58 protein-coding genes (2 of these 58 cut by a window edge) are annotated in these 53,744 nt (G+C 70.0%); 26 read left to right on the forward strand and 32 right to left on the reverse strand.

What is annotated here, in order from left to right:
* From AB0I94_RS14170 to AB0I94_RS14190, 5 genes are all read right to left on the reverse strand, one after another.
* Positions 1-1,284 carry the 5' portion of a xanthine dehydrogenase family protein molybdopterin-binding subunit gene (locus AB0I94_RS14170; protein ID WP_363309802.1) on the reverse strand. It extends 813 nt beyond the left edge of the window, so 1,284 of the gene's 2,097 nt are visible here — the first part of the coding sequence; it begins with the start codon at positions 1,282-1,284; its stop codon lies beyond the left edge, outside the window.
* 39 nt (positions 1,285-1,323) lie between these two features.
* The gene (locus tag AB0I94_RS14175) at positions 1,324-2,319 is read right to left on the reverse strand and encodes a xanthine dehydrogenase family protein subunit M (RefSeq protein ID WP_363309803.1); all 996 of its coding nucleotides are present in this window, start codon (positions 2,317-2,319) and stop codon (positions 1,324-1,326) included.
* Entirely contained in the window at positions 2,316-2,849 is a 534-nt protein-coding gene (locus tag AB0I94_RS14180) for a 2Fe-2S iron-sulfur cluster-binding protein (protein ID WP_363309804.1), read from the reverse strand. The genes AB0I94_RS14175 and AB0I94_RS14180 overlap by 4 nt, the downstream gene beginning before the upstream one ends.
* 125 nt (positions 2,850-2,974) lie before the next feature.
* Complete coding sequence (locus tag AB0I94_RS14185; protein WP_363309805.1) at positions 2,975-3,790, reverse strand: SAM-dependent methyltransferase; 816 nt, start codon at positions 3,788-3,790, stop codon at positions 2,975-2,977.
* A gap of 157 nt (positions 3,791-3,947) precedes the next feature.
* Positions 3,948-4,082: a hypothetical protein gene (locus tag AB0I94_RS14190; RefSeq protein ID WP_363309806.1), complete on the reverse strand. Its 135-nt coding sequence runs from the start codon at positions 4,080-4,082 to the stop codon at positions 3,948-3,950.
* A gap of 175 nt (positions 4,083-4,257) precedes the next feature.
* On the opposite strand from AB0I94_RS14190, the gene AB0I94_RS14195 reads away from it, so the two are divergent.
* The 3 genes from AB0I94_RS14195 (at position 4,258) to AB0I94_RS14205 (ending at position 6,774) form a co-directional block, all read left to right on the forward strand.
* Positions 4,258-5,163 (forward strand): glycoside hydrolase family 16 protein, encoded by a 906-nt coding sequence (locus AB0I94_RS14195; RefSeq protein ID WP_363309807.1) that lies wholly within the window; start codon positions 4,258-4,260, stop codon positions 5,161-5,163.
* 102 nt (positions 5,164-5,265) lie between these two features.
* The gene (locus AB0I94_RS14200) at positions 5,266-6,231 is read left to right on the forward strand and encodes an LLM class F420-dependent oxidoreductase (protein WP_363309808.1); all 966 of its coding nucleotides are present in this window, start codon (positions 5,266-5,268) and stop codon (positions 6,229-6,231) included.
* A gap of 120 nt (positions 6,232-6,351) precedes the next feature.
* Positions 6,352-6,774: a hypothetical protein gene (locus tag AB0I94_RS14205; protein WP_363309809.1), complete on the forward strand. Its 423-nt coding sequence runs from the start codon at positions 6,352-6,354 to the stop codon at positions 6,772-6,774.
* A 90-nt stretch (positions 6,775-6,864) separates the two neighbouring features.
* On the opposite strand, the gene AB0I94_RS14210 is transcribed toward AB0I94_RS14205, so the two are convergent.
* The 4 genes from AB0I94_RS14210 to AB0I94_RS14225 form a co-directional block, all read right to left on the reverse strand.
* A complete protein-coding gene (locus tag AB0I94_RS14210; protein ID WP_363309810.1) occupies positions 6,865-8,271 on the reverse strand; it encodes an NADP-dependent succinic semialdehyde dehydrogenase in 1,407 nt (468 codons plus the stop codon).
* A 232-nt stretch (positions 8,272-8,503) separates the two neighbouring features.
* Positions 8,504-9,337, reverse strand: a complete 834-nt coding sequence (locus tag AB0I94_RS14215; RefSeq protein WP_363309811.1) for an aldo/keto reductase — start codon at positions 9,335-9,337, stop codon at positions 8,504-8,506.
* Between the two features lie 146 nt (positions 9,338-9,483).
* On the reverse strand, positions 9,484-10,056 hold the full coding sequence (locus AB0I94_RS14220; RefSeq protein WP_363309812.1) for an HPP family protein: 573 nt from the start codon (positions 10,054-10,056) through the stop codon (positions 9,484-9,486).
* Positions 10,057-10,315: 259 nt separating this feature from the next.
* Positions 10,316-11,920: an MFS transporter gene (locus AB0I94_RS14225; RefSeq protein WP_363309813.1), complete on the reverse strand. Its 1,605-nt coding sequence runs from the start codon at positions 11,918-11,920 to the stop codon at positions 10,316-10,318.
* A gap of 115 nt (positions 11,921-12,035) precedes the next feature.
* Between AB0I94_RS14225 and AB0I94_RS14230 the strand changes: the two genes are divergently transcribed.
* Positions 12,036-12,938 (forward strand): TetR/AcrR family transcriptional regulator C-terminal domain-containing protein, encoded by a 903-nt coding sequence (locus AB0I94_RS14230; RefSeq protein WP_363309814.1) that lies wholly within the window; start codon positions 12,036-12,038, stop codon positions 12,936-12,938.
* 19 nt (positions 12,939-12,957) lie between these two features.
* Here the strand turns inward: AB0I94_RS14230 and AB0I94_RS14235 are convergent, their stop codons facing one another.
* From AB0I94_RS14235 to AB0I94_RS14245, 3 genes are all read right to left on the reverse strand, one after another.
* Positions 12,958-14,289, reverse strand: a complete 1,332-nt coding sequence (locus tag AB0I94_RS14235; protein WP_363309815.1) for an enolase C-terminal domain-like protein — start codon at positions 14,287-14,289, stop codon at positions 12,958-12,960.
* An 89-nt stretch (positions 14,290-14,378) separates the two neighbouring features.
* Positions 14,379-15,716, reverse strand: a complete 1,338-nt coding sequence (locus AB0I94_RS14240; RefSeq protein ID WP_363309816.1) for a gluconate:H+ symporter — start codon at positions 15,714-15,716, stop codon at positions 14,379-14,381.
* 68 nt (positions 15,717-15,784) lie between these two features.
* A complete protein-coding gene (locus AB0I94_RS14245) occupies positions 15,785-16,744 on the reverse strand; it encodes a 5-dehydro-4-deoxyglucarate dehydratase (RefSeq protein ID WP_363309899.1) in 960 nt (319 codons plus the stop codon).
* Positions 16,745-16,863: 119 nt separating this feature from the next.
* Here AB0I94_RS14245 and AB0I94_RS14250 point away from each other — a divergent pair, with 119 nt between their 5' ends.
* From AB0I94_RS14250 to AB0I94_RS14265, 4 genes are all read left to right on the forward strand, one after another.
* On the forward strand, positions 16,864-17,697 hold the full coding sequence (locus AB0I94_RS14250) for an IclR family transcriptional regulator (protein WP_363309817.1): 834 nt from the start codon (positions 16,864-16,866) through the stop codon (positions 17,695-17,697).
* A 97-nt stretch (positions 17,698-17,794) separates the two neighbouring features.
* Positions 17,795-18,088, forward strand: coding sequence for a metalloregulator ArsR/SmtB family transcription factor (locus tag AB0I94_RS14255; RefSeq protein ID WP_363309818.1), 294 nt, complete (start codon positions 17,795-17,797; stop codon positions 18,086-18,088).
* Complete coding sequence (locus tag AB0I94_RS14260) at positions 18,085-18,471, forward strand: VOC family protein (RefSeq protein WP_363309819.1); 387 nt, start codon at positions 18,085-18,087, stop codon at positions 18,469-18,471. The genes AB0I94_RS14255 and AB0I94_RS14260 overlap by 4 nt, the downstream gene beginning before the upstream one ends.
* A gap of 98 nt (positions 18,472-18,569) precedes the next feature.
* Positions 18,570-19,139 (forward strand): DUF664 domain-containing protein, encoded by a 570-nt coding sequence (locus AB0I94_RS14265; protein ID WP_363309820.1) that lies wholly within the window; start codon positions 18,570-18,572, stop codon positions 19,137-19,139.
* A gap of 74 nt (positions 19,140-19,213) precedes the next feature.
* Here the strand turns inward: AB0I94_RS14265 and AB0I94_RS14270 are convergent, their stop codons facing one another.
* Positions 19,214-19,831 (reverse strand): GNAT family N-acetyltransferase, encoded by a 618-nt coding sequence (locus AB0I94_RS14270; RefSeq protein WP_363309821.1) that lies wholly within the window; start codon positions 19,829-19,831, stop codon positions 19,214-19,216.
* 212 nt (positions 19,832-20,043) lie between these two features.
* Here AB0I94_RS14270 and AB0I94_RS14275 point away from each other — a divergent pair, with 212 nt between their 5' ends.
* Positions 20,044-20,526, forward strand: coding sequence for a hypothetical protein (locus AB0I94_RS14275; protein WP_363309822.1), 483 nt, complete (start codon positions 20,044-20,046; stop codon positions 20,524-20,526).
* A gap of 76 nt (positions 20,527-20,602) precedes the next feature.
* On the opposite strand, the gene AB0I94_RS14280 is transcribed toward AB0I94_RS14275, so the two are convergent.
* From AB0I94_RS14280 to AB0I94_RS14290, 3 genes are all read right to left on the reverse strand, one after another.
* A complete protein-coding gene (locus tag AB0I94_RS14280) occupies positions 20,603-21,313 on the reverse strand; it encodes a hypothetical protein (protein WP_363309823.1) in 711 nt (236 codons plus the stop codon).
* A 446-nt stretch (positions 21,314-21,759) separates the two neighbouring features.
* Entirely contained in the window at positions 21,760-22,416 is a 657-nt protein-coding gene (locus tag AB0I94_RS14285) for a maleylpyruvate isomerase N-terminal domain-containing protein (protein WP_363309824.1), read from the reverse strand.
* Positions 22,417-22,513: 97 nt separating this feature from the next.
* A complete protein-coding gene (locus tag AB0I94_RS14290; RefSeq protein WP_363309825.1) occupies positions 22,514-23,167 on the reverse strand; it encodes a YceI family protein in 654 nt (217 codons plus the stop codon).
* 294 nt (positions 23,168-23,461) lie between these two features.
* Between AB0I94_RS14290 and AB0I94_RS14295 the strand changes: the two genes are divergently transcribed.
* Complete coding sequence (locus AB0I94_RS14295) at positions 23,462-23,617, forward strand: DUF6131 family protein (RefSeq protein WP_363309826.1); 156 nt, start codon at positions 23,462-23,464, stop codon at positions 23,615-23,617.
* A 121-nt stretch (positions 23,618-23,738) separates the two neighbouring features.
* On the forward strand, positions 23,739-24,971 hold the full coding sequence (locus tag AB0I94_RS14300) for an aromatic acid exporter family protein (protein ID WP_363309827.1): 1,233 nt from the start codon (positions 23,739-23,741) through the stop codon (positions 24,969-24,971).
* Positions 24,972-24,984: 13 nt separating this feature from the next.
* On the opposite strand, the gene AB0I94_RS14305 is transcribed toward AB0I94_RS14300, so the two are convergent.
* Complete coding sequence (locus AB0I94_RS14305; RefSeq protein WP_272902850.1) at positions 24,985-25,113, reverse strand: LPFR motif small protein; 129 nt, start codon at positions 25,111-25,113, stop codon at positions 24,985-24,987.
* Between the two features lie 252 nt (positions 25,114-25,365).
* On the opposite strand from AB0I94_RS14305, the gene AB0I94_RS14310 reads away from it, so the two are divergent.
* From AB0I94_RS14310 to AB0I94_RS14320, 3 genes are all read left to right on the forward strand, one after another.
* Positions 25,366-25,965 (forward strand): flavodoxin family protein, encoded by a 600-nt coding sequence (locus AB0I94_RS14310; protein WP_363309828.1) that lies wholly within the window; start codon positions 25,366-25,368, stop codon positions 25,963-25,965.
* An 84-nt stretch (positions 25,966-26,049) separates the two neighbouring features.
* A complete protein-coding gene (locus tag AB0I94_RS14315; protein WP_363309829.1) occupies positions 26,050-27,309 on the forward strand; it encodes a cation:proton antiporter in 1,260 nt (419 codons plus the stop codon).
* Positions 27,310-27,389: 80 nt separating this feature from the next.
* Positions 27,390-27,653, forward strand: a complete 264-nt coding sequence (locus AB0I94_RS14320) for a GlsB/YeaQ/YmgE family stress response membrane protein (protein ID WP_363309830.1) — start codon at positions 27,390-27,392, stop codon at positions 27,651-27,653.
* Between the two features lie 40 nt (positions 27,654-27,693).
* Here the strand turns inward: AB0I94_RS14320 and AB0I94_RS14325 are convergent, their stop codons facing one another.
* Complete coding sequence (locus AB0I94_RS14325) at positions 27,694-28,536, reverse strand: restriction endonuclease (RefSeq protein WP_363309831.1); 843 nt, start codon at positions 28,534-28,536, stop codon at positions 27,694-27,696.
* 163 nt (positions 28,537-28,699) lie between these two features.
* On the opposite strand from AB0I94_RS14325, the gene AB0I94_RS14330 reads away from it, so the two are divergent.
* Positions 28,700-29,761: a Ku protein gene (locus tag AB0I94_RS14330; RefSeq protein ID WP_363309832.1), complete on the forward strand. Its 1,062-nt coding sequence runs from the start codon at positions 28,700-28,702 to the stop codon at positions 29,759-29,761.
* A 95-nt stretch (positions 29,762-29,856) separates the two neighbouring features.
* Here AB0I94_RS14330 and AB0I94_RS14335 read toward each other — a convergent pair whose 3' ends face one another.
* Positions 29,857-30,453, reverse strand: a complete 597-nt coding sequence (locus AB0I94_RS14335; RefSeq protein ID WP_363309833.1) for an XRE family transcriptional regulator — start codon at positions 30,451-30,453, stop codon at positions 29,857-29,859.
* Between the two features lie 167 nt (positions 30,454-30,620).
* On the opposite strand from AB0I94_RS14335, the gene AB0I94_RS14340 reads away from it, so the two are divergent.
* Together AB0I94_RS14340 and AB0I94_RS14345 are read left to right on the forward strand one after the other, a co-directional pair.
* Positions 30,621-31,283 (forward strand): class I SAM-dependent methyltransferase, encoded by a 663-nt coding sequence (locus AB0I94_RS14340; RefSeq protein ID WP_363309900.1) that lies wholly within the window; start codon positions 30,621-30,623, stop codon positions 31,281-31,283.
* 4 nt (positions 31,284-31,287) lie between these two features.
* Positions 31,288-31,797 (forward strand): DinB family protein, encoded by a 510-nt coding sequence (locus AB0I94_RS14345; protein ID WP_363309834.1) that lies wholly within the window; start codon positions 31,288-31,290, stop codon positions 31,795-31,797.
* Between the two features lie 61 nt (positions 31,798-31,858).
* Here AB0I94_RS14345 and AB0I94_RS14350 read toward each other — a convergent pair whose 3' ends face one another.
* Entirely contained in the window at positions 31,859-33,175 is a 1,317-nt protein-coding gene (locus AB0I94_RS14350) for a phosphatase PAP2 family protein (RefSeq protein WP_363309835.1), read from the reverse strand.
* 389 nt (positions 33,176-33,564) lie between these two features.
* Between AB0I94_RS14350 and AB0I94_RS14355 the strand changes: the two genes are divergently transcribed.
* Positions 33,565-34,701: a PQQ-dependent sugar dehydrogenase gene (locus AB0I94_RS14355; protein ID WP_363309836.1), complete on the forward strand. Its 1,137-nt coding sequence runs from the start codon at positions 33,565-33,567 to the stop codon at positions 34,699-34,701.
* A 278-nt stretch (positions 34,702-34,979) separates the two neighbouring features.
* Positions 34,980-35,645 (forward strand): histidine phosphatase family protein, encoded by a 666-nt coding sequence (locus AB0I94_RS14360; protein WP_363309837.1) that lies wholly within the window; start codon positions 34,980-34,982, stop codon positions 35,643-35,645.
* A 359-nt stretch (positions 35,646-36,004) separates the two neighbouring features.
* On the opposite strand, the gene AB0I94_RS14365 is transcribed toward AB0I94_RS14360, so the two are convergent.
* Together AB0I94_RS14365 and AB0I94_RS14370 are read right to left on the reverse strand one after the other, a co-directional pair.
* On the reverse strand, positions 36,005-36,871 hold the full coding sequence (locus AB0I94_RS14365; protein WP_363309838.1) for a class I SAM-dependent methyltransferase: 867 nt from the start codon (positions 36,869-36,871) through the stop codon (positions 36,005-36,007).
* Positions 36,872-37,021: 150 nt separating this feature from the next.
* Entirely contained in the window at positions 37,022-37,612 is a 591-nt protein-coding gene (locus AB0I94_RS14370) for an XRE family transcriptional regulator (protein ID WP_363309839.1), read from the reverse strand.
* A gap of 103 nt (positions 37,613-37,715) precedes the next feature.
* Between AB0I94_RS14370 and AB0I94_RS14375 the strand changes: the two genes are divergently transcribed.
* The 4 genes from AB0I94_RS14375 to AB0I94_RS14390 all read left to right on the forward strand — a co-directional run bounded on the left by AB0I94_RS14375 (position 37,716) and on the right by AB0I94_RS14390 (position 42,192).
* Positions 37,716-38,798 carry an NAD(P)/FAD-dependent oxidoreductase gene (locus AB0I94_RS14375; protein WP_363309840.1) on the forward strand — a complete coding sequence of 361 codons (1,083 nt, stop codon included), beginning with the start codon at positions 37,716-37,718 and terminating at the stop codon, positions 38,796-38,798.
* 71 nt (positions 38,799-38,869) lie between these two features.
* A complete protein-coding gene (locus tag AB0I94_RS14380; protein WP_363309841.1) occupies positions 38,870-39,733 on the forward strand; it encodes a class I SAM-dependent methyltransferase in 864 nt (287 codons plus the stop codon).
* Complete coding sequence (locus AB0I94_RS14385) at positions 39,730-40,416, forward strand: GNAT family protein (RefSeq protein ID WP_363309842.1); 687 nt, start codon at positions 39,730-39,732, stop codon at positions 40,414-40,416. Before AB0I94_RS14380 ends, AB0I94_RS14385 begins: the two co-directional genes overlap by 4 nt.
* A gap of 123 nt (positions 40,417-40,539) precedes the next feature.
* Positions 40,540-42,192, forward strand: a complete 1,653-nt coding sequence (locus AB0I94_RS14390; RefSeq protein WP_363309843.1) for a helix-turn-helix domain-containing protein — start codon at positions 40,540-40,542, stop codon at positions 42,190-42,192.
* Between the two features lie 50 nt (positions 42,193-42,242).
* On the opposite strand, the gene menC is transcribed toward AB0I94_RS14390, so the two are convergent.
* Genes menC through AB0I94_RS14405 form a run of 3 tightly spaced genes read right to left on the reverse strand, consistent with a single transcriptional unit; the run spans position 42,243 to position 45,284 of the window.
* Positions 42,243-43,343 carry an o-succinylbenzoate synthase gene (gene menC / locus AB0I94_RS14395; protein ID WP_363309844.1) on the reverse strand — a complete coding sequence of 367 codons (1,101 nt, stop codon included), beginning with the start codon at positions 43,341-43,343 and terminating at the stop codon, positions 42,243-42,245.
* 34 nt (positions 43,344-43,377) lie between these two features.
* Positions 43,378-44,196, reverse strand: coding sequence for a GNAT family N-acetyltransferase (locus tag AB0I94_RS14400; RefSeq protein WP_363309845.1), 819 nt, complete (start codon positions 44,194-44,196; stop codon positions 43,378-43,380).
* Positions 44,193-45,284 carry a M20 family metallopeptidase gene (locus AB0I94_RS14405; RefSeq protein ID WP_363309901.1) on the reverse strand — a complete coding sequence of 364 codons (1,092 nt, stop codon included), beginning with the start codon at positions 45,282-45,284 and terminating at the stop codon, positions 44,193-44,195. The genes AB0I94_RS14400 and AB0I94_RS14405 overlap by 4 nt, the downstream gene beginning before the upstream one ends.
* A gap of 277 nt (positions 45,285-45,561) precedes the next feature.
* Here AB0I94_RS14405 and AB0I94_RS14410 point away from each other — a divergent pair, with 277 nt between their 5' ends.
* Positions 45,562-46,707 carry a winged helix DNA-binding domain-containing protein gene (locus AB0I94_RS14410; RefSeq protein WP_363309846.1) on the forward strand — a complete coding sequence of 382 codons (1,146 nt, stop codon included), beginning with the start codon at positions 45,562-45,564 and terminating at the stop codon, positions 46,705-46,707.
* A 48-nt stretch (positions 46,708-46,755) separates the two neighbouring features.
* On the opposite strand, the gene AB0I94_RS14415 is transcribed toward AB0I94_RS14410, so the two are convergent.
* The 5 genes from AB0I94_RS14415 to AB0I94_RS14435 all read right to left on the reverse strand — a co-directional run bounded on the left by AB0I94_RS14415 (position 46,756) and on the right by AB0I94_RS14435 (position 50,751).
* The gene (locus tag AB0I94_RS14415) at positions 46,756-47,841 is read right to left on the reverse strand and encodes a polyprenyl synthetase family protein (RefSeq protein WP_363309847.1); all 1,086 of its coding nucleotides are present in this window, start codon (positions 47,839-47,841) and stop codon (positions 46,756-46,758) included.
* Positions 47,842-48,088: 247 nt separating this feature from the next.
* Positions 48,089-48,487 (reverse strand): VOC family protein, encoded by a 399-nt coding sequence (locus tag AB0I94_RS14420; RefSeq protein ID WP_363309848.1) that lies wholly within the window; start codon positions 48,485-48,487, stop codon positions 48,089-48,091.
* Positions 48,488-48,531: 44 nt separating this feature from the next.
* Positions 48,532-49,386: an alpha/beta hydrolase gene (locus AB0I94_RS14425; RefSeq protein ID WP_363309849.1), complete on the reverse strand. Its 855-nt coding sequence runs from the start codon at positions 49,384-49,386 to the stop codon at positions 48,532-48,534.
* Between the two features lie 41 nt (positions 49,387-49,427).
* The gene (locus tag AB0I94_RS14430; RefSeq protein WP_363309850.1) at positions 49,428-49,793 is read right to left on the reverse strand and encodes an STAS domain-containing protein; all 366 of its coding nucleotides are present in this window, start codon (positions 49,791-49,793) and stop codon (positions 49,428-49,430) included.
* A gap of 376 nt (positions 49,794-50,169) precedes the next feature.
* The gene (locus AB0I94_RS14435) at positions 50,170-50,751 is read right to left on the reverse strand and encodes a TetR/AcrR family transcriptional regulator (protein WP_363309851.1); all 582 of its coding nucleotides are present in this window, start codon (positions 50,749-50,751) and stop codon (positions 50,170-50,172) included.
* Between the two features lie 76 nt (positions 50,752-50,827).
* On the opposite strand from AB0I94_RS14435, the gene AB0I94_RS14440 reads away from it, so the two are divergent.
* Both AB0I94_RS14440 and AB0I94_RS14445 read left to right on the forward strand, forming a co-directional pair.
* The gene (locus AB0I94_RS14440; RefSeq protein ID WP_363309852.1) at positions 50,828-51,781 is read left to right on the forward strand and encodes an alpha/beta hydrolase; all 954 of its coding nucleotides are present in this window, start codon (positions 50,828-50,830) and stop codon (positions 51,779-51,781) included.
* Positions 51,778-52,566, forward strand: a complete 789-nt coding sequence (locus AB0I94_RS14445; protein ID WP_363309853.1) for an NAD(P)-binding domain-containing protein — start codon at positions 51,778-51,780, stop codon at positions 52,564-52,566. The genes AB0I94_RS14440 and AB0I94_RS14445 overlap by 4 nt, the downstream gene beginning before the upstream one ends.
* Positions 52,567-52,670: 104 nt before the next feature.
* Here the strand turns inward: AB0I94_RS14445 and AB0I94_RS14450 are convergent, their stop codons facing one another.
* Both AB0I94_RS14450 and AB0I94_RS14455 read right to left on the reverse strand, forming a co-directional pair.
* A complete protein-coding gene (locus AB0I94_RS14450; RefSeq protein WP_363309854.1) occupies positions 52,671-53,072 on the reverse strand; it encodes a nitroreductase family deazaflavin-dependent oxidoreductase in 402 nt (133 codons plus the stop codon).
* A 503-nt stretch (positions 53,073-53,575) separates the two neighbouring features.
* On the reverse strand, positions 53,576-53,744 hold the final stretch of the coding sequence (locus AB0I94_RS14455; RefSeq protein WP_363309855.1) for a class I SAM-dependent methyltransferase. It continues 491 nt past the right edge of the window; 169 of the gene's 660 nt are visible here — the last part of the coding sequence; its start codon lies off the right edge, out of view; its stop codon occupies positions 53,576-53,578.

Genomic DNA, 53,744 nt, shown 5'->3' on the forward strand with positions numbered 1-53,744 from the left:
CGCGGCGACCCCGCTGCCGACGAGCACGTGGCCCTGTGCGCACGACCGGGGGCTCGGGTCGCGTTCGGACCAGCCGAAGCGACGGGCGCCCTCGCGCAGGCACTCGGCGAGGTGACGGCTGCTGAAGGGCTTGGCGGAGTCGGGCTCTGTGGGGGTGTCGTTGAGCAGGCGCAGTTCGACGGGGTCCATGTTGAGGGTCGAGGCGAGTTCGTCCATCGCCGACTCCAGCGCGTACATGCCGGGCGCCTCGCCCGGGGCTCGCATCCAGGAGGGGCTCGGCACATCGAGGGGCACCACGCGGTGGGTGGTGCGGGCGTGCGGCGAGGGGTACATGACGCGCGTGGCGGCGGCGGCCGTCTCGACGAACTCCTTGACACGAGAGGTGTGCGCGGTCACCTCGTGGATCACGGCGGTCAGCCTGCCGTCCCTCTCCGCGCCCAGCCGCAGCCGGTTGAGGGTGGGCGAGCGGTGCCCCACCACGGCCGCCAACTGGCGCCGTGGCAGGGCGAGTTTGACGGGCCGCCCGGTCGCGCGGGCGGCCATGGAGGCCAGCACCACGTGCGGGCGTGGCGTGCCCTTGGAGCCGAAGCCGCCGCCGACGTGTTCGGAGACGACCGTGATCTGTTCCTTGGACAGGGTGAACAGGGCCGCCAGGGTGTCGCGGACGGTGGTGGCGCCCTGGCTGCTGTCGTGCACGGTCAACCGCTCGTCCTGCCACTGTGCGGTGGCCGCGTGCGGCTCCATGGGGTGGTTGTGCAGCGGCGGCACCCGATAGGTGACGTCGACGCGCGAGGGCGCGGCGTCGAAGGCGCTTTCCGCGTCGCCACGGACGTGCTCTCCCGATGTGCCGTCCTGGTCCTCGGGTACGAAGGCCTCGGGATGGTCGGCCTTCAGGGTGACGTCGTGCGGTTCCTCGGTGTAGCTGACCCGGATGTCCGCGGCGCCTTCGCGTGCCGCCTCCAGAGTGTCGGCGACGACGAGCGCGACGTACCAGCCCCGGTGCGGAACGCGCGCGTTCTGCAGCACGTCGAGCGTCGCGTCGTCCGGCTTCTGCAGGCGCGGCGCGTTCAGATGGGTGAGGACCTCGATGACGCCGGGCAGTTCCCGGGCCGCCGTGTCGTCGACGGCGCTGACCGAGCCGCGCGCGACCGTGGCGGGCACCGGCCAGGCGTAGGCGCAGCCTTCGGGGGTGTGCTCGGCGGCGTAGAGGGCGACCCCGGTCACCTTCTGGGGCCCCTCCCTGCGCTCGGCGGGCGACCCGAGGGCGCTGACGGTGTCCGGCATGGGGTTCTCCCTGGAAACGGAGGACAGAGGGGGCTGGGTTCAGGCAACGGGGGGCGCGTCCGCCAGGTGCCGAAGGACGTCGCAGGCGAGGTCGCGGGCGAGGCGCACCTTGAACGCGTTGTCACGCAGCGGCTCGGCCGCGGAGAGCTCGGCGTCCATGGCCCGCTGGAACGCCTGGTCGCTCGGCGCGCCGCCCTGCAGTGTCTCCTCGGCACGCCGGGCGCGCCAGGGCCGGTGGGCCAGGCCGCCGAACGCGATGCGCACCTGGCGTACGACGGAGTCCTCGACGTGCAGGACCACGGCCACGGAGGCGAGCGCGAACGCGTACGAGGCGCGGTCACGGGCCTTGCGGTAGGCGCAGGGCAGTCCCGCCATGGCGGGCGGGAGCAGTACGCCGGTGATCAGCTCGCCGGGTGCGATCTGGGTGTCCTGATCGGGACGGTCGCCGGGCAGGCGGTGGAACTCGGCGACGGGAAGGGTGCGTCGGCCCCGTACACCGTGCAGCTCCACCTGGGCGTCGAGCGCGGCGAGCGCGACCGCCATGTCGGAGGGGTGCGTGGCGATGCACTCCGATGAGTGCCCGAGGACCGCGTGATCGCGGTGGACGCCGTCGCGCGCGCCGCAGCCGGTGCCGGGCTCACGCTTGTTGCACGGCTTGCCCAGGTCCTGGAAGTAGGGGCAGCGGGTGCGCTGGAGCAGGTTGCCGCCGGTCGTGGCGGTGTTGCGCAACTGGCCCGACGCTCCCGCGAGCAGTGCCTGGGCCAGCACCGGGTAGCGGTCACGCACCAGCGGGTGGGCGGCGAGGTCGCTGTTGCGCACCGTCCCGCCGGCGCGGACGGACCCGTCGGACAGCTCCTCCACCGCGTCCAGCGGCAGCCTGCTGACGTCGATCAGCGTCCCGGGGCGTTCGACGCCCAGCTTCATCAGGTCGACGAGATTGGTGCCGCCGCCCAGATAGCGGGAGCCGGGGCGGCCCGCGTGGGCGGCGGTCGCCTCCTCGACGCTGTAGGCGCGCACGTACCGGAAGGGCTTCACCGGGTCACGTCCTCGACGGCCTCGACGATGTGCGGATAGGCGCCGCAGCGGCACAGGTTGCCGCTGAGCCGCTCACGGATCTCGTCCCGGGTCAGCTCCACGGGGGCGCTGGTGTCCGCGCCCGGGTCGGTCACGTGCGAGGCGTGGCCCGCCGCGGCCTCCGCCACGGCGCCGACGGTCGAACAGATCTGGCCCGGTGTGCAGTAGCCGCACTGGAAGGCATCGCGTTCCAGGAAGGCGCGCTGCACGGGGTGCAGCCCCTCGCCGTCGTCGGCGCGCAGCCCTTCGACGGTGGTGATGTCGGACCCCTCGTGGGCGACGGCCAGCAGCAGACAGCTGTTGGCGCGGCGCCCGTCGACCAGGACGGTGCAGGCACCGCACTGGCCGTGGTCACAGCCCTTCTTGGCGCCGGTGAGGCCCAGCTGCTCGCGCAGGACGTCGAGCAGCGTCGAACGGTGGTCGACGGTGAGACGGCACGGTGTGCCGTTCACCGTCAGAGGCACTTGCGACCGGAACACATCGGTCCCCATGGCGCTCTGCTCCCTCGTCGAAGCGTGATCTGCGGTTGACCGCGTAACCAGCCTGAGTCAGGACACACGTTCCGGCATGTCGCGCGCGCCCGCGGGCCGCGAGTGCGGAGCACGGGCGCGTCACGTCACGGCTTGCGGGCGAGGCCGCCGTGTTCGCCGATGGGCACCGGGGTGGGGGAGCCGGGCGCAGGGCGCCAGAAGGGGACGGAGACCACACCGGGGTCCAGGAGTTCCAGGCCGTCGAAGAACGCCGTGATCTGGTCGACGGGGCGCAGGAAGTACGGGACCGCGCCGGTTTCGTTGTAGGCGTCCTGGGCCTGTTCGTAGGCGGTGTCGGTGCCCCGTGAGCCGTCGTTGATGGAGAGGTAGCTGCCGGAGGGCAGGCCATCCACCAGGCGGGTGACGATGGCGCGCGCCTGGTCGTAGTCGGCGATGTGACCCAGGATGTTGCTGAGGATCAGGGCGGTGGGGCGGGAGAGGTCGAGCGTCTCGGCGGCGGCCGCCAGGATGCGGTCGGGGTCGGAGAGATCGGCGTCGACGTACGCGGTCGCTCCCTGCGGCGTGGAGGTGAGCAGGGCGCGGGCGTGCGCGAGGACCATCGGGTCGTGGTCGACGTACACGATCCTGGTGCTCGGATCGAGCCGCTGGGCCACCTCATGGGTGTTGTCCACGGTCGGCAGACCGGTGCCGATGTCCAGGAACTGTCCGATGCCCGCCTCGGACACCAGGTAGGTGATGTTGCGGCGCAGGAAGGCGCGGCTGCTGCGGGCGACGGTGACGATGCCGGGGAAGACCGAGCTGTAGGCGTCACCCGCCTCCTCGTCGACGGGGTAGTTGTCCTTCCCGCCAAGCCAGTAGTTCCAGATCCGGGCCGAGTGCGGCACCGATGAGTCGATCTTCAGATGCGCCGCAGATCCGGGCGTCGTGGCGTGGTCGGTCATGGGTAGCGTCCGTCTTTCCACCGAGGCGTGAACTGTTCAACACACAACCTACGTGCCAACCGCCCGGAGGTGTACACCAGTTCAGGTTCTCGGCGCGTTCTTCGGCCCGACAACGCTGTGGGGGCCGATGGGGCCACGGCCGAGGGCCACGGCCGAGCTACCTCTTCCGCTTGTCCCGCAGGGCCAGCACGATCCCGAGCGCGGCGAGCAGCAGGACCACGATCAGCAGCCATGTCGGGGCGCTTTCCAGGCCCTTGTACGCGATCGCGGCCATGTCATCAGGTGTCTGCACAGGCCCTCCGAGGATTCGGGTGCCCTGTCGAGTACCCGCGGTGGCACGGGAAACGCGTCAGCTCCCGCAGGTTGTCCGCCCGCACGGCGTCCGCGAGGATGACCCCCTTCGCGCGAGGGGTCCGCCGGGCCTGTGCTTCCGCGGGGCGGGCGCGGCCGGGAGGGAGGGCATCGCGATGGGATCACACGCGGCAGCCGGGCGGCGCAGGCCGTTCGTGCTCGTGGCGCTCGGCATCACACTGTCCGCCGCCCTGCTGTCCATCCCGAGCGCGGGGGGAGCGCCGCGGTCGGCCGACGCCTGCGGCAGTGTCGGCACCGAGTTGCCGCGCGGCGACTGCGGCCCGTTCTGGCAGGTCGTCGCCGAGGACTTCAACGGCGACCGGGTGCCGCTCGGTGCGTTCAGCGACTGTGACCATCACGCCGACACCTCCGCCGCGTACTGCGACGGTCTCGAAGGCGCCTACCGCGACAACTGGTGGGCCTACCCGACCGGTTGGCGCGACACCTCCAACGACCGGGGCCGTGACGTCGTCGGCGTCTACCACCCGGAGGACACCGTGAGCGTGGGCCCTGCGGAGAACGGCGACGGCCGTATGCGCATCCGGATGTGGCGACCCGCCGACGGAGGCCCGGTCCACGCCGCCGCTGTCGTACCGCGTGCCGTCATGCAGATGAAGTACGGCAAGTACAGCGCCCGCATCAAGGTGACCAAGCCGGCCCCCGGATACAAGTCGGCCTGGCTGCACTACGGCGGAGGCTGCGAGATGGACCACCCCGAGGGCAACTGGTCCGGATCTCTCACCGCCTTCCACCACCCGTGCGGCGGCGGCGAACAGGGCTACTTCCGCGGCGCCGACGAGTGGACCGAATGGCACACGGTGTCGACCGAATGGACCCCGGGGCACGTGCGCTTCTTCGTGGACGGACGGGAGACCGGACACGACACCCGGGGCGTCCCGGATCGACCGCTGTCCTGGATCCTGCAGAACGAAAGCGCCCTGGAAGGCCCGGGAGCGGCGCCCGGCAGCAGCGCTCAGCTGGAGATCACCTGGGTCGCCGCGTACGCGTACGACTGGAAGTAGGCCCGCGGGGCACTCGAGTACCGCCGTGTGGTGTGGGCGGTGGTCTCACGCGCCCGCGGACGGTGAGGTTTCAGCGGGAGCAGTTCGGCAAAGCGTACAAATATGGTGCAAATCGGCTACACGATGATGACCGAGCAGGCGGGCCCCCGTGCGCTCGTCGACGACCTCGTCGCGGCGGAACAGGCCGGGTTCGACTTCTCCGTCACCTCGGACCACTACTTCCCCTGGCTCGACTCGCAGGGGCACGCGCCCTACGCGTGGAGCGTGCTGGGCGCGGCGGCGCAGGCGACCTCGCGCATCCCGCTCATGACGTACGTGACCTGCCCGACGGTCCGTTATCACCCCGCCGTGGTGGCGCAGAAGGCCGCGACGATGCAGCTGCTCTCCGAGGGGCGCTTCCGGCTCGGCCTCGGGTCGGGCGAGAACCTCAACGAGCACGTGGTCGGCGCGGGCTGGCCATCGCCGCAGGTCCGCCTGGACATGCTCGACGAGGCGGTGGACATCATCCGCGCGCTGTTCACCGGCGACAACGTCAACCACCAGGGCACCCACTTCGACGTGTCGAACGCCCGTCTGTGGGACGTCCCCGACAAGCTGCCGCCCATTGGAGTGGCGGTTTCCGGCGGACGGTCCTGCGCGCTGGCCGGGCGGCAGGCAGACCTGGTCATCGCCACCGAGCCCAAGGCCGATCTGATCGAAGCCTTCGACCGGCACGGCGGCAGCGGCAAGCCGCGCGTCGGCCAGCTGCCCGTCTGCTACGACACCGACAAGGACGCGGCCATCGCCCGCGCGCACGACCAGTTCCGCTGGTCGGTCGGCGGCTGGCCCGTCAACTCCGAACTCCCCGGTCCTTCCGGCTTCGCGGGCGCCACCCAGTTCGTCACCCGCGAGGACATCGCCAAGCAGATCCCGTGCGGCGACGACGTCGACGCCTTCGTGGACGCCGTACGCCCCTTCGCCGAGGCGGGCTTCACGGAGGTCGCCCTCGTCCAGGTGGGCGGCGACCGACAACGCCCCTTCATCGACTGGGCGGAGAAGAAGCTGCTGCCCGCGCTGCGCGACCTCTGAGCAGCTCGGACACGGCTGCCGGCCACCGTCCCGGACCGTGGCCACCACCTCAGTTACCTGCCCGCACATCGGGTACCCGTGATCACACATCAGGCCCCCGCGACCCCTCTGGAGCACAGCGTGAACGACACACCTGACCCGGCATCCCCCACCGCGCAGTCCGACTCCCCGGACGTGGTGCAAGTGGTACTCGGCGAGTGCTCCGCGGCCGACGCGGACGCCGTCTTCGGGGTGCTGCGCGCCCACTTCCCCTCCGACCGCGGCGAGGACGCGCCCCACCGCACGGAGCAGCCCCGTCCCGCCGTCTGGACCGGCGGTTTCCTCGCCGCCGACAGCCCGGGTCCGGTGCGGGGCGTGCTGCTTGCGGGGCCCGTCACCGCCGACCTGCAGGGCAGCCCCGTGGCGGTGGACCGACTGCGCGCCACGCTCGAATCGGCCTTCGTCGTCTCGCCCAAGGGCCACGTATCGGGCGACCAGGAGGTACAGGTCCAGCTGCGCCTGACGGGCGCCGAACACGGCGAGCCGCCGCTCCCGGGCCACTGAGCCGCGAGGGATGCCCTGTCCTCGCGCCCGGCGTGTTCGCCTGCGGGTCTTCGAACACGCCGGGCGCCAGGTTGTAGCCGACGTACGTGCTCAGCCCTTGGCGTCGGTCGGGCCGTACCAGACCGTCGTGGCGTTGCAGAACTCGCGGATGCCGTGGCCCGCCAGCTCGCGTCCGTAGCCGGAGCGCTTGATGCCGCCGAACGGCAGACCGGGGTGGGAGGCGGTCATGCCGTTGAAGAAGACGCCACCCGCCTGGAGGTCTCGCGCGCAGCGTTCCATGTCGGCGTCATCGCGCGTCCACACATTCGAGCTGAGCCCGAACGGCGTGTCGTTGGCCAGACTCACGGCCTCGTCCAGGTCCGCCACGCGGTAGAGCGTGGCCACCGGGCCGAAGGCCTCCTCGCGGTGGATGCGCATCTCCTCGGTCACGTCGGCGAGGACGGTGGGGAGGTAGTACCAGCCCCGCTCCTGCTCCTTGGGGCGCTGTCCGCCGCACAGCGCGGTGGCGCCGTGGGCGAGCGCGTCGTCGACGAGCTCCTCCAGATCACTGCGGCCCTGTTCGGTGGAGAGCGGGCCGACGTCCGTCTCCTCGCTCGCCGGGTCGCCGACCGTCAACTCCCGCATGCCCGCGACGAAACGGTCCCGGAAGGCGTCATAGACGTCCGCGTGCACGATGAAGCGCTTGGCGGCGATGCAGGACTGTCCGTTGTTCTGCACCCGCGCGGTCACCGCCGTCGCGGCGGCACGCTCGACGTCCGCGCTCGGCAGCACGAGGTAGGGATCGCTGCCGCCCAGTTCCAGGACGGTCCTCTTGATCTCGTCGCCGGCGGTGGACGCCACCGAGCGGCCGGCCGGTTCGCTGCCGGTGAGGGTCGCGGCTGCCACCCGTTCGTTGCGCAGGATGCCCTCGACGGCGCCTGAGCCGATCAGCAGCGTCTGGAAGCAGCCCTCGGGGAACCCGGCGCGGCGGAAGAGGTCTTCGAGGTAGAGGGCGGTCTGCGGCACGTTCGACGCGTGCTTGAGCAGACCGACGTTGCCCGCCATGAGGGCGGGCGCGGCGAACCGCACGACCTGCCACAGCGGGAAGTTCCACGGCATCACGGCGAGCACGACGCCCAGCGGGCGGTAACGGACGATCGCGCGGGTCGCGCCGGAGTCCTCCACGTCGTTCTGCGCGGGGTGCTCGTCGGCCAGCAATCCTTCGGCGCGCTCGGCATACCAGCGCATGGCCTTCACACACTTGGCCGCTTCCGCCCTGGCCGCCTTGATGGGTTTGCCCATCTCGGTGGTCATGGTCCGCGCGATGAACGCGTTGTCCTCTTCCAGCAGGTCGGCGGCCCGGTTCATGAGCCGAGCGCGCTCGGCGAAGCTGCTGGTGCGGTACTTGCCGAACGCGGCGTGGGCCGCCGCGACACGACGCTCCACCTCCGCGTCCTCAAGCGGTTCGAAGGTCTCGAGCGTCTCGCCGGTGGCGGGATCGACCGTGGCGATGGGCATGCCGTTCCTCCTCGGGACGCCTGGCGCGACCGAGGGTGACCCTGGTGAGGCTCATCCCGGGAATTCGCGCGCGGCTGGGGCTCCTGCGGTGGGTTGGGGCGTCGGGTGATCTGCCGCCGTCCGAACCGGACGGAATCACCCTAGAGCGACATGCGCGGGGAAGCATGCGCATGACTCGCGGGTGCCCGGACCGGCGGCGCGCACACTTCCCCACTGCCGCTGACCGGGTGGGTCAGAGAATCTCCAGCGGCTCCTTGCGGACCGGCGCGGGGAACGCGGCGTCCAGCGCCTCGAGGTCCGCCTCGGTGAGGCTGAGGTCGAGGGCGGCGTGGTTCTCCTCCACATGCGCCGTGGTGGACGCCTTCGGGATGGCGATGACGTCGTCGTGCCGCAGCACCCAGGCGAGCGCCACCTGCAGCGGTGAGCACCCGTGCGCTGACGCCACGGACTCCAGGGCGCGCTGACCGAGGAGGCGTCCCTGCTCCAGCGGCGAGTAGGCCATCAGAGGCATCGAGCGCTCACGGGACCAGGGGAAGAGGTCGTACTCGGGACCGCGGCGGGTGAGGTTGTAGAGCACCTGGTCCGTCTCTGGGAGGGCCCCTTCGGGGAGTTCCGAGAGGTCGTCGACATCGAGATTGCTCACGCCCCAGGCGCCGATGCTGCCGTCGCTCACCAGACCTTCGAGAGCCTCGACCGTCTCGGCGAGCGGCACACCGCCCCGCCAGTGCAGTAGGTACAGGTCGATCCGGTCGGTGCCCAGGCGGCGCAGGCTCGCGTGGCAGGCGTCGACGGTGCCGCGCGCGTCGGCGTTCGACGGCAGCACCTTGCTCACCAGGAACACCTCGTCGCGCCGCCCGCGAATCGCCTCGCCGACCAGCTCCTCCGAGGCGCCGCTCCCGTACATCTCGGCTGTGTCGATCAGCGTCATGCCCAGGTCCAGGCCCCTGCGGAGGGAGGCGAGCTCCTCGGCACGGCGCGAAGGATCGTCGCCCATGCGCCAGGTGCCCTGGCCCAGGGCGGGCACGCTCGCACCGGAGGGGAACGTCACCGTCTTGGCCGCTGTCATCGCATGTCCCTTCTCGTGTCTCTGCTGTGCGGGCGCCGCACGACAGCGCTGGTGCCCGCGTCAGCCGGACTCCATGCCGGGCCGTCACGCCCGGCATGCCCGTCACGCGGAGAACTCCACACTGCCGCATGTCGACGCACGACTGATCACCACCAGTACGCGGGATAGCGCGGCGCGCCGCGCCGGGCGTACGAGGCGGCCCATCCCGCCAGGACGACCACGACGACCGCCCCGGCGAGCAGGGGCACGAAGGTCGCGGGCGCGGGGTGGTGCAGGACGATGACGACGGCGGTGGCGCAGGCCGGCGAGTGCGGAGTGCGCGCCACGGTCATCACGGCGAGGCCGACGCCCGCGGCCAGCGCCGCGGCCCACGGGGCACTGCCGAGGGCGGCCAGGACCGCGTACCCGACGCCCGCGCACAGCAGATGGCCCGCGATCACGCTGCGCGGCTGGGCCAGCGGCGAACTGGGAACGCTGTGCACGATCGCCGCGGATGCCGCGAGCGGGGGTATGAGCACCGGCTCGTGCACGACGGAACCGACTGCCACCAGGGCCAGCAGCACCGCGGTGACGGCACTGATGGTGTGCAGGGCGGTGCCCGTCGGCGGCGGGGCGGGGGCGCGGCCCGCGAGGCGGGGCAGGATGCGGGGACGGACAGGGGGGTGCGGGTGTGGGTGGGCGGGCGCGGGCGGCGCCTCGATCATTTCGTCGGTGCTCAAGTAAGGACGTTCCGGACTTCAGCCGGCGGGAGACCCGGACGGCGGGATGACAAAGGGCAGGAGTCGCCACGGCCGCCTCTGCGGTCGGCAGGGGGTGCGGGCAGCGGCGGCCCGGGGTCGGGGCGTCCGCGTACTCACCCAAGATCCTACGAAGCCCTCTCACGGGACCTGCGGCCAGGTCCCGTGACCACCGTCCTGACCAGGCGCGACACGGCGTCCACGGGGCTCGCCCCGGTGGCGGCGGCGCACCCGGGCAGGTCTACGGGCGGGCCCGCTCGGGCGGGTGAGGTCCCGCGTGCGCTGCTTGTGTCAGGTCCGCCGGACCGGGTTCGGCGTGTGGGGTGGTTGAGAGGGCGGCTTTGCCGGTGCCCCGGAGGAGTACGAGGGAGAAGAGTCCTGCCGCCGCCATGACGGTGGCCGCCCCGACCGCGGCGAAGCCCATTCCGTGGGTGAAGGCGTCGCGCGCGGCCGACAGCACGGTCTTCGCCGTGTCCGCCGGGAGGCGCGCGGCCACGGTCGTCGCCCCGCCCAGGGTTTCGCGTACCGCGTCGGCCTGCGGGACCCCGGCCGGGACGGCGTCGGCCATGTCACGGCTGTAGACCGCCGCGCCGATGGAACCGAGGATCGCCATGCCCAGGGCCCCGCCCAGTTCCTGGCCCGACTCCAGGACGGCCGCGGCCGAGCCCGCACGCTCCGGCGGGGCGGCTCCCAGGGCGAGCTCGTTGGCGAGTGTCATGGCGGCGACCAGACCACCCGCGTAGACCGAGGCGGCGGCCAGGGTGACCCAGAGAGCCGTGTCGGTGCGCACCTGGGTCAGCCAGAGGAAGCCGCACGCGGAGACGAGGAATCCACCGCCCATGACGTAGGCGCGGTCGACGCGCTGCGCGAGCACCGCCGCGGTCGGTGCCATGACGGCCACCCCCGCGGCCGGCACCAGGCTCCACAGCGCCGCCTCGAACGGACTCATGCCGCGGACGGACTGCAGGTACTGCGTGAGGAAGACGGCCATGCCCACCGTGGCGAACATGGCGAGGAGGTTGGCGACCACCGGGCCGCCGAAGGCACGGCGGCTCAGCAGGCCGAGGTCGATCATCGGATGTGCCACCTGCTGCTGGCGGCGTACGAAGAAGAAGCCGAGCACAAGACCCGACGTGATGCCGAGCGCGGGCAGCGGCTCGTAGCCGTGTTGGGCCATCTCCTTGATGCCGTAGATGACCGGGAGCAGTGCGGCGAGCGAGAGCGCCGCGCTCAGCAGGTCGAAGCGGCCCCGTCGCGGCGACTTGAACTCCGGCACCAGGAAAGGAACCAGGACCAGCAGCAGCGCCATCGCGGGCAGGTTGATCAGGAAGACCGAACCCCACCAGAAGTGTTCCAGGAGCAGACCGCTGACCACCGGCCCCAGCGAGATGCCGGTGGTCATGACGGCGGTCCACACGGTTACTGCCTTGCCGCGTTGCTTCGCGTCGCGGAAGAGGTTGCGGATCAGGGCGAGCGTCGAGGGCATCAGGGCGGCGCCGCCGAGTCCGAGGAACGCCCGTACCGCGATGAGCAGTTCGGCCGAGTGCGCGTACGCGGCGGCGACCGAGGCCGCGCCGAAGACCGCGGCGCCCGCGAGCACCAGCGCGCGTCGGCCGATCCGGTCGCCCAGCGCGCCCATGGTGATGAGCAGGCCGGCGAGGACGAAGCCGTACATGTCGAGGATCCACAGCTGTTGTGTGGCGGTGGGTTCGAGGTCCTGGCTGATGTAGGGGATCGCGAAGTAGAGGATCGAGATGTCCATCGAGACCAGCAGCAGCGGCAGCATCAGGACGGCGAGTGCGGACCATTCCCTGCGGCCCGCACGGGGACCGGGTGTGTTCTCCATGCCCGACACGGAATCGGGTCGGCGCGTACGCCGCAAACAACGACCTAGTGCACTTGCTCCCGTAGCGGTCCTGAACTGGGGTGGGCGCGGCTCAGTGCACTAGTACAGTGGGGTCATGGCTGCCGATCCGCCCTATCTCCGCATCGCGCGCGACATCCGCCACCGGATCGACTCGGGCGAGCTCGTTCCTGGTGACCGTGTCCCCTCCACGCGACGCATCACCCAGGAGTGGGGGGTGGCGATGGCGACCGCCACGAAAGCGCTCGGCGCACTGAACCAGGAGGGTCTGGTGCGTGCCGTGCCCGGCGTCGGCACGGTGGTGGCGGAGCCTGTACGGGAACGCCGTGCCGCCACAGGCCAGGGGCTGACCCGCGAGCGCATCATCCGCTCGGCGATCGTCTTCGCCGACGCGGAGGGGCTCGCGGCTCTCTCCATGCGCCGCCTCGCGGCTGAGTTCGGGGCCTCCACCATGGCGCTCTACCGGCATGTTCCGAGCAAGGGCGAACTCGTACGGCTGATGTCGGAGGCGGTGTTCAGCGAGGAACCGCCGGGACCTCGGCCGCGTGGCTGGCGTGCGCAACTGGCGCAGGAAGCGCGGTGGTTGTGGGCACTGTACGAGCGTCACCCCTGGCTGGGGCGGGCCATGGCCGGACTGACCCGGCCGATGGCCTCGCCCCACGCGATGAGGTACACGGAGCGGGTTCTGGGCACCCTGAGCGGGCTCGGGCTCTCGCCGTACCAGATGATCCATGTCCACCTCGCGCTGCTGGGGTATGCCCAGGGCGTCACGCTGGCCATCGAGCTGGAATCCCGGGCGCGACAGGACACCGGCATGACCCCCGAGGAGTGGATGGCGTCGAACGAGCCCCGGATGGACGCGATTCAGACCAACGGTGCCTACCCGATCCTCTCCACCCTGTTCGGCGACGACGACTTCGACCTGGAGCTCGGCACGCTCTTCGAGTTCGGGCTCCAGCGTTTCCTGGACGGGGTCGAGGCGCTCGTCGCCAAGCCCTGAGCGCTGTCAACGGGGGCTGTCAACGCACCAGGCAGGGGCGCTTGTCGTCGAACTGCCAGTCGGGGATGAGGTAGCGCATGCCGACGGCGTCGTCGCGCGCGCCCAGGGCCTTCTGCCGGTAGAGGTCATGGGCCGCCAAGAGTCGGTCCATGTCGAGCTCGACGCCCAGGCCGGGGGCTTCGGGTACGGCGATCTCCCCGTCGACGATGCGGGGCGGGGCGGTGGTGAGGCGCTCCAGGCCCTCCTGCCAGATCCAGTGGGTGTCCAGGGCGTTGTAGTCGCCGGGGGCCGCGGCTCCGCAGTGGGTGACCATGGCCAGGGAGATGTCGAAGTGGTTGTTGGAGTGGCACCCCCAGGTGAGCCCCATCGCGTTGCACAGCTGCGCCACACGTACGGAGCCCTGCATGGTCCAGAAGTGCGGGTCGGCGAGGGGTATGGAGACCGACTGCAGGGCCAGGGCGTGGGTCAGCTGCCGCCAGTCGGTGGCCACCATGTTGGTGGCGGTCGCAAGACCCGTGGCGCGGCGGAACTCGGCCAGGACCTCGCGGCCCGAGTAGCCGCCCTCGGCGCCACAGGGGTCCTCGGCGTAGGCGAGCGTGTCGGTCAGGGGAGTGCACAGCTCGATCGCCTCGCGCAGGGACCAGGCACCGTTGGGGTCGAGGGTGATGCGGGCCTGGGGGAAGCGGTCCTTGAGGGCGCGTACGGCCGCGACCTCCTCGGCGCCCGCGAGGACACCGCCCTTGAGCTTGAAGTCCCTGAATCCGTAGCGGTCGTAGGCGGCTTCGGCCTGCCGGACGATCGCCTCGGGGGTGAGGGCCTGCTCGTGCCGGATGCGGTGCCACTCGACGGAGGACCCGGGTTCGCGGACATAGTCGAGATCGGTGCGGTCGGGGTCGCCGACGTAGAAGAGATAGCCGAGGACGCGTACGGAGTCGCGCTGCTGTCCGTCACCGAGCAGCGCCGCGACGGGGACCTCCAGGTGCCGGCCCAACAGGTCGAGCAGCGCGGACTCGACCGCCGTGACGGCATGGACGGCGGTGCGCAGGTCGAAGGTCTGGGCGCCACGTCCGCCGGCGTCACGGTCGGCGAAGCGGTCGCCGATCTCGCGCAGGACACGCTTGTAGTCACCGACACGGGCGCCGACGACGAGGGACTCGGCGTCGCGCAGGGTCTGGGTGATCTTTTCGCCGCCCGGCACCTCGCCCAGGCCGGTACGGCCCTCGGAGTCCTTGAGGACCACGATGTTGCGGGTGAAGTAGGGGCCGTGGGCGCCGGAGAGGTTGAGCTCCATGCAGTCCCGGCCGGCGACCGGGTAGACGCTGAACGCGGTGACGGTCGGCTGCCTGTTCATGATCAGGAATTCCTCAGGTGTGAGAGACAGGTGTGAGAGAGAAGGGGAGAGGCGGAGTGTGGGCCGGGCCGGTCGGACGCTCCGGGTGGTCAGAGGCTGAGGACGTCCAGCGCCCACTCCACCGCGAGGACGCCGCCCAGGCCGAGGATCGCGAGCACCGTCGTATAGGTGGTGCGGACCTTGATCGCCTCGATGACGGAGAGGTTGAAGTACTCCTTGAAGAGCCAGAATCCAGGGTCGTTGACATGGGAGAAGGCGATCGATCCGCAGGAGACGGCGAGCACGAGCATCTCGGGGTGGACGCCGCTGCCCGCGAGGAGTGGCAGTACGACACCGGACGCGGTGACGACGGCGACCGTGGCGGAGCCGAGGGCGATGCGGAGGATCACCGCGATCAGCCACGCGAGGATGAGCGGAGAGATGGACCAGCCGTCGGTGGTGTCCTTGATGTGATCGGAGATGCCCCCTTCGACGAGGACGTTCTTGAAGGCGCCGCCCGCTCCGATCACCAGGAGGATCATGGCCATGGCCTGGGCCGCCGACGCACAGGAGGCGCTGACGTCGGACAGACTGCGCCCGATGCGCGGCCCGAACGCCCAGACCGCCAGGAGGAGGGTCAGAAGGAGGGCGATCGGTGCCGAGCCGATGAAGGTGACGAAGTGCAGGAACGGGCTCTCGCCGGACGTCGCCATCTCGGTGACGGAGGCACCGGCGATCAGTACGACGGGGAAGAGGGCCACGGCCAGCGACCAGCCCATGCCGGGCATCTCCTCGTCGGTGAACTCGTGCTCGCTGACCAGGCCCTTGGGGATGGTGGGGTTCATCGCCCTGACGAACGGAAGCCGGGGCCAGGTCAGCGCGATCAGCGCGCCGGCGGGTACCGCGATGAACAGGCCGTAGACCAGCGTCAGTCCGACGGAGGCGTGGAACGTGGCGGCCACGGCGGTGGGGCCGGGGTGCGGCGGCAGGAAGCTGTGCATCGTGGAGAGCGTGATGGACATCGGAAGCCCGATCCACAGCAACTTCGCGCCGGTGACGCGTACGAGGGTGAACGCGATGGGCACGATGATGATGAAGGCGACTTCGTAGAACATGGTGACGCCGATGAGCATGGACGTGACCACCATGGCCACCTGGACCCAGCGCGGTCCGAACGCGTCCAGCATCTTGTTGGCGATGCGTTGGGCGGCGCCGGAGTCCCCCATCACGCGGCCGACCATGGCGCCGAGCCCGATGACCAGCATCGTGTCGCCGATCTGGCCGCCGATGCCCTCCGAGAGGACGTCCGGGATCGTGGCCACCGGTATCCCCTGCACCAGCGCGACGCCGACGGCCACGAGGAGAAGGGCGGCGAAGCCGTTCAGTTTCAGTCGGGTCATGAGGAACAGCAGGATCAAGACGCTGACCCCGACTACGACGAGCGGCATTTCAGTTCCCCTTTGAACTGTGGGTCAAGTCGGTGTGGGGGGGTGGGGAGTCAGGAAAGGCCGGGCGTTCAGGCCCCGCGCCGAGCTGCCGAGACCAGATCGAGGCCGGCGTTCAGCACCTTCTCCAGGTCGGCGATGTCGGCCGGGCCGGGGTCGGTGAGGGGCGCGCGCACCGGGCCGACCGGCAGACCGCGGAGCCGGGCGGCGGCCTTGACCAGCGAGACGGCGTATCCCGGCGCCCGGTCGCGCAGCTCGACCAGCGGGACGTAGAACTCCCGCAGCAGCCGGTCCACCGCCGCGTCGTCCTGCTCCCGCAGCGCCGAGAAGAACGCGTCGGCGATCTCGGGGGCGAAGGCGTGCACGGCGGAGGAGTAGGCGGGAACGCCGACGGTGGTGTAGGCGCGGGCCTGGACCTCGGCGGTGGCGGCGCCGTTGAAGAAGAGGAAGTCGTCTGGGGCGGCAAGGGTCAGACGCTGCAGCCGGTCGAGGTCGCTGTGCCCGTCCTTCAGGCCGATGACGGTGGGGATGTCCGCGATCCTGCGAAGCGCGTCGGCGCTGAACGTGACCTGGCCGCGTTGATAGGCGACGAGAGGCAGCCCGGTACCGGCGGAGATGCGCCGCAGCTGTTCCACCAGGCCGTCCTGCGAGGCCTCCACCAGGTAATGGGGCATCACAAGGAGGGCGTCCGCGCCCTCTTCCTCCGCGATCCGGGCGAACCGCAGGGCCTGGGCCCACCCGTATCCGGTGCCTGCCACCACCGGAAGACGGCTGTCGGCGACCTCGACCGTGACCCTGATGACCGTGCGGTACTCCTCCTCGTCGAGTGAGAAGAACTCGCCGGTCCCGCATGCGGGGAACACCGCGCCGGGCTCCGTCGCCAACTGGGCCGTCAGGTAGGCCCGGTAGGCCTCCGCGTCGAGGGCCCCGTCACTCCCCATGCTCGTGAGCGGGAAGGAGAGCACGCCGCGTGCCATGCCCTCTCGCAGGCGGTGGGCAACGTCCCGGGGTGTCGTACCGCGCTTGTCCATGCTGACCTCGCTCACGAATCTCATCTCTATATGCAGATGGCGTCCACGTATGAGAATGGAGGCTAGAGTCATGAACGATCGGGGTCAATGGGCAAGCGCCGCGGATCTACGATGGGTGCATGTCGCAGAGCGGAACGGACCCCGGAGCGGTCCCCGGGGCGGTCCCCGGGGCGGCCGCGGGTGTCCGCGGGGTGAAGTCGGCGCTGCGCACCGTCGCACTCCTCGAACTGCTCGCTCAGCGCGCCGATCGCCCCGCCCGCCTGGACGAACTCGCCGAGGAGTTGGGCGTGCCGCGCAGCAGCATGTACCAACTGCTGCGGACCCTCGTCGACTGCGGATGGGTGCGCACGGACACCACCGGGTCCCTCTACGGCATCGGCATCCGCACCCTGCTTACCGGTACGAGTTATCTGGACGGTGACGCGAGGGTGTGCGCCATTCGCCCCTATCTGGACGAGGCGTCGGACGCCCTGGGCGAGACGATCCACCTGGCGCGGCTCGACGGCTCGCATGTCGTGTACCTCGCGACCCGTGAGTCGCACGAATACCTGCGCACCATCAGCCGGGTCGGCCGCCGCGTCCCCGCGCACGCCGGAGCCCTGGGTAAGGCGTTGCTCGCAGAGCGCCTTGGCGGCGAACTACCGCTCCCCGAGGGCCCGTTGGCTGCTTACACCCCGGCCGCGCACACCGACCGCGCCGCCCTGCTCGTGGACCTGGAGCGGGTGCGTGAGCGCGGTTACGCCATCGACCGCGAGGAGACCGTGACCGGCATCGCGGGCTTCGGCTTCGCTCTGCGGTACGACGTCCCGGCCGTGGACGCCATCAGTTGCTCGGTGCCCGTCGCCCGGCTCACCGACGATCACGAGAGCCGCGTCGTGTCCGTCATGCGGGAGATCCGGACGAAGATCGAAAGCCTGCCGGCCCCTGTCTCGGGCGCTCCGGACTGGCGCTGACAGGGCTTGGGCGCGGCCGGTCAATTCCCCTAGGTGCGCGGGTGGCGGTGGTCCTGCGACTTGATAGGCAAGTCGCCACTTGCCTATGGTGGTGGTCATGTCGGAGGATGTGTTCAAGGCGCTGGCCGACCCCACCCGTCGGCGCATCCTTGATGAGCTGGTGGAACGCAACGGCCAGACCCTGTTCGAGATATGCGCCAGGCTGCTGAACAAGCACGGTCTCGGGCTGTCCCGACAGGCGGTCAGCCAGCATCTGGCCACCCTGGAAACCGCAGGCCTGGTCCACACGCGACGCGAGGGCCGCTACAAGTTCCACGACCTGAACACCGAACCGCTCGAGCACATCGTGACCCGATGGCTCAGGCCAAAAACAGAGGAGCGCACGCCATGAGAATCCACCTGACCAGCGTTTTCGTCGATGACCAAGAGAAGGCCGCACGCTTCTACACCGACGTGCTCGGCTTCGTGACGAAGCACGACGTCCCCGTCGGCGAGGACCGGTGGCTGACCGTGGTCTCACCGGAAGACCCGGACGGCACCCAACTGCTCCTTGAGCCCTCCGGCCATCCCGCGGTACAGCCGTACAAGACGGCACTGGTCGAGGACGGCATCCCGGCGACATCCTTCGCCGTGGACGACGTGGCCGCCGAGTTCGACCGGCTGCGTGAGCTCGGGGTGAACTTCACCCAGGAGCCGCTGGAGATGGGCCCGGTGACCACCGCGGTGTTCGACGACACCTGCGGCAACCTGATTCAGATCGAGCACAGCAAGTAGGCCGGTCGAGCACAGCGAGTAGGTCCGTCGCGCACGGCAGGCAGGTCGATCGAGCACAGCGAGTAAGTCGGTGGCGCGCCGGGACCTCACGGACCACCATGTCCCGCATGAGCGACCAACCCGAACGCTGGAGCCAGGCAACCACCTACCCCGACATGTGGGCGGACCCGGACGACGACCCCCGCAACAGCGACGGAGTCAGTCCGGACGGTGAACTGGCGACACTGCAGGACTTCCTGACGAGCTACCGCATGACCCTGAAGATGAAGTGCGAGGGCCTGGACGCGGAGCAACTGGCCCGTCGCTCGGTTCCGCCGTCGACCCTGTCGCTGCTCGGCCTGCTGCGGCACCTCGCCGAAGTGGAGCGGGACTGGCGCAACTGGATCAGGGACGGCGAGCCGCTGCCGAAGCTGTACGGCGCGCGCGACGCGGACTTCCACGGAGCTGTCGGCGAGCAGGCCGTGGTCGATGGCGCCTACGCCGATCTGGCGCGCGAACAGGCGGCGCTCGACGCCGAACTGGCCGAACACCCCGACCTGGGGGAGCGGTTGGGGAAGGACGGCTTCGCCGTGCGCGAGCTGATGGTGCACAGGATCGAGGAGTACGCCCGTCACTGCGGGCAGGCCGACCTGTTGCGCGAGTGCATCGACGGCAGGGTGGGTCAGTGACGGGCGAGGGCGAACGGTTCCGCCGCGAACATCTCCTGATGCGCGCACGCTCCTGATGTGCGCGGGCGGCTGACTCAGGCGCCGGCCGGGAGGCGAGGCTCGCGGCGCATCGACCACAAGGTCGGCCCGCCGCCCGGCAGTTGCACTTCGCCGAGCACCGTGAAGCCGAAGTGCTCGTAGACCGGGAGGTTCGAGGGCTTGGACGATTCCAGGTAGGCGGGCAGGCCGTCGGCGTCGGCCTTGGCGAGTCCCGAGCGGAGGAGGGCGGCTCCGTGGCCCTGGCCCTGGTAGGCCGGGTCCGCGCCGACCACGGCCAGGTACCAGTGCTGCTCCTTGGGGCCGTGCTCGGCGGCGGCCGCCGCGGCTTCCTGGAACAGCGCGGCCCGGTCGCCGAGAATCTCCACGAGCTCCTGGATGGTCTCCGCGTCGGGAACAGCCTTGTCCTGCGCGCCCGGCGGCACCCAGTAGGCGGCTGCCGCCGGGGTGTGCTCGCAGACACCGTGGTGGACGTACTGCCGGGTGAAGAGCGTGGAGAAGTAGCGTCCGAGCCCCGCGTCGCGCGTGGCGTCGTCGGGGAAGAACCAGCGCATCATCGGGTCGTCGTCGAAAGCACGGGCCAGCGTCCGGCCGAGCTGCGAAGCGTCGTCGATCGTGGCCGTCCTGGGAGTATTCGTTGTCGACATGCGGGTCATTCTGCCCCCGATGATCTTCGGCGGCCGGACCGGGGCCCCGGCGACAATGAACTCGCGCCCCGCCGGGCGCTGAACTTATCCTCTGACGGGTGCCGGGCGGGCCTTGCCCTTTCTCGTCCGCGGGTCCGAATCCCGCCGGTGCCGGTGCCGCGGCCGACTCGTACGAGAGCTGTACGTCCGATGTACGTCCGCCTTCGCTGACTGGAGTTCGCATGAGCACGCCCGCCCCCGCCGCCGCGGTGTTCGTCGGCCCGGAACAGACCGGGGCCCCCGGGCGAGGGCAGATCAGCGTCTTGTGGGCGCTCGGTGACCGTACGAGGGATCTGGACGCCGACGTCGTCCGCCTGGCCCCGGGCGCGAGCATCGGCGATCACACGGAGGAGTTCGGGGTCCTGCTCGGCGTGCTGACCGGCACAGGCGAACTTCGCACCCCTGACGACTCCTGGCGGCTCGCGCCGGGCACCCTGGCCTGGCTTCCCGCGCGTCTCGCCCGTTGCGTCACCGCGGGGGAGGACGGGCTCGTCTACACCACCGCCCATCGTCGACGTCCGGCCCTCGGCGCCGATCCGGGCACCGGCTCCGACGCGGGCGAGCCGGTCTGCCTGCTCGGCCGCGTCTGCCCCGAGTGCGGCCGGCTCGCCGCCGAACGCGACGCCCGCTACTGCGCCCGCTGCGGAACGCCGTTGGCCGACTGACGGACGGGGCGCGGGCACGGGCGGGCGCAAGCGTGCACAGGCCCACGCGGAAGCCGGCAGCCGGTCGGCGCCGCCGTCAGTTGTCCACGTCTCCGTACGTCGTGCCGACCTTGAGCCCGTCGATCCAGTTGATGACGCGCTTGTCCTCGACCTCGGAGCCGTACGAACCGAAGCGGGTGTCATTGCCCAGATCGTCCCAGGTCCGGCCGGAGAACTCGGCGACCTTGGTGCCGTTGTAGAAGGCGGACACCCACCCGGCGGAGGCATCGGAGGAGGTGTGGATGCCGAGCACGACGCGCTTGTACGTGCTGGTGGTGACGGGCGTGGACCACTTCAGGGTCCACTTCTCGCCCACCTCGATGTGGAACAGCTTGAGAGCGCCGCCCTCGACCTTCATCAACACCGGGTAGTTCTGCCGGTGCTGATCGTTGGTGCCGTACGACTTCCACTGGAAGATCGTGCCCGCGTCCGGGGTGTTGGTGGAGGTGTCCCAGCCGATCCAGTACGTCGAGTCGTTCTCGAAGGTGTAGCGCGAGCCGCCGACGGTGATCCCGTGCGCCTCACAACGCTCAAGGCCGATCGGCTTGTTGAACTTGAAGACTTGGCCGCGGCCGTCGTTGTTGTCCTGCGCGGAGACGCTGCCGGGCGAGTCGCACAGCGTCGAGGAGAACACGCCGGTCCCACCGGAGGCGTCGCCGTCCCAGATGACGGAGGCGTCGGCGGGTGCGGCGGTGAGCAGGACCAGGCAGGACGCGGCGGCCGTGAGCGTGCCGGTTCGCTTGCGCATGAGGGGCTCCTTGCGAGTGGGGGGAGGGGCTCGCGTGGCTCTGTGTGACCCTGGGTGAAAGACAGAGAGTAAGCGGTTTCTAGCATGGCTCAGCCCGAACCCTCAAGGGGCGGAAGGCAGTTGAGCCGCTGCCCGCAGAAACCGGTATCGGCCACAAGCCGACCCGTCGGAGGTGGTGACGTCACGCCGATGCCCCACGGAGCGGCTCGCCGACTACTGGGTCCTCGTCTCGAAGACGCCGTTCTCCGGCGACTCCCTGGAGGACGCGCCGCTCCATGCCCGGCGTGGTGGCCGTCCACCGGGAGGACCGGGCCCAGCGCCCCACACGGATCGACCTGCGAGGGGCGACGGGCCGGTACGTACGCGTCCAGCTGGAATCGCCGACCGATCCGCTGTCGCTGACGGAGGTGGCTGTCAGGGCCAGGCAAGGTCCGTCAGGGCGGCGATCAGCCGAGGACGAGCGGGAGTTTCTTTGCCAAGTCGCCCAGTTCGGACTTCTCCGCCTCGGACGCGGCGCGCCGCCCCGTGCCGACAAGGAGCGCGTCCGTGTCGGAGAAGGACGGGGGGAGGGCGGTGCCGACGAGCTGCTCCAGCATCTCGCGGCTCCTGGCCAGCCCTTCCGCGGGCGGCCCGGCCACGTCCGGGAGGTGGGCGATGAGGTCGAGGTGGTGCAGGGTCCACTCCATGACGTACGTGGTGAGGTAGTCGCCCGTGGTGAGGACCTCGTCGCGGGTGCTCACGCGGGCGTCGAGGTCGGCGAGCCCGGCGGCGCGGCCGGCGGCCGAACCCACGTCATCGAGGTGGAACTTGAGCAACCGGGGCTCCTGGTACGCGGCGGCCAGCCGGACGGTCAGCGCGTCGAGCGGGTCCTCGCCGGTCGGCGGTGTCGCGGAGACGTCCCAGTAGGTCAACGCGTCGCGGGTCGGCTCCGCCTCGGCGGGGGTCACGAGGGTGATCAGGACGTCCTGGGCGTCGACGATCAGATGGCACACCAGGTCCCGCACGAGCCAGCCCGTACAGCCGGACGGCTGCGCGAAGGCGTCGTCGGGAAGTTCGGCGACCGCCGTGCGCAATGCCGTCCACGAGCGTGAGAAAAGATCCACGGCGCCAAACTAGTGCGGTGCCGCGAAGGGGGACAAGGCCGCGATCGCGGTCCCCTGTCAGGGAGGCCCGCCCTCGCCCACCCCTCGCGGCGGAGTGCTATTCCAGCGGGGTGGCCCGGATCGCGGAGATGTCGAACTGCAGCCGGACCTTCTCGCTCACCATGGCGCCGCCCGTCTCCAGACGCTGGTTGTAGACGAGGCCCCAGTCGGTGCGGTCGATGGTGGTGGTGCCGTCGAAGCCGGCCCGCTCGAATCCGAAGGGGTCCACGACCGAACCGAGGTAGTCGAGCTGCAGCTCGACGGGCCGGGCGACTCCTCGGATGGTCAGCTCCCCGGCCATACGGAAGGTCTCCCCGCCCTCATGGACCGTGGAGGTGCTGCGGAACGACATCTCCGGGTGACGCCGCGCGTCGAAGAAGTCGCGCCCGACGAGGTGCGCGTCCCGCTGTTCCACGCCCGTGTCGACACTGTCGACCCGGATGACGATCTCGGCCCGCGATGCGGAGGGCCTGGCACCGTCGAAGTACAGCGTGCTGTCGTAGTCACCGAAGGCACCTCGCACCGTCGTGACCATCGCGTGCCGCACGGAGAATCCGATGCGGCTGTGCGGGCGGTCGATGGTCCACTCCCCGGTCAGCGCTCGAAGCGCCGGGTCGAGTGTGGCACCGGAGGTTGCCGAGAACTGCGTGTGGGGGCCGACGGCCGGCATCGGCTCGAGGGTCGGGGTCTGGCGACGGCTGAAGATACCCATGATGTCGCGTCGTCTCCTTCGGATTTGATCACTCCGTGCTATCACGCCGATGACGAACGCCACTCAGCAAGATGGGACGTCTCGTCCGGGTTCGACGCCACGGGTACGCAAAGAAACACAAGATCGACACGAATGTGGATGCACGATTGCGTCGCCTTGCATCACACACCGTCACATCGGCGCGTCAATGGCGTGCCGGGCATGGATGGGTCGTCCGTTCGCTGGGGTCGGCCGAAGTGTCATCTGCATTCGGCAGGTGCATACTTGAAATAATTCTGAGGGTGGGAGGCGCAAATGATCGCACTCGGAATCATCCTGCTCATCATCGGTCTCGTGGCAGGCATCTCCATCCTGTGGACCATCGGTGTCATTCTCGTCATCATCGGTGTGATCCTGTGGATTCTCGGATCTGTCGGTCATGCGGTGGGCGGGCGAAAGCATTATTGGTAGGCGGGTCGGCTTTCCCGATGCGCCCCGCGGGTCCTTCGGGCCCGAAGCGCGGGCATGCGGACGGCTCCTCCGGGTAGCAGGCTGAACTCGATCAACCTGCTGGACGGAATGGAGTCGGTGCATGGCCGACATGGGCGCAGGGCAGCGGACGCACTCCGCTGCCCAGGGGAGACTCGACCATGTGCGCCAATGGTGGCGGCGGGCCTGGGACACACCGGGCTATGAGCGCCGCACTCTGTTCCTCGTCCTGAAGAGCACGCTGGCCGCGACCCTGGCCTGGGTGGTTTCCTACTACGTGCTCGATGCGCCGTCACCGGCATTCGCGCCGTTCTCCGCGGTGCTGATCATGCAGGTGACGGTGTACCAGTCGCTGCTGCAGTCGCTGCGTTACCTCGGCGCGGTGACCGTCGGCGTGGCCATGGTGGCGGTGCTGGGCTTCCTGGGCGGCCCCGACCTGCTGACGTTCGTCCTGGTCGCCCTGGTGGGCCTGTCCATCGGACGCTGGCCCGCGCTCGGGGTGCAAGGCACACAGGTGGCCACCGGGGCCTTCTTCGCCTTCTCCACCTACGCCGCCGCCACGTCCGACACCCAGAAGATCACCCAGCTCGGAGAGATCATCCTGCTGGTCCTCATCGGCTGCGGCATCGGCGTCATCGTCAACACCACCGTGGCCCCGCCGATGCGTTACCGCAGCGCCGAGCAGGGGATCCGCTCGCTGTCCACCGCCCTGAGCGAGCTGGTGAACGACATCTACCCCGCGCTGCGCGAGGACGACGTGGACGAGGAGCGCTGCAGACAGTGGCGTCAACGGGCCGAGCAGGCCGGAAACCAGATCACGCAGGCGCGGGAAGGCTTCCGTACGGCTGAGGAGAGCCTCTACTTCAACCCTCGGCGACTGCTGCGCAGGTACCGGGGGCGGACTTCGTTCGAGGGGTACGGAGCAGTGCTGGGAGCCCTCGAACGCTCCCTGTACCAGGTGGCGTCACTGACGCGCGGCCTGCATCAGTGGCAGGAGGAAGACGGCGGGGGCCGGGAAGGCGGAGAGAGCCGACACGACGACCGCGCCTTTCTCGACGACTACGCAGACTTCCTCGAAGCCCTCGCGAAGATCGGCGAGGTGCTCGGCCGACTGGACGAGGACACCCTCGCGGAGCAGTCCCGGCAGCTGGACCGGCTGGCCGACGAGGCCCAGGAATACTGCCGGAACGTGACCGACGGAGCGAGCCGGGCCGGCCTTCCGCTGGCCGACCCGGCTCGTCCGTACGGGGTGCTTGTCGTGGAGTCCGGCAGACTCATGGAGGAATTCCGGTACGCCTGCGACGTGCTCCAACGGTATGTCGATCAAGAGGCGTGACAATGCTCTGCGGTCAGTGGTGTCCGTGGGCGCTGGAGGAAGCGCCGCCGAAGAGCCGCGCGAGGGCGCGGAAGGGAAGGGTGACCACCGTGGCAATGGCTCCACCGATGGCTCGGAGTACATCTGCAATGGCCTTCAGCATGAGGGACCTCCAAAGAACGTCTTTACTCGCTCGTCTTGCTTGCGTGCGCGTCCTGCTTGCCGCGAGTTCGTTATCTGCCGTACGGCTTGTTCACTACCGGCTGCCCCGCGAATGACGGCGAAAACGTGGGCCGCTAAAACGGGGGCTTCATCCCGCGCCCACTCCGCTCTCCAAAGCCTGCTTGATTAGGGCTGATCCAACCGGGAACGCCTCCATGGATACATCCGCTGTCGCTGACGAATGGAGCTCCGCATGCGCGCGCTGTCCCTGGTATGCACGCTGAATTCCTCACCCACCGCATCCAGCAGTCACACACTGTCCGATCAGGTGATGGCCGAGTTCGAGAAGCTGGGGGTCGAGGTCGAGACGGTCCGGGTGGCCGACCACGACATCCACCCCGGTATCGCGGCCGACCTGGGCAACGGCGACGCCTGGCCGGCCCTGCGCGAGAAGGTGCTGGAGGCCGACATCGTGCTGCTGGCCACGCCGATCTGGCTCGGCCACCCGTCGAGTCTCTGTCAGCGCGTCCTCGAGCGTCTGAACGCGGACATGTCGGAGACCGACGACACCGGTCGGCCCCTGATGTACGGGAAGGTCGCGGCGGTGGCCGTGGTCGGCAACGAGGACGGTGCCCACAAGGTGAGCGCGGACGTCTTCCAGGGCTTCAACGACCTCGGCTTCTCGCTGGCACCCCAAGCCGTCACCTACTGGGTGGGCGAGGCGATGCAGGGCACCGACTACCAGGATCTGGACGAGACCCCCGAGTCCGTCGCCTCCGCCACCCGCTCCCTCGCCGCCAACGCCTTCCACCTGGCCGAGCTGCTCGCCGAAAAGCCCTATCCGGCGCCCTGACACCCCTTCACCGGGCAGATTCGGCCCGACCGAAACGAAGAGGCGTCGGAAGGACAGGATGACCATGAAGGCGGGCGCCGGTAAATGGACGTGAACGCTGCCGACGTCGGATACGCCTGCATGGGGATCGGCGCACTGCTCGCCGCGGTGCTGCCGCGAGTGGTGGCTCGACAGCCCATGTCGATGCCGATGATCTTCCTCGTCGTCGGTTTCCTCGTCTATCTCCTGCCCACCGGGCTGCCCGAGCTCGACCCGTACGAGCACCGGGCCTTGTTGGAGCACCTCACCGAGGTGTGCGTCATCGTGGCGCTGATGGGCGCGGGTCTTGCGATCAACCGGCCGCTCGGCCGACGGTCCTGGGCCACCGCATGGCGACTCCTGGGCATCACGATGCCCCTGACCGTCGTGGCCACCGCCCTCGTCGCCTGGGGCCTCGTGGGCTGGCCGCCGGCCGTCGCCCTGCTCCTGGGCGCCGTGCTCGCCCCCACCGACCCCGTGCTCGCGGCGGAGGTACGGGTCGGCGAGCCCACCGACGCCGAGAACGACGAGGACGAGGTGCGCTTCGCCCTCACCGGGGAAGCGGGCCTCAACGACGGCCTGGCCTTCCCGCTGGTCATAGCCGCCCTCGCGATGTTCGCCGCCTCGGAGACGGGCTGGTCCGGCGATTGGGTGGGCCACTGGCTGTGGAGCGACGTGATCGTACGCGTCACGGTCGGTGTGGTGGTGGGCCTGCTGGTCGGCCGACTGCTCGGCTGGATGTTCTTCCGGGCGGGCTGGGAAGCCCTGCGGCTGTCCGAGCACCGGGAGGGATTCGTCGCGCTGGCGGCGACCTTCATCTCGTACGGCCTCACGGAAGTGCTGCACGGCTACGGCTTCCTCGCGGTGTTCACGACGGCCTGCGCGATCCGGGCCTCCGAACGCGCCCACGGCTACCAGCGGGTGATGCACGCCTTCATGGAGCAGGTGGAGAGGCTCCTCACGGCCGGTGTGCTGCTCCTCATCGGAGGGTTCATCGCCTGCGGCGGGCTTTCCGCGCTCTCCTGGGGCAGCGCGGTGACGGCCGCCTCGGTGCTGCTCGTGATCCGCCCCCTCACCGGCTGGATCGCCCAGCTGCGAGGACGGACGACGCCCAAAGAACGGGCGGTGACCTCCTTCTTCGGCATCCGGGGTATCGGGTCCGTCTTCTATCTCGCGTACGCCCTGGGGGAGGGGGATCTCCAGGCGTTCCAGGAGGAGTTGTGGGCGGTGGTGACGTTCACCGTCCTGCTGTCGGTGATACTGCACGGCGCCGCGGCCTCGCCCGTGCTCAGACGCCTGGACAACATCGACTACCAGGGGCGGTGAGACGGCGACGGGGGAGCGGTGTCTATCCGTCCGGCCCACGGGCACTCGGTTGGTGACAGGACGCCAACAAAGGGGAGATCATGGAGATTTCGGGCCTCATCAGCGCTGTGGTGATCGGAATCGTCATCGGGATACTGGGGCGCCTCGTCGTCCCAGGACGGCAGCGCATCGGCATTCTGTGGACGCTTGTCGTCGGTATCGTGGCGGCGTTGATCGGTACCGCCATCGCGGCGGGTCTCGACGTGGCGAACACCGACGGCGTGGACTGGGTCGAATGGCTCATCCAGATCGGTCTCGCGGCGCTGGGCGTTGCCGCGCTGAGCAAGGTGAAGCTGCGCCGCTGACACCGACCCGACGCGGGTCGGCGGGCTTCTCCCGGTCCGGTCACACCTCGGCGCCCGGCCCCTCCCAGGGGCTGGGGCCGGTGCCGTCGAACCAGGCCCGCAGGCCTTCGCCGTTCACGCACACGATGTCGCACTGCTGCGCGTACTCCAGGGCGGGAGCGGTGAAGTCGCTCGTCGTGACGAGCGCCGCCACGTCGGCTTCGTGGACGGTGAAACACGTTCCGCCGAAGCGCTGCAGGTCCTGCGAGCCGACCTTGTTGTCCTCGCCGTAACGCTTGCACTGGATGACGACGCGGAGCCCGTCAGGGGAGATCGCCAGGACATCCGCGCCCAAGTCGCGGGCGCCGCCGACCACTTCCACCTCGCGGCAGTCGTCACGGGCGCACAGGTCGGCTATGGCGTGCTCGAAGCCGTCGGGATCGAGCTCCGTGTAGTCGTCCGGAGCATCGAGGACGACAGTGGCCTCTTCCCCGGCCGGCACCCGCGCCTCGGGCTCCGGTTGTGCCACGACGAGAGGAATCTCCCGTCCGGGAGAACCCGTCGGCACCGTGTCGGACGGCGCCCCGTCGTCCGCGGCCGTGGCGTCGAGGCTTTCGGAGGCCCTCTCGGCCGCCTCCTCGAGCGCCTCGGCGGCGCGGCGCGCGTATCTCGCGGCGGAGAAGCGGCGCCATCTGGACCGGCACAGGTGGGCGGCCGCGACGCCGACCACGACGACCGAGCCGGCCCACAGGGGACGGCGCTCGACGATGTCTGCCGCGGTGCGGGCCAGGAACACCAGGACGCACAGGATGATCGCGAGCAGGGCGAAAAACAGGGCGGTCGCCCGCAGATCGAAGCGCCGCTCACGGTCGACACGTCGAAGCGGGCGCGAGGGTACGGTCATTGCTCTCCCTCACGGAGGACGACAACGAAGATCACTTGTCTTCGGGTGCCCAAGATCAACGACCTCAAGATTTATTGACGCGATGCCTGTGGGTGCGCTCCACGTGCCGCCCGCAGGAGTCACTCCTAGGCTGGTGTTCTCGGGGCTGTCACGGAGGTACCGCATGCCCCGACCTGTCTGGTCAGGCGCGATCTCGTTCGGCCTGGTCACGATCCCGATCAAGGTTCTGCCCGCCACCGAGAACCACAGCATCACCTTCCACCAGTACCACCTGGAGGACATGGGCCGGGTCCGAACGCGGAAGATCTGTGATCTCGACGGCAAGCAGCTCACGAACGCCGAGATCGGCAAGGGGTTCGAGGTCAGCAAGGACACGATCGTCGAGGTCACCGACGACGAGCTCGACGAGATGCCGCTCCCGACCGCGAAGGCCATCGAGATCGCTGGTTTCGTGCCCTACGAATCGATCGATCCGATCAGGATCGGCGAGGGGTATTACCTGCAGGCCGACGGACAGGTCGCGAACAAGCCCTACACGCTCCTGCGCAAGGCCTTGGAGCGGAACAGCAAGGCCGCCGTCGCCAAGTTCGCGTGGCACGGGCGTGAGCGACTCGGCCTGTTGCGCGTGCAGGACGACGTGATCCTGCTGCACGCCATGAAGTGGGACGACGAGGTCCGGGACCCCCAGGAACTGGCTCCCAAGGCGATGGACCTCGACGACGACGAGGTCGACCGGGCGATCCTCCTCATCGACTCCATGACCACGGACGGCATCGCCGGCCAGGACTGGGCCACCGACCGCTATACCGAAGCCCTGGAGCAGGTCATCCAGGCGAAGGCCGACGGGAAGAAACCGCCCAGACCGGCCGAGGAGGAAGCGCCTGCCGGGCAGGTTCTCGACCTGATGGCCGCGCTGCAGGAGTCGGTGCAGAAGGCTCAGTCGTCCCGAGGCGAGACCGGCAAGGACGCCACTGTCCACGAGATGCCCAAGAAGAAGACGGCTGCCGCCAAGAAGGCCGCGAAGAAGACGACGGCCAAGAGCTCGGCGGCCAAGACTTCAGCGGGGAAGAGTTCGGCGGGAAAGAGCTCCGCGGCCAAGACCTCGGCGGAGAAGAAGACCGCGGGCAAGAAGACGACCGGAACCAAAGCGACCGCCAAGAAGGCGACCGCCAAGAAGGCCTCCCCCCAGAAGGCGGCCGAGAGAAAGCCGAGGCGCACCGCCTGAGGCGTGGGTCCCGAGCCGTCCGTCGACCCCGAGCCGTCCGTCGGTCCTGAGTCGTCCTGCGGCCCGTGAGGCTGGGCCGGTTGGTGCTGGGCCGGTCAGTGGCCGGACGGCGCCAGATGTGCGCGTTCTCCCTGCGGACCGAACAGGGCGAGCAGCTCCGCGGGCCGGCTGTCGGCGCTGCCGATCCAGTGCGGCACGCGGGTGTCGAACTCCGCGGCCTCACCCTCGCCGAGCTGGAACTCCTGCTCGCCGAGCACGAACCTGACGTGTCCGCCCAGGACGTAGAACCACTCGTACCCCTCGTGGGTCTGGAGGCTCAAGGTGGGCGCTCGGCCCGCGGGCGGATAGATCACCTTGTACGCCTGGATGCCCCCGGCCCGCCTGGTCAGCGGCACCATCACGAGCCCGGACCGCCGCACCGGCCGCAGATGGACGCGAGGATCACCGGTGGGCGGAGCCGCGACAAGGTCATCGAGCGGGACGCCGTGCGCCCGTGCCAGGGGCAGCAGCTGCTCCAGGGTGGGGCGGAGCCTGCCGTTCTCCAGGCGGGACAGGGTGCTCGCCGTGAGGCCGGTCTCGTCCGCCAGCGCCGCCAGCGTGGCTCCCCGCGCCTGGCGCAGGGCGCGCAGCCGCGGCCCGACCCCGGCCAAGACGTCTGCCGCGGAGCTGTTCGCTCCGTCCGTGGTGTCCATCCGTCGATAATGCGGATCCGCAACTTTTCTTGCAAGGCCGGCACCACGGTACCGATGCTGTGGCTACATCACCGGCGTCGAAGGTGCGCGTCGCAGCATCGCAGCGCGCTCGGCACGCCGGCCGACGAAGGAGTACCGAGATGGATTCTACCCACAGCCGACGAGCCATGGAGGAAACGGCCGCCGCGGGCGACCGGGGTGCGGCGGACGAGAACGCCGCATCGTTCTGGGAGCGGCACTACCGTTCGCGGCGTCCAGGGGCCGCACGCGTCAACCCGCTGCTCGCCGAGACCGTCTCGTCACTGGACCCCGGAGCCGCCCTGGATCTGGGCTGCGGCGCGGGCGGCGACGCCATCTGGCTCGCCCGGCAAGGCTGGCGGGTCACGGCGGTGGACATCTCCGCCACCGCCGTCGAACGTGTGCGGGAACGCGCCCGAGAGCTCGGCATCGCGGACCGGGTCACCGCTGAGCGGCACGACCTGGCCGACAGCTTCCCGGCCGGGCGGTTCGATCTCGTCTCCGCCCAGTACTTCCACACTCCGCTCCCGTTGCCCCGCGCCCGCGTCCTGCGCTCTGCCGCGAGGGCTCTGCGGCCCGGCGGGCACCTGCTGATCGTCGACCACGGCTCCACCGCGCCCTGGTCATGGAACCAGGACCCCGGCATCCACTACCCCACACCCACCGAGATCGCCGCCGAACTCGATCTCGACCCGGAACACTGGTCCGTCCTGCGCGCCGACATGCCCCGGCGCCGGGCCACCGGGCCCGCCGGTGAGAGTGCCACCGTCACCGACAACGTCCTGCTCGTACAGCGCGTCGGAACGGAGTGACGCGATGTCCGCAAACCCTGCGCAGCGATCCCGGGCGCATACGAAGGACACCGGGCCCCCGCGCACCGGCGCCGATGAGAAGGACACCCTGCGGGGCTTCCTCGACTACCTGCGGAACTCGGTCGCGGACAAGGTCGTGGGCGTGCCGGAGCCGCGGGTGCGGTCGGAAGGAGTGCCATCGGGCACCAGCCTTCTGGGGCTGGTCAAGCATTTGGCGTGTGTCGAACGTTTCTACTTCCTCGGTGAGGACCCCGGCGACTGGCCCGCGACCATGCGGCCGTCCGCGGAGGACTCCGTCGACGGCGTGCTCGCCGACTACCGGGCGACGGTCGCACGGGCGAACCAGGTCATCGACGCCTGCCCGGACCTGGCGCTGCCCGCCCCGCGAGCCCCGCGCCGAGGGGCGGCGCCGTCGATGCGGTGGGTCCTGGTGCACATGATCGAAGAGACCGGTCGGCACGCCGGTCACGCCGACATCCTTCGCGAGCAGATCGACGGCTCCGCCGGCCGCTGACCCCCGCCCGGCCGCGGGCGCGGGGCCCACGGCGCGGCGAACGAAACGCGCGCGACGTGACTCAGGCAGGTTCGGGCTGGGGTTCCGGTTGCTGTGCGGGCACGGCTTTCGGTTCCCACAATTTCGTGGTCCGTACATAGCCCTGGACCACCGAGATCATCGCCAGGACGAGAAGCGGGCCGAATATCCACGGGTGTCTGGCCATGTGCATCGGCAGAAAGCGATAAGAGACCAGGAGCAGTGCGAACACCGTTGTGCCGTAAGCGACCAGCTGGATTCCCGCCCGGTCCCAGCCGCGGGCGAGCGAGCGCAGCGCCGCGTCTATCGTGAACGCGAACACCACACCGGCGATGATGTCCACGCCGTAGTGGTAGCCGAATCCCAGCGTCGCGCCGAGCGTGGCTATCAGCCAGAAGACGCCCGCGTACCGCAGAACTCGTGGGCCCTTGCGGGAGTGGATGAAGATCGTGGTGGCCCACGCCGTGTGCAGACTGGGCATGCAGTTGCGCGGAGTGATCTCGTCGAACGGCATCAACTCCGGGGTGGCGATCGGCGGAGTCGTGTGCGGCCACAGGTCGGCCAGGGCCCATTGCGTGCCCCCGGTGCCGAAGGCGCCGTCGCCGTAGGTGAAGATCGGTCCGACCACCGGGAAGATCATGTAGATGGCCGGTCCCAGCAGGCCGATGACCAGGAACGTACGCACCAGATGGTGGGCCGGGAAGCGGCGCTCGACCGACACGTTGCGCAACTGGTACAGCGCGACGATGACGGCGGCCACCGCGAGCTGGATGTAGACGTAGTCGAGGACGTGGGCGCCGACAGGTCCGGTGGCCGAGACCATCCGGCCCACCAGCCACGAGGGGTTGCCCAGGGCGTGGTCGGCGGTGGCCACGTACTGGTCGAGCACCGCCGGGCGGGTCTTCGACGTGATGAGCAGCCAGGTGTCGCCCGTCTTGCGGCCGGCCACGAGCAGCAGACTCAGCCCGACGCCCTTCAGCAGCAGGACTCGTTCCTGGCCGGTACGGCGCGTGATCGCGATGACCGCACAGCCCAGGATCACCCACAACGCGCCGTTGCCGAACATCATCTTCGCGTCGAAAGACCACCGCACCAGGAAGAAGACGAGGTCGATGCCGACCGCGACACACAGCGCGATGAACCGTTGCCGCCAGGTGAACACCACCATCATCAACGCCATGCCCGCGTACAGCAGTGGCCCCGACTTGGGGGCGAAGATCACCTCACGCGCCTGGTTGGTGATCGGCCCCGCCACGCCGTAGTGGCGTGCGGCGATCTCCAGCGCGACGAGGAACCCGAGGGCCACCACAGTCGCCGCGGTCCACAGCAGGGCCCGTGGCCGACGCCAGGCCGCGAGCACTGTTCTGTAGTTAATGGTCGAAGAGGTTTTTGATTCTCTAGATATCAATTGTTTTGGCCGTTTTGTTAGTTGTGGGTAATAGCTCACTTCTTGTGCCGGATTAAGCTGTTTTCTGGCGAAGTGTGGGCGATCAAGGCACTCGTCGTGGGTTCGATCATGTTAGCCGAGCGGTGCGGAAGACGGGACAGGCGTTTTCGCCCCTCTTCAACGACCGCTCCCAGAAGGCTACTTCTTGGTCTATACCAGCAGTCGCTGTACCAGTATCCTCATGCGTGCCAGTAGCACACCGCCCCCCACCCAGGTTGCGTGCTGGCGCGGGCGAACACCCACCGAAATCTGCCCTCAGCAGCCGGGTGACCTTCCCCTTCGCCGCCTCCAGGAGGATCACGGTGAAAGTTCGCACCAGAAGCTCGGCGATCATCGGCGCCCTCTGCCTCGTCGCCTCCCTCGCCTTGGCCAACGCGTCCGCCGACGAGCCCACCGCCCCACCGCGGGCCCCGGCTGTCGCACTGACGAAGGTGACCACGGCCACCAACCCGACCGCCGGCACCGCAGGCCCCGGCGGCACGGTCTGGTTGGCCGAACGCGCGGGCACCGTACGGGTCTTGGACCGCAAAGGGCTCGGGAAGCCCGTCCTGGACATATCCAAAGAGACGACCACCGACGGCGAACGTGGTCTGCTGGGCATCGCGTTCGACAAGAAGTTCGCGCACTTCTACATCTCGTTCACGGATCTCGAAGGCACAAGCACCGTGGACGAGTTCGCCGTGCGGCACGGCAAGATCCGGCCCGACACCCGACGTACCGTCCTCACGCAGACTCAGCCCTACCCGAACCACAACGGCGGCGACATCAAGATCGGCCCCGACGGCTACCTCTACATCGCGTTCGGCGACGGCGGCGCGGGCGGCGATCCGCACGGCAACGGCCAGAACCTCGACACACTGCTCGGCAAACTGCTGCGGATCGACCCGAGAGGCGCCAAGCCTTACGCGATCCCGCGGGACAACCCGTTCGTCGACGACCCTGAGGCGAAGGACGAGATCTGGGCGTACGGGCTGCGCAACCCATGGCGGTTCTCCTTCGACGCGGGCACGGGCGACCTGCTGATCGGTGACGTCGGCCAGAGCGCCTGGGAGGAGATCGACTGGGCCCCGGCGAACAGCGAGGGAGGCGAGAACTACGGCTGGTCCCAGATGGAGGGGAACCACCCCTTCCGGGGCGGCACCGAGCCCGCGAACCACGTGCCGCCGGTCCACGAGTACGACCGCACCGGCCTCGGCTGCTCAGTGACCGGCGGATACGTCTACCGAGGCAAGGCGATCCCGGAACTCAAGGGCCAGTACGTGTTCAGCGACTACTGCGACGGCACCATCCGCTCCCTGCGGATGGAGAACGGCGAGGTGACCGGCGTGAGCGACCTCGGAGTCAGCGCCGGGGAGGTCGTCTCGTTCGTACAAGGCGGCAATCGCGAGCTGTACGTGCTCGACGTCGGCGGAAGCGTCTATCGCATCGCTCGCGGCTAGATCCTGGCTTGGTCTTGTCTTGGTCTTGGTCCTGGTTCTGCTCTTGGGTACGGGCCTTGTTATCGAAGCGTGGCCCTCGCGGTCGGTGAGGTGGCTGTGGCTGTGGCTGTCCGGGCGGATGTGGACGAGTCCGCCCGGACGGGTGTGGGGTGCCGGAGCTGTCCGGGCACCCCATGGGCCGCGTGGGCGCGTCCGGCTGCGCGCGTGCCGGTGCGCCGGATTCTGGTGGCAGAGTGGAAGAGCTTGTTCCGTCGCCGTCCAGGGAAGGTTGTCCCCGCATGCGCCTGCTGCTCATACGTCATGGTCAGACCCCGTCCAACCTCAAGCACCTCCTGGACACCGGGGTACCGGGCCCGGCGCTGACGCCGCTGGGACAGGACCAGGCGGCTGCGCTGCCGGAAGCGCTGGCGGCGGAGAAGATCGAAGCCCTGTACGTGTCCACGCTGCTCCGCACCCAGTTGACCGCCGCGCCGCTCGCCGCCGCGACGGGTCTCGAGGCGCGGATCCGGGACGGCATCCGGGAGCTGTCCGCCGGGGACCTGGAGATGCGGGGCGACCACGAGGCCGCCGCCGTCTACATGGCCACCGCGTTCGCCTGGTCCGGGGGCGACACCGAGCGCCGGATCCCCGGTGGTGAGAACGGCCGGGAGGCTCTGGGGCGGTTCGACGCCGTCGTCGCGGAGGCGGCGGCGACGGGAGCCGAGACGGTGGCGTTGGTCAGTCACGGTGCCGTGATCCGTATGTGGGTGGCAGCCCGGGCGGTCAACGTCGACGTGGAGTACGCGGCGAGTCACCCACTGGGCAACACGGGCGTCGTGATCCTCGACGGCTCACCCGAGGAGGGCTGGCGGGCCCTGGTGTGGGAAGGGCGCCCGCTGGGACCGGAAGGGGAGTCGCCCGAGGACAGCGGTCCGGCGGGAGAGGCCCCCGTGCCGGTGGCCTGAGAAACCCGAAGGCCGGGCCACGACCTCACCGGCCGCCGGGCAGCAGCCCTGTGGCTGCTCGGCAGGCGCGGTGGGTGCGGTGGGTGCGAGTGACCGTACGGTGGCCGCAGACGTTCCGCGGGGACGCTGGGGGTGGACCCGTGCTCGTTCGCATGTGGCGCGGGTCCACCTTTCTTGTGCGCGGCGAGTTTGTCGTGCGCGGCGAGCTCGGCAACGACACCTGGGGCTTGCGGAGCGGACGGTGCTGGTCTCGCCCGTCCCTCCGCGCCCGGTCCGGAGCTGCTCGCGGCTGAGGCTCAGGGCCAGGGGGAGAGTGGGCGGGTCGGTGGTACGGCGAACGAGCCCTCGACGTGCTGGGCTCAGGCGCGGCGGGCGGCCCATACGGCGCGTTCGGTGCGGAGCGCGAGGTCGCCGCGGCGCAGGATGCTGAGCGGGCCCTCGGTGTCGAGCAGTCGGTCGAGCGAGCCGAGGTCCTCGGGGGGAAGGGTGTGGGCGCCGGCGCGCAGGCGCTTCAGGCTGCTGAGCGCGTACCGGCCGACCGCCGCGCTGCGGGAGCCCTCGACGTGAACGGTGATCGTGCGCTCGCCCTCGACGGTGAACCCGGCGGCCACCAGTTTGGGGCCCCAGTCCGCGCCGCGGTGCGGTATGTGCTCGGCTACGTGGTGGTCGACGGCGGCGTGGCAGCGCTCTTCGAGGCCGGGACGATCCGCCGGAGCGTCGGCGGGCAGGAAGCGCGGGAAGCCGGCCAGCTCGACGACGGCGAACAGGCCGCCGGGCGCGAGCAGGTCGTGGGTCATGCGCAGGGCGCGGTCGGGGTCGGCCATGTGATGCATCGACGCCGACGCCCACACCAGCTCGGGCCGGCCGAGAACGGGCCAGTCCGCGTCGAGATCGGCCGCCACCGTGCGCACCCGGTCGGCCATACCCAGCTCCTCGGCCTTCGCTCGCAGGCGGTGCAGGTGATCGGCTGACGCGTCGACGGCCGTCACCTCGGCTTCGGGGAAGCGGGCCAGCAAGGCGAAGGTTCCGGCTCCGGTCCCGCATCCCAGGTCCACGATGTGGCGTGGCGCCTCCGTGAGGGGCAGCCATGCCGTGATGGACGCGATGTGCTCGGCGAGCACCTCCGCGTCCAGATCGAGGATCTCGGCCTGGGTGTCGGTGTCCGGTCCGTGCCCGGGGTGGTGGTCGGCGCCGTGGTGGTCCGCGTGTGAGGGAGCGTGGTTCATGGCTACGACGCTAGGCCGGTCATGCGGATGCGGCAGCAAGAATCCCCGGGTGCGCAAGAAGATGGCGCGCCGCACTGCCACACGCGCAATCGACCGGCCGTCGTGTGTCTCGATGCGGACCTGCGTTGCCGGGACGGGCGCCCGTCGGCGTCACTGGCCGGAGCGGTCGCTGTCGTCCTTGTCCGCGCGCTGATGGCCGCGGCGGGCGTCGCGATCGAAGATGCCCAGGATCTCGCACGGCCCGCCCTCGGCGCCGATGGCGTGCGGGAGCATCGTGGGGAACTCCGCGGCCTGGTTGGTCTCGATGCGCAGGCGCCGGTTTCCCAGCAGCAGGACCGCGGTGCCGGACAGGACGACGAGCCATTCGCGGCCGGGGTGAGCGCGCATGCGTGCGGGGTTGTCGGGCGGCGGGTTCGTCATCCGCTGGCGTACGACGCTCATGCCCGGTTCCGCCTTGATCGGCCAGCGCATGAGCCCATGGGCCGCGTCGATCGCCGGGCTGGTGATGACGTCGTCGGTGGCCGTCTCGACGAGCTGGTCCAGGGAGGTGTCCAGGGCACGGGCGAGGGTGACGAGCTGGTCCAGGGCCAGTCGGCGCCGGCCGTTCTCGATGCGGCTGAGCGTGGACTGGCTGATCGAGGCGCGGGTGGCCAGCTCTTCCAGGGACCAGCCCTGCGCCACCCGCAGGGCACGGATCCGTTTGCGTACCAGGCTGTCCATCTCGCCGTTGTCTTGCGTCATGAGCAACATCGTATGCCCTCAGGGCAAGCCGTGCTTATCGTCGTGACGTGGCCCCCGAACCGCTGAGGGGCCGCGAAGCGCGCGAAGGAAAGGGCGTATCGCCATGCCTGTGACTGCCGGGACTGCCGGGACTGCCGGGACTGCCAGAGCTGCCGGGACTGCCAAGCTGCCGGAGGAGACCGTCGACGCCGTGGTGATCGGTGGCGGCGCCGCCGGGCTGAACGGCGCGCTGATGCTCGCCCGCTCCCGCCGCGCGGTTGTCGTGATCGACAGCGGCACCCCGCGCAACGCGCCCGCCGACGGCGTGCGCGGCCTGCTCGGACTGGACGGTGTCCCGCCGGCCGAACTGCTGCGGACGGGACGCGAGGAGGTGCGTCGCTACGGCGGCCTGGTGGTGGACGGAGAAGTGACCTCCGCGTTCCCGGCGGCCCCCTCCGCCGAGGGAGATCCGCGCTTTTCGGTCACCCTCGCCGACGGCCGCACCCTGACGGCGCGCCGCCTGCTTGTCGCCACCGGTCTCCGCGATGTCCTGCCCGACGTCCGGGGGCTCGCCGGGCACTGGGGACATGGGGTGGTGCACTGCCCGTACTGCCACGGCTGGGAGGTACGCGACGAGCCCATCGGGGTACTTGCCGTCGGCCCGGCCTCCGTGCACCACGCGCTGCTTTTCCGCCAGTTGACCGACGATCTCGTCTACTTCACCCGCGACACCGATCTCGAAGAGGACACCCGGGCGCGCTTCACCGCTCGCGGTATCCGCGTCGTCGACACCGCGGTGACCGAAATCGTCACCGCCGAGGAGGGTGGCATCGCGGGCGTACGCCTCGGCGACGGGCAACTGGTTCCCCGGCGTGTGATCGCCGTCGCCACGACCATGCGGTCCCGCACCGCGGGCCTGTCCGAACTGGGCCTGCCGATGCGGGACTTGCCCGGCGGAATGGGCCGCCACTTCACCACCGGCGTGGCCGGGGCCACCGACGTGCCGGGGGTGTGGGTGGCCGGCAACGCCACCGACCTGTCCGCCCAGGTCGGCGCCTCCGCCGCGGCCGGAGCCCTGGCGGGCGCCCACATGAATGCCGACCTGGCCGCCGCCGACACCGAGGCGGCCCTCGCCGAGTGTCAACACGCCGCCGTGCCCCCGAACTCAAGGTCGGAAACGCGCGTCCACCCGGAAAATCCCAACTGAAGGAGTGATCTATGTGCTCGCAGGAGTGACGCTCCTTGCTGGGGCGCCGACAGTGTTGTGACCATCGCCGGATGAACGGACAGAAGCGGAAGGCCGAGTTGGATGGCGTCGCCGAGACGACGCTATGGACGTTGCACCACCGCGCTCTGGCCGCGAAGGACCCTGGCTCGGCACTGCGGGACCCGAAGGCGATCGAGGTGATCGACGCTGTCGACTACCCCTTTGAGGGGCGGTTCGGCACCGGCAACTGGGGCTTCGCGCAGGGGATGGCAGTACGGGCGCGCTGTTACGACCGCGAGGTGGGACGTTTCCTCAGGGACCACCCGGACGGCACGGTCGTCTCGCTCGGGGAGGGCCTGGAGACGCAGTTCTGGCGGGTGGACAACGGCAGGGTGCGCTGGCTCGGGGTCGATTTGCCCGAGGTCGCGGGGCTGCGCCGACGTCTGCTGCCTGACGCGCCACGCCACCGCACGCTGCCCTGTTCGGCCACCGACACGCGCTGGATGGACGAAGTGGACGCCACGCGCGGGGTGTTGATCATCGCCCAGGGGATGCTGATGTACCTGCCGCGGGATGTGGTCCACCGGCTCATCGAGGCGTGCGCCGACCGATTCCCCGGAGCGTCGCTGGTGTTCGACACACCACCTGCCTGGATGGCGGCCCGCACCGAGCGCGGCCGGTGGAAGTACCCCGCGGGTTACCGCCCGCCGCCCATGCTCTGGGGGATGACACCGGCGGAACAGCGCAAGCTGCGCACGGTGCACCCGAACGTCGCCGCCGTGCGAGCGGTTCGCGAACCACGGGGCCGGGGTTTTCTCTGCGGGTGGCTCCTGCCGCTGGTCAACTTCCTTCCTGCGATCCGTACGCGAAAACCACTCTGGGTCACGCGAGTGTCGTTCGGCCCGACGCAACAGCACCAAGGAGTCAACCGATGACGGAACGCCTGGAAGCCGCGCGGGAGAAGACCCCCCTGTGGCCCCCGCGAACAGCGCCCCAGGCGCGGGTCGATGAACGGCCGCCGCGAGTGTCGGGGCAGCGTGGGGTTCTCATCGAGGGCAGCACGCTGCGCCTGCGCGAGTTCCTGCCCAGCGATGTCGAGGGCGTACTCGGTATCTTCGGCGACCCCCGCACGACCCGGGAGTTCGGGATGCCGCCCTTCCGGCACCCCGACGCCGCGGCGCTGGTCGAGCAGGCCAGGGCCGGCGCCCGGCGGACTCCTCGCACGCACTACCGCCTGGGCGTCAGCGAGATCGCCACGGGTGAACTGATCGGCTCGGCGAAACTGATCGTCGAGGATCAGTCGGGCGAGGGCGGGATGGTCCGGGTCGGCTACCGCAGCGCGGAGGTGGGCCTGGCTCTGCGGGCCGACCGGGTGAGCGTCGGCCACAGCGTCGAGATCGGTTTCCTGCTGGGAGTCCTGGGCTTCGACCGGCTCGGCCTGCACCGCGTCTGGTCGGGGTTCATGCCGTCGAACGTCGCGGCGCAGCGAGCCATCGAGAAGGCGGGCATGGTCCGGGAGGGGCGACTGCGCCACTACGGCCACGTGGACGGGGTGTGGCACGACATCGTCCAGTACTCGATTCTCGAGGACGACTGGAAGGCTCTGCGCGGCCGTTGAGCGTGGAGTGCCGGGTGGTCGCCGCACGGCGCCGCTGACCATTCGTACGTCGCGACGAAGTCCGACCACCGGCTTGTGCCCCCACACGAACGTCAGTGATGGTGCCCCTCTTAGCCTGAGGCGGTGATCAGCGACGTGCCGACGAACCAGCGCACCAGTCTTGCCCGCGTGCTCGCGGACTTCAGCCCCGCCCTGCTCGATCTCGTGCACGGCAGTCCCGAGCCGGCCGACGAGGTCGGCGGGGTCGTCATCCACGACCCGGGGGACGCGTTCGCGCACCCGCCGCGCGCCATCGTGCTCGGCGTCGGCGTCTACGGGACCGAGGCGATCGCCCGGCTGCTGCGCGAGCTGGGTGAGCACGGTGCGGCGGCCTTGGTGGTGCGTGGACCGGTGGAGCGCAACGAGGAGCTGGCAGCGGCTTCGGCGGCCTCGTCGGTGGTTCTGATCAGCTTGACGCAGGGCGCTTCGTGGTCGCAGCTGACGGAGCTCCTGCGGACGCTGCTCACCGAGGGGGATGTCGGTGAAGCGGGGGCCGAGTCGCTCGGGGGAGTCCCGTCCGGGGATCTGTTCGCGCTGGCCAACGCCGTCGCGACCCTGCTGGACGCGCCGATCACGATCGAGGACCGCCGCCAGCGCATCCTGGCCTTCTCGGGCCGGCAGGACGAGGCGGACCAGGCGCGCGTCGCCACGATCCTGGCCCGCCAGGTGCCGGAGGGGTATCTGCGGATCTTGGAGAGCCGCGGAGTCTTCGGCGAGCTGTACCGCAGCGACCGCCCCGTGCACATCGCCCCGGCGACGCTCGACGAGGGCGAGACGGCCATTCCGCGGGTGGCCGTCGCGGTGCGCGCCGGTGACGAGTTCCTCGGGTCGGTGTGGGCCGCGGTCGAGGAGCCGCTGACCCCCGATCGTGAGCAGGCGTTCCAGGACGCGGCGAAGCTCGTCGCCCTGCACCTGCTGCGCCACCGGGCGGGCGCCGACGCGCAGAACCGGCTGCGGGCCGACCTGGTGAGCACGGTCCTCGAAGGCGGCACGGGCGCGGTGGACGCCCTGGACAGACTTGGCCTGGTGAAGGAGCCCACGGTGGTGATGGCCATGGGCCTCGCCGGGGAGAAAGGTGATCATGCTCAGCTCGCGGCGGAACGGCAGCGGCTGACCAGCGCACTGGGCATCCACCTCAGCGGGGTGCAGCCGCGCTCGGCGCTCGCGCTCCTCGGCGACGTGGCGTACGCCGTCGTTCCGGTGCCGGCGGACCCCGTGGCCGGCCGGGAGCGTGCGGTGCAGATCGCGGCCAACTTCCTGGAGCGGGCCGGTAAGCGGTCGCAGGTGATGATCGGCATCGGGTCGGTGGCGACCGACCCGTCGGCGCTGGCCCCGTCACGTAGGAGGGCGGACCGTGCGCTGCGTGTACTGATGAGTGACCTGGGCAGCAGGCGGGTGGCTTCGATCGGCGACGTGTACATCGACGCGCTCCTGCTCGACCTGCGGGATCTGGCCGCGGTGCAGGGAGACGAGCTGCTCAGTTCGGTGGCCCGGCTGGTGGAGTACGACACCAGGCATCGCTCGCACCTGGTCGAGACGCTGCGCGCGTGGCTGGACTCCTTCGGCGACATCGCCGCCGCGTCGGCGAGCGTGTTCGTCCACCCCAACACCTTCCGCTACCGCATCCGGCGGGTCGCCGAGGTGGCACAGGTCGATCTGCGGGACCCCTCGGTGCGTTTCGCCCTCATGCTGCAGCTGCGGTTGACGCATCCCTCGGGCACGGACACGCAGGAGTAGTCGGAGACGCACGAGTGGGGCCGGAGCGGGCGGGCCGGCCCCACTCGCCGCTACAGCTGGATCCACTCCTTGGCCGTGGTGACCCGCTCAAGGATCTCGTCGACCGGCTCGACGCCGAGGCCGGGGCCGGTGGGTACGTCGAGATGGCCGTCGGCGAGTTCGAAGGGCTCGGTGACGTCCGTGGCGAAGTAGCGGCTGGAGCCGGAAGTGTCGCCGGGCAAGGTGAAGCCGGGCAGCGCGGCCAGCGCGACGTTGGCGGCGCGGCCGATGCCGGTCTCCAGCATGCCTCCGCACCACACGGGGACGCCGTGGGCCACGCACAGGTCGTGGATGGCCTTGGCCTCCAGATAGCCGCCGACCCGGCCCGGCTTGACGTTGATGATCGAGCCGGCACCCAGGGTGATGGCCGCGGCTGCGTCCTCGGCGGACTCGATGGACTCGTCCAGGCACACCGGCGTACGCAACTGCTTGGCGAGCGCGGCGTGCTGGACCAGGTCGTCGTCCGCCAGTGGCTGCTCGACGAGCAGGAGGTCGAACGCGTCGAGCTTGGCGAGCTGGCGTGCGTCGGCCAGGGTGTAGGCGGCGTTGGCGTCCACCTGGAGCAGCAGGTCGTCGCCGAACCGCTCCCGTACCGCACGGACCGGCGCCACGTCCCAGCCCGGTTCGATCTTGAGCTTGATGCGTACGTAGCCCTCGTCGATGAAGCCGTCGACAGCGGCCAGGAGTTCGGGGATCGAGTCCATGATGCCGACCGAAACACCGCACGGCACGCGCTCGCGCTCGGCGCCGAGGAAGGACCCGAAGGACTGGCCCGTGACGCGCAGTTGGGCGTCGAGCACGGCGGTCTCCAGTGCCGCCTTGGCCATCTTGTGACCCTTGAACGGCTTCATGGCGCGCTTGACCGCGTGCGCGTCCGCCACAGCGGGCAGCGCCGGGATCAGGAAGCGGCGCAGCACATCGGCCGCCCCGTCGACGTACTCCGAGCAGTAGCGCGGCTCGGACATGGCGACGCACTCGCCCCAGCCCTCACCGTCGGCCGTGACCACGCGGACGAGCAGGACGTCGCGTGCGGTCTCGACCCCGAATGAGGTCCGGAACGGCGCCCGCAGGGGCATCGCGATACGGCGCAGTTCAATTCCGTTGATCTTCATGCTGCTTGGCTCCAGGGGGGGAGGGGTTCGGACCTCACGCGGTGGTGGCGCGCGTGATGACGTAGGAACTGCGGTCGTGGAAGCCGATGACACGGGCGCCGTCGGCGAGGAGACCGCCCAGCACTTCGCGCAGCGCCAGGCGCCACGCCTTGGCCGCGCCGGGGTCGGTGCGACGCAGCCCCTCGATGTCCGGCGGAACCTCGATCAGCAGGGTCGCGGCGTCACCCCGGCCGATGACGGGCAGGCCGTCACGTACGGACAGCGCGATCGCGGCGTCGCCGGGGACCGTCACGGGAACGGAGCGCGACGCCGAGGCGGCGACTGCCGCGGCGCCGTTCAACTCCCAGGCGATGAGCGCGCGGTCGGTGTCGTCGCCGCCGTTGATCGCGTCGTCCATCGCTCCGTAGAAGCTGGTGAGGTACTCCACCGGCCGCCCGCCCAGCTTGGTGAGGTTGAAGTGGGCGTTGCGCCGCACCAGAGGGTCGTAGGTCCAGGAGATCCGTCGCAGTCCGCGGTCCAGGGCCCACTGGCGCTGGTGGAGTTTGAGGGCCAGACCCGCTCGGCGGCCGGGCAGTGCGCCGGTCACGTGCGAGTGCAGGGCCTGGCCGGCGGGGGCCGCGAAGAAGGCTACGGACGCGCCGACCAGGCGGCCGTCGTCGAAGGCTCCTGCGACGTAGTTGCCCGCGTGGGAGAGTGCCCGCATCTGTTCGACACCCATGGGGGAGGCGCCGGGGGAGCTGCCCCAGATCTCCTCGAACAGGGCGTTCGCGCGCTCCAGTCCGCGCAGGTCATGCAGCTCCTGTACGACGAGGCCGTGCGCTGTGGACGGTTCGTGTACGCCGATGGCGCTCACCGGGCGACCTCCTCGACGAGGGCGGCAAGGAGTCGGGCGCGGGGGGCCATCTCGGCCACGACCAGGTGTTCGTGGTCGGCGTGCGCCCCGCCGCCGACGGCGCCCAGGCCGTCGAGGGTGGGACAGCCGAGCCCGGCGGTGAAATTCCCGTCGGACGCTCCGCCGACCGCCGCCGATGACAACGGGGCCAGACCCAGCCGCGCGCCGAGGCGTTGGGCCCGCTCGAACAGTCCGGTGGAGGAGGTCGTCTCCAGCGGGGGCCGGTTGGGGCCGCCGCGTACCTCGACGTGCGCTCCGGGCACGGTGGGCTTCAGCGCCCGCATGGCCGCGTCCACCTGTTCCTGCGCCCTGAGGGTCGGGACGCGCACGTCCACCGACACCCGTGCCTGCGCGGGCACCGTATTGGTGGTCGTGCCCGCACCGACCACCGTGGGGACCACGGTGGTGCGCCAGTCCTGCGGGGCGCCGACGTTGACCTCCTCGGCAAGGCCGTCGAGGGCGAGGATCAGATGCGCGGCCTCCACCGCCGCGTTGATGCCCTTGTCCGGCTCCAGGCCGGAGTGGGCCGCCTTGCCGTGCACCACCAACTCGTAGGCGGAAGTGCCTTTGCGGGCCGTCTTCAGCGCGCCGCCGTCGGCCGATGCCTCCAGGACGAAGGTCGCGGCGCACTGCCGTGCCACCTCCTCGATCAGCGGCCGTGACGTGTCCGAACCGACTTCCTCATCGCCGGTCACCAGGACACAGACCCCCTCGAGCGAGGGCAGCGAGGCCAGCGCGTGGAACATCTGCACCAGGCCGGCCTTCATGTCGAAGATCCCAGGACCGCGCGCGATGCCGTCCGCCACCGACCACGGGTGAGTGTCCAGCGAGCCCATCGGCCACACCGTGTCGTGATGCCCGAGCAGCAGCACCCGGGGTGTGCCGAACATCCACCGCAGGTGCGTGACGCCGTCGACGACGATGCGCTCGGGCGGGACACCCAAGTGACGGGTCCCCTGCGCTGCCACGACGTCAGCGCTGTGCGCCACCGCGTCCAGGTCGGAGGAGAAGGACTCGCACACCACCAGCTCCTGGAGGTCCGCGAGCATCGCCGGAAGGTGGGGCACCGGCCCTCCTGGCTTCGCGTCGCTCATCGGGGCCACGACCGCTCGGCCGTGCAGATCTTCGGTCACCTTCGACTCCTCCTCGGATGCGTGCCTGAAACGCTATGCGAGTCCGAAGGGGCAAAGTTCGTCAAGACGACCCAAGATCGAGGACGCGTTTTGTATCTCCGGACGACTTGTCCGGGGCCCGGCGTTGTGGCTCGGTCGGCGCGGCGCTGGGCGCGTACGACGCGGGAACGCGGGGAGGGCAGAATCCTCAACCGTGACGATCACCGAGCGGGAACTGAACCGAGCCACCCTCAGCCGCCAACTGCTGCTGGAACGTGAGCCGCTGAGCGTCCAGGAGGGCATGCGGCGCGTCGTCGCGCTCCAGGCGCAGCAGCCGGCCTCGCCGTACGTCGCCCTGTGGAATCGGCTCACCGGGTTCACCGCGGGGGACCTCGACGCCGCGTTCATCGAGCGTTCGCTGGTCAAGGCGACCCTGATGCGGATCACACTGCACGTCGTACACGCCGAGGACTACCCCGTCTTCCGCGCGGCGTTGCAGCCCACCCTGTACGCCTCGCGGCTCGGCTCCCGCTTCGCCGCCTCGGGTCTGACCCCCGCGGACGCCGACGAACTGGTGCCGGAGCTGCTGGACTTCGCCGACCGGCCGCGGACCTCGGCACAGCTGCAGGCGTGGGTCGAGGAGCGGCTCGGTGCCGAGAAGAAGGAGGGGGCGTGGTGGGGGTTGAAGGCGTACGCGCCGTTGCACCACGCCCCGACGGACCACCCCTGGTCCTTCGGTCACCGGCCGTCCTTCGTCGCGGCCGGCGACGGAGCCGTTCCCACGGGCCGGGCGGCGGACCCGCAGGCTCTGCAAGCGTTGATCCTGCGCTATCTGGCAGGGTTCGGGCCCGCTTCGGTGGCGGACGTGGCGCAGTTCGCCATGGTGCAGAGGGCGCCCGTCCGCGCGGCACTCCTTGCCCTCGGCGACGCTGTCGAGCAGCTCCAGGGGCCGGGCGGGGGCGTGCTGTTCGACCTGCCGGGTGCTTCCCGGCCGCCCGCCGAAACCCCCGCACCTGCGCGCCTCATGGCCATGTGGGACAGCATTCTGCTGGCGTACTCCGACCGCGGCCGGGTGATACCACCGGCCTACCGGCCGTGGGTCATCCGGCGCAACGGCGACGTACTGCCCACGTTGCTGGTCGACGGCCATGTCGCCGGTGTGTGGCGCCCGCTGAACGACGGCATCGAGGCCACGGCCTTCCACCGGCTGTCACCCGCGACCTGGGACCGTCTGGCCGAGGAGGCCCGGTCCTTGACCACTCTCCTCGGTGAGCGTGAGGTGACGCCCTACAGCCGATACCACCACTGGTGGGCGAAGCTTCCCCAGGCCGAGACCGGGGCCGAGGTGCGAATGCTGTAGTCGGTGATCGTGCGACCCGCCGTCGGTCCTGCGGCCCACGTGCGTCGGTCACCGGGTCCTGCGGGTGTTCCACAGCGGCAGTTGTTCGAAGAGGGCGACGGCCTCGCTGTTCCAGTGCCGGTGCCAGGAGGCGGCTTCGGCGGCCGCGTCGTGGGCGTAACGGTCGATGGTCGTCTGCAGGCGGGTGTGAACGTCGTGGCGGTGGGCGATGTCGCGGATGCGGTCGATGGTCCGCGGGGTGCAGTGGGGGTCGCCGAGTCCGGCTTTCACGGTGTCGTGATCGTCGCCGCCGGTGACGGCAAGGAGCTCGCGGGTCAGAGAGGTGTGGCGGCCCGCCCGCAGGTCGGCGCCCCTGGGTTTGCCGGTGAGGTCGGGGTCGCCGAAGAGGTCGAGGTAGTCGTCGCGCAGCTGGCCGCTGAGACCGGCCAGGCGGGCATAGCGATGCAGGCTCTCCTCGTGTTCCATCGGATCCTGGCCCGCCGCCAGCAGGCCCAGGCGCATGGGGCCAAGGATGCTGTAGCGCGAGGTCTTGTACTCGCACACCGCCGCCAGGAGGCCGTCGTCGCCATCGGCTGAGGGGTCCACGTCGCGTTCGAGGTCGAGAACCTGGCCGATGACGGTGTCGGTCGACACCCCGAGCTGGACGTCGATCATGGCCTGCCTGCGGTCGGCGGGCAGGTCGGCCCTGGACAGGACGCGCAGGGCCAGGAAACCGGCGAGATCGCCCACCATCATGGCAAGGCCCAGCGCCGCCTGCGGGTGGTCCGGGAGGTCTTCGCGGCACGCGTAGTACGTCGAGGGCCCACCACGTCGCATCGGTGAGTCGTCCATGATGTCGTCGAGGACCAGCGCATGGCTGTGGAGCAGCTCAAGACTGAGCGCGGCTTCCGCGAGCCCCGGCGCCTTCGCCCCGCTGACGAGCCCGGCCGCCTCGTGGAGCAGGGCTATCCGTATCCGCTTCCCGCCGCGCAGCGACAACTGCGCCAGCAGTTCGACACAGCGGGGCGGGAAGCGGCCCAATCGCGCACCGTCGAGTTCACCGGCGAGCTCGGCGAAGTACTTTTCGAAGGCCGCGTCGAACCGCCGCCGATGACCGACGAGACGCTCGAGGGCGCTGACAGCACTACTGCTCATGAATGCTCGGGCCGACCTTCCTGCACGGATGCGAGTGGCCAGCCTGCCATCCCGGGCAAACGGACCGATCACTGGCCTTGCGGCGCCCATGGACTGTGGATCGTCGGCATCGTGATGGTCGCCGCCAGGGTGGGAGCGGCCGTGCTGCGTAAGGGGCCGCGGGCCAAGGCGGCGAGACGGCGGCCCTCGCGGGTTCGGGGGCGGCGTCTGAGACCCGCTGCTGAGGCTGGCCAGGGACCGGCGGGTGTCAGGCAGGCGGCCGGTTGCTGCCGCTGGGCGCGCGGCTCAGGTCGACCACGCAGAAGAGGTTGCCGTCGGGGTCGGCGAGAACGACGAAGTCGGGGTCGGGCGGATACAGGTCCCATTCCACGGCTCGCGCACCCAGTGAGATCAGCCGCCGGACCTCTGTTCGTTGTTCCTCCGTGGTCTCGGCGAACAGGTCCAGGTGCAGCCGCGGCCGGGGCTCCGCCGGTGACGCGCTGCGGAGCAGGCCGAGAGCCCGGCCGGAGCCGTCGGCGTGGTCGAGCGTCCGCCATGTCTCGCTCTTCCACTCCTCGGTGGCGACCAGGTCCAGTGCCTGCGTCCAGAAGGCGACCGCGCGGGGAATGTCGGTGACACCGACGACGGGAATTCCGAGCTTCAGCATGTGCAGAGCCTAGGTCCTGCGCGGCGGCCCCTCAGCCCGGTCCGCTAGGCGGGCAGTCCGCGGACGAAGTCGGCGACCAGGGTCGCCACCGCTGCCGGAGCTTCCATGTTCATGAGGTGGGTGGCGTCGGTCCGGTGGACGCTGACCGTCGGCCGCGTGCGGGAGACCACGTCCAACTCGGCGGAGACCTCTTGGGCGAACCGGGCGCTGAATTCGGCGAACCACTCCATGCCGGGCGCCGGCGGCAGCTGTCGGCCGGCCTGCACAAGGAGCAGCGGGCGTTCGACCCCCTCCAGCAGTGCCGTGACGCCGGGTGCGGAGAGCCTGTGGAGTTCGTCCACGATCTCCGTCGCCTCCGCCCGGTGCGGCAACGTCTGCCATGTGCCGTCGGGCAGCGGCTGTGCGGCCGCGCGGGCAGCGGTCTCCGCGTGGTCGGCGGGAATCCCGAACCGGCCGGCGGCGATGACCTTTTGCTCGACGTACTCAGGAGGGGCGATCGCCCCGGCGGTCGCCAGCAGTCCTGCACTGACTTGCGCGGCGCCGGGGTAGTCGCCCGCCCACCAGAAGCCGTCGAGATTGACGGCGGCGCGGGCGCGGTCCGGGTGCGTCCGGGCGTACTCGACGGCGATCATGCCGCCGAGGGAGTGGCCCACCAGCACGGCCTCCGGCACGCCGTGCGCGTCGAGGGTTTCCGCGATGTCCCGTACGACAGCGGGGATGGTCCAGGGGGAGACGCGAGGGGAACGGCCGTGTCCGGGAAGGTCGACGGCGAGGACACGGTGCCCCGCGGTGAGGTGTGCGGCAGCGGCGTCCCAGTCGGCGAGCGATCGTGAGAATCCGTGCAGGAGAACCAGTTGGGGGCCATCGCCACCGTAGTCATGAGCATGTAGGAGTGTCATCGCATGGAACTGTAGGACCCACGAAGCGTTTCGAACATCGATTAAAGTCCGTGGGTGCCCTCTCCCGGGTCGTGTTTCCCTTCGGCCCTGTGCTGCGCGGCCAGCAGCCAGTCGACGCCGAGGAGTTGAAGGATCTGCCGTACGGCCTTGGAGGGGTGGAGCACGACGAGGCGGCCACCCGCTGCTCGGCTCCGTTCGTGATGCGACAGGAGCGCGTTCACACCGGAGGAGTCGATGAAGGTGACGTTCGCGAGATCCAACTCGACCCGCTCGGCCAGCAAAGGCTCCAGTACCGCTGTCAGCGACGGCACGCTGTCCATGTCCAGGTCCCCGCACGCACGGATCAACGCGGGTTCGAGGCCCAAGACCGCATCCACGTGCAGCGGTTGGGGTGAAGCGGGAGCCATGCTTCGTGGTCTCCTCGGGTACGTTGGGCCGACCGGGCGGTGGTTACTCGTCCGTCGCGCATGAATATGCCCCGAAATGCTGCGCCGCACGCACGGTAAGAGTGGAACGCTGCTTGCAGGAACATCCCGGCCGGTGTCGGTGCCGCGCTGGGGTGGGCGGACCGCCGGATCATACAGGTGCGTCCGCGCGGGCCCCGCCTGGAGTGCTCCCTCCTCGAGAGGCGAGGCCCGCTCCCTCGTCCAAGCGCTCAGGAGCCCGCGACATCTCCTGGCCGGTGCGGCACTTGGGAGGCTGCCTCGCTGGCATGCCTGCCCTCACCACCTATAGGTAGGCAGGCCAGATCGCGTCAAAGACGCCGAAGGGTCGGTGTCGCTCTCATTCGGCGCCGGAGCCGTCGGTGAAGTGTGGCAGCACCATCTCCACCAGTGCGTCGACGTCTGCTTCGACCATCGGCTCGCCGGTCATGCCCATCCGGTGGAGCAGGACGCCGACGACGACGTCGATGAAGAACAGGATCCGGTTCTCCGGCTCGTCGAGCGCTTCCTGGAGCGCGATCCGGTACGGGTCCTGCAGCCGCGTGGAAAGGATGTCCCGTAGGGCGGGGTCGCTGACGGCGTCACTGAACACGCCGGCGAACGCGTCGCCCACTCCGGGCTCACCGATCTTCGCCGCGACCCAGCGGATGGTCGAGGACATGACGTCGGCGCGGCTCGCGCCCTCCAGCGGCGCCGGGCCGAACGCGTCGAGGAGACAGTCCACGATCAGTGCGCCCTTGGAAGGCCAGCGCCGGTAGACCGTCGACTTCGCGACGCCGGCCGCGGCGGCGATGCGCTCGACCGTGGCCTGTGCGTAGCCCAGTTCCCGCACCGTGCTCAGGGTGGCGGCGAAGACCGCGGCGTTGACGCCGGCGCGGGGGCGGCCGGGGGGTCTGGCGGATGCGGATGTGGTCGAAGCCATATGCGCATGCTATCTCGTTTCGCTACCTTGGGTATCGATACCTCAAGTCGCGTAACTCTCTCGACAGGAACAGGACATGAGCGAGGACACTGCCACGCAGCGGCCGCCGGCGCCGGACTGGAACACGGTGACCGCCGAGGAACTGCTCGCCTACCGCGACGCGGAGAACCGTTTCAGGGCGTCGAGCGCCGCCCGGGCGTTCACCGGAGATCCGGATCCCGGCGCCACGATCGAATGGCAGGAGGTGGCGCTGCCCGGCCGGCGGCTCCCGGCCCGGGTGTACCAGCCGTCACCCCGGCACGAAGCCACGGCCCCGGGCCTGCCCCTCGTCCTGCACGTCCACGGAGGAGGCTTCGTGGGCACGGCGGTTCAATGCGACTGGGTCAACAGCCACCTGGCCGCCCGACTGCCCGCGGTCGTCGTCTCGGTCGAGCATCGCCTCCTCGCCCAGGACACACCACTGTCGGCGGCCGTCGACGACGGCTGGGACGTACTCCAGCACGTGGTGCGGCATGCCGCACAGAGGGGCATCGACCCGGCGCGGACCGCCGTCTTCGGGGAGAGCTGCGGCGCATTGATCAGCGCTCTGGCAGCGATCCGGTCCAGTGAAGCGGGCCTGCACCTTCGAGCGCAGGTGCTGGTCAACCCCGCGGTCGACGTGACCGAGACGCTGTTCGACCACGCCTCGATCACCGAGTACGCCCACACTCCGTTCCTCGCCGTTCCCCAGCTGCAGCTGTTCCGGCGGCTGGCGGTGCCGCAGGGAACCGACCCCCGTGCGCTCTCCCCGCTGTACGCCGACAGCCTCAGCGGACTTGCCCCGGCGCTCGTGGTGGTGCCCACCCACGATCCGCTGGCCGATCACGGCCGCCGCTACGCCGAACGCCTGCATGAGGCCGGGACACCCGCGAGACTCACCGAATACGCCGGTTCAGGGCACGCTTTCCTCAGCGTTCCTGGCGTGGATCCACAGGCCGAGGCGGCGCGGACGGAGATCCTCGACTTCCTCCGCACCGCGCTCGCCACATGATCGAGAAGGAGAAGGACACAGTGCAGAGCATCGGCATCATCGGGGTGGGCGAGATCGGCCGGGCCCTCGTGACGGGCTTGTGCGACGGGAGCGACGGACCGCCAGAGGTGTACCTCTCCCCGCGAGGGGCCCGCGCGGCCGCGGAGTTGTCCGAGCGCCACGAGAGCGTACGAGTCTGCGCCGGCAACCAGGAGGTGGTGGACCGCTCCGACGTGGTGTTCGTCGCCGTACGCGCGAAGGACCGGCACGAGGCGCTATCCGGCCTGAGCGTGGACGACGACAAGACGGTGATCAACGTGATGGCGGGCGTCGCCAACGACGACCTGCGCCGGATACTTGCCACCGAGGCCGCGCTGGTGCGGGCCATCCCGCTGCCCGCCGTACGTGAACGCCGCTCCGTCACGGTGACGTTCCCGTCCCATCCGGTGGCGGACGCGCTCTTCGAGCGGCTGGGCGGGGCGCAGCCGGTCGCGGACGAGGAGGCCTTCAACGTCTTCTCCGCGCTGACGGGGACGCTGACCACCCACTACTCCTATCTCGACACCCTCACGTCGTGGGCCGTCGGCCACGGTGTCGCCCCCGACGCCGCCGACCGCTACGTCCGCGGACTGTTCCAGGCCGTCGGCCGTGCCCTGAGCGACGAGACCCGCTCCCTGCGCCAACTCGCCGCCGACCACGAGACCCCGAACGGGAACAACGAACGCATCCGCACCACGTGGTTCGACCCGGCCAACTCCCAAGCGCTCGGCAACGCCCTCGACGGCCTCCTCGCCGACCTGAAGTAGCCAGGGTCGGCCCCTGACGGATACGTACGCCAGAACCGAACTCGACCGCGTCGACCGCCCGTCCTCGGCAACCGGCGTACGTACCCGCTCTGTTGACCTGCGCCTCAGACGCGTTCCAGGACCACTACCGGGATCTCCCGGTCGGTCTTGCGCTGGTAGTCGTCATAGGCGGGCCAGGTCGCGGCCATGGTCCGCCACATGTCCGGCTTCTCGTCCGGCGTGGCGGTACGGGCACGGGCGGTGTAGCGGTCGCTCTTCACCTGCACCTGGACCTCGGGATTCGCCTCGATGTTGCGGAACCAGAGGGGTGGCTGGTCGGCTCCGCCGTTTGAGGCCACCACGAGAACGTCGTCACCGTAGGGCTGGTAGATCAGGGGAGTGCTGCGCTGCTCACCGCTCTTGCGGCCGATGGTCGTGAGGATCAGCACCGTGGTGTTCTGCCAGTCGTGGCCCTCCTCGCCGTCGGTCTCGACGTAACGCTCGACGTGCTCTTTGCCGAACAGCATCCGCTGTCTCCTTCGTGTACTCGCTGGATGGTGCGCGTGTTCTGCCTGCGCTGACCAACTCTTCATGGTCACTCCGCGGTTTCCCGCCAGCGTGGCGCCGAATCGGCGCGCCCGGCCTAATGGCATCCCCGCGAAGGTCCGCTGCCGCCCAGCAGATGCCGGTGAAGTCGCCTCTTCTACCCATTCCTTCCCGGTTGAAAGCACCACAGAGGGAACTTCAGGCATTTGGTCGGCTCGCGGGGGGCAGCGCGATTGCGCTCCCAAAACCTCCGCGTCCAGGCCTCGTTGGGCGGAACATGGACGATGACACGAGAGACCCGTATTCCGCTTCGCCCCAAGGTCAACTCCTCACCGGGGCCTACTGGTTGGACTCTCCCGTATACGCCGGAGAAGAGTGCATGTGGTGCACGGAGTCGTTGCGGGAAGGTGCCATGCCCGAACAGCGGTTCGGCATTCAGGTCGAGTGATGCGCCGCCGCGCGAGCCCTTGCGGAGGTCACGGGTTCAACCGGAGGCGGGCGGCGGGTCGGCGATGCCGACGATGAAGCTCTCGCTCACCGTCCGGATGCGGGGCGACCACCCCCGGGCGACGAGATCGCCGGTGAGCGTGTCGGCGTCGTGGAAGACCTTGACTATGCGGTGTTCGCTGCCGTCCCCGAGCCGGCGTCGTACC

The sequence above is a fragment of the Streptomyces sp. NPDC050147 genome (genome assembly GCF_040660195.1).
Lineage (GTDB): Bacteria > Actinomycetota > Actinomycetes > Streptomycetales > Streptomycetaceae > Streptomyces.

What these genes read in the sequence shown, in the direction of transcription:
- AB0I94_RS14305 (WP_272902850.1), bottom strand. Translation starts at nt 25,113, where the DNA reads ATGCTGAAGGCCATTGCAGATGTACTCCGAGCCATCGGTGGAGCCATT.
- AB0I94_RS14380 (WP_363309841.1), top strand. Translation starts at nt 38,870, where the DNA reads ATGAACGGACAGAAGCGGAAGGCCGAGTTGGATGGCGTCGCCGAGACG.
- AB0I94_RS14230 (WP_363309814.1), top strand. Translation starts at nt 12,036, where the DNA reads ATGGCTGCCGATCCGCCCTATCTCCGCATCGCGCGCGACATCCGCCAC.
- AB0I94_RS14415 (WP_363309847.1), bottom strand. Translation starts at nt 47,841, where the DNA reads ATGAGCAGTAGTGCTGTCAGCGCCCTCGAGCGTCTCGTCGGTCATCGG.
- AB0I94_RS14330 (WP_363309832.1), top strand. Translation starts at nt 28,700, where the DNA reads ATGCCCCGACCTGTCTGGTCAGGCGCGATCTCGTTCGGCCTGGTCACG.
- AB0I94_RS14370 (WP_363309839.1), bottom strand. Translation starts at nt 37,612, where the DNA reads ATGACGCAAGACAACGGCGAGATGGACAGCCTGGTACGCAAACGGATC.
- AB0I94_RS14365 (WP_363309838.1), bottom strand. Translation starts at nt 36,871, where the DNA reads ATGAACCACGCTCCCTCACACGCGGACCACCACGGCGCCGACCACCAC.
- AB0I94_RS14300 (WP_363309827.1), top strand. Translation starts at nt 23,739, where the DNA reads ATGGCCGACATGGGCGCAGGGCAGCGGACGCACTCCGCTGCCCAGGGG.
- AB0I94_RS14270 (WP_363309821.1), bottom strand. Translation starts at nt 19,831, where the DNA reads ATGACCCGCATGTCGACAACGAATACTCCCAGGACGGCCACGATCGAC.
- AB0I94_RS14450 (WP_363309854.1), bottom strand. Translation starts at nt 53,072, where the DNA reads ATGCTGTTCGGCAAAGAGCACGTCGAGCGTTACGTCGAGACCGACGGC.
- AB0I94_RS14265 (WP_363309820.1), top strand. Translation starts at nt 18,570, where the DNA reads ATGTCCCGCATGAGCGACCAACCCGAACGCTGGAGCCAGGCAACCACC.
- AB0I94_RS14375 (WP_363309840.1), top strand. Translation starts at nt 37,716, where the DNA reads ATGCCTGTGACTGCCGGGACTGCCGGGACTGCCGGGACTGCCAGAGCT.
- AB0I94_RS14430 (WP_363309850.1), bottom strand. Translation starts at nt 49,793, where the DNA reads ATGGCTCCCGCTTCACCCCAACCGCTGCACGTGGATGCGGTCTTGGGC.
- AB0I94_RS14405 (WP_363309901.1), bottom strand. Translation starts at nt 45,284, where the DNA reads ATGCTCGCGGACCTCCAGGAGCTGGTGGTGTGCGAGTCCTTCTCCTCC.
- AB0I94_RS14295 (WP_363309826.1), top strand. Translation starts at nt 23,462, where the DNA reads ATGATCGCACTCGGAATCATCCTGCTCATCATCGGTCTCGTGGCAGGC.
- AB0I94_RS14445 (WP_363309853.1), top strand. Translation starts at nt 51,778, where the DNA reads ATGATCGAGAAGGAGAAGGACACAGTGCAGAGCATCGGCATCATCGGG.
- AB0I94_RS14215 (WP_363309811.1), bottom strand. Translation starts at nt 9,337, where the DNA reads ATGACAGCGGCCAAGACGGTGACGTTCCCCTCCGGTGCGAGCGTGCCC.
- AB0I94_RS14235 (WP_363309815.1), bottom strand. Translation starts at nt 14,289, where the DNA reads ATGAACAGGCAGCCGACCGTCACCGCGTTCAGCGTCTACCCGGTCGCC.
- AB0I94_RS14195 (WP_363309807.1), top strand. Translation starts at nt 4,258, where the DNA reads ATGGGATCACACGCGGCAGCCGGGCGGCGCAGGCCGTTCGTGCTCGTG.
- AB0I94_RS14320 (WP_363309830.1), top strand. Translation starts at nt 27,390, where the DNA reads ATGGAGATTTCGGGCCTCATCAGCGCTGTGGTGATCGGAATCGTCATC.
- AB0I94_RS14310 (WP_363309828.1), top strand. Translation starts at nt 25,366, where the DNA reads ATGCGCGCGCTGTCCCTGGTATGCACGCTGAATTCCTCACCCACCGCA.
- AB0I94_RS14280 (WP_363309823.1), bottom strand. Translation starts at nt 21,313, where the DNA reads ATGCGCAAGCGAACCGGCACGCTCACGGCCGCCGCGTCCTGCCTGGTC.
- AB0I94_RS14360 (WP_363309837.1), top strand. Translation starts at nt 34,980, where the DNA reads ATGCGCCTGCTGCTCATACGTCATGGTCAGACCCCGTCCAACCTCAAG.
- AB0I94_RS14245 (WP_363309899.1), bottom strand. Translation starts at nt 16,744, where the DNA reads ATGGACAAGCGCGGTACGACACCCCGGGACGTTGCCCACCGCCTGCGA.
- AB0I94_RS14200 (WP_363309808.1), top strand. Translation starts at nt 5,266, where the DNA reads ATGGTGCAAATCGGCTACACGATGATGACCGAGCAGGCGGGCCCCCGT.
- AB0I94_RS14210 (WP_363309810.1), bottom strand. Translation starts at nt 8,271, where the DNA reads ATGCCCATCGCCACGGTCGATCCCGCCACCGGCGAGACGCTCGAGACC.
- AB0I94_RS14180 (WP_363309804.1), bottom strand. Translation starts at nt 2,849, where the DNA reads ATGGGGACCGATGTGTTCCGGTCGCAAGTGCCTCTGACGGTGAACGGC.
- AB0I94_RS14325 (WP_363309831.1), bottom strand. Translation starts at nt 28,536, where the DNA reads ATGACCGTACCCTCGCGCCCGCTTCGACGTGTCGACCGTGAGCGGCGC.
- AB0I94_RS14385 (WP_363309842.1), top strand. Translation starts at nt 39,730, where the DNA reads ATGACGGAACGCCTGGAAGCCGCGCGGGAGAAGACCCCCCTGTGGCCC.
- AB0I94_RS14340 (WP_363309900.1), top strand. Translation starts at nt 30,621, where the DNA reads ATGGAGGAAACGGCCGCCGCGGGCGACCGGGGTGCGGCGGACGAGAAC.
- AB0I94_RS14225 (WP_363309813.1), bottom strand. Translation starts at nt 11,920, where the DNA reads ATGGAGAACACACCCGGTCCCCGTGCGGGCCGCAGGGAATGGTCCGCA.
- AB0I94_RS14255 (WP_363309818.1), top strand. Translation starts at nt 17,795, where the DNA reads ATGTCGGAGGATGTGTTCAAGGCGCTGGCCGACCCCACCCGTCGGCGC.
- AB0I94_RS14435 (WP_363309851.1), bottom strand. Translation starts at nt 50,751, where the DNA reads ATGGCTTCGACCACATCCGCATCCGCCAGACCCCCCGGCCGCCCCCGC.
- AB0I94_RS14275 (WP_363309822.1), top strand. Translation starts at nt 20,044, where the DNA reads ATGAGCACGCCCGCCCCCGCCGCCGCGGTGTTCGTCGGCCCGGAACAG.
- AB0I94_RS14335 (WP_363309833.1), bottom strand. Translation starts at nt 30,453, where the DNA reads ATGGACACCACGGACGGAGCGAACAGCTCCGCGGCAGACGTCTTGGCC.
- AB0I94_RS14260 (WP_363309819.1), top strand. Translation starts at nt 18,085, where the DNA reads ATGAGAATCCACCTGACCAGCGTTTTCGTCGATGACCAAGAGAAGGCC.
- AB0I94_RS14250 (WP_363309817.1), top strand. Translation starts at nt 16,864, where the DNA reads ATGTCGCAGAGCGGAACGGACCCCGGAGCGGTCCCCGGGGCGGTCCCC.
- AB0I94_RS14290 (WP_363309825.1), bottom strand. Translation starts at nt 23,167, where the DNA reads ATGGGTATCTTCAGCCGTCGCCAGACCCCGACCCTCGAGCCGATGCCG.
- AB0I94_RS14420 (WP_363309848.1), bottom strand. Translation starts at nt 48,487, where the DNA reads ATGCTGAAGCTCGGAATTCCCGTCGTCGGTGTCACCGACATTCCCCGC.
- AB0I94_RS14345 (WP_363309834.1), top strand. Translation starts at nt 31,288, where the DNA reads ATGTCCGCAAACCCTGCGCAGCGATCCCGGGCGCATACGAAGGACACC.
- AB0I94_RS14440 (WP_363309852.1), top strand. Translation starts at nt 50,828, where the DNA reads ATGAGCGAGGACACTGCCACGCAGCGGCCGCCGGCGCCGGACTGGAAC.
- AB0I94_RS14425 (WP_363309849.1), bottom strand. Translation starts at nt 49,386, where the DNA reads ATGACACTCCTACATGCTCATGACTACGGTGGCGATGGCCCCCAACTG.
- menC (WP_363309844.1), bottom strand. Translation starts at nt 43,343, where the DNA reads ATGAAGATCAACGGAATTGAACTGCGCCGTATCGCGATGCCCCTGCGG.
- AB0I94_RS14185 (WP_363309805.1), bottom strand. Translation starts at nt 3,790, where the DNA reads ATGACCGACCACGCCACGACGCCCGGATCTGCGGCGCATCTGAAGATC.
- AB0I94_RS14315 (WP_363309829.1), top strand. Translation starts at nt 26,050, where the DNA reads ATGGACGTGAACGCTGCCGACGTCGGATACGCCTGCATGGGGATCGGC.
- AB0I94_RS14240 (WP_363309816.1), bottom strand. Translation starts at nt 15,716, where the DNA reads ATGCCGCTCGTCGTAGTCGGGGTCAGCGTCTTGATCCTGCTGTTCCTC.